Source organism: Kribbella sp. NPDC048915 (genome assembly GCF_040649595.1).
Lineage (GTDB): Bacteria > Actinomycetota > Actinomycetes > Propionibacteriales > Kribbellaceae > Kribbella.
On sequence record NZ_JBEZFT010000034.1, the window covers coordinates 1 to 57,671 of the forward strand.

51 protein-coding genes and 1 pseudogene (1 of these 52 running past the window's edge) are annotated in these 57,671 nt (G+C 68.3%); 21 read left to right on the forward strand and 31 right to left on the reverse strand.

The features are described 5' to 3' along the window. Positions 1-169 precede the first annotated feature (169 nt). Genes AB0B82_RS18875 through AB0B82_RS18885 form a run of 3 tightly spaced genes read right to left on the reverse strand, consistent with a single transcriptional unit; the run spans position 170 to position 3,209 of the window. Entirely contained in the window at positions 170-997 is an 828-nt protein-coding gene (locus tag AB0B82_RS18875; protein WP_360169586.1) for a carbohydrate ABC transporter permease, read from the reverse strand. Continuing rightward, positions 994-1,926 (reverse strand): sugar ABC transporter permease, encoded by a 933-nt coding sequence (locus tag AB0B82_RS18880; RefSeq protein ID WP_360169589.1) that lies wholly within the window; start codon positions 1,924-1,926, stop codon positions 994-996. Before AB0B82_RS18880 ends, AB0B82_RS18875 begins: the two co-directional genes overlap by 4 nt. Next, on the reverse strand, positions 1,923-3,209 hold the full coding sequence (locus AB0B82_RS18885) for an extracellular solute-binding protein (RefSeq protein WP_360169592.1): 1,287 nt from the start codon (positions 3,207-3,209) through the stop codon (positions 1,923-1,925). Before AB0B82_RS18885 ends, AB0B82_RS18880 begins: the two co-directional genes overlap by 4 nt. A gap of 278 nt (positions 3,210-3,487) precedes the next feature. On the opposite strand from AB0B82_RS18885, the gene AB0B82_RS18890 reads away from it, so the two are divergent. Further along, positions 3,488-4,204: a hypothetical protein gene (locus tag AB0B82_RS18890; protein WP_360169595.1), complete on the forward strand. Its 717-nt coding sequence runs from the start codon at positions 3,488-3,490 to the stop codon at positions 4,202-4,204. A 131-nt stretch (positions 4,205-4,335) separates the two neighbouring features. Next, a complete protein-coding gene (locus AB0B82_RS18895) occupies positions 4,336-5,049 on the forward strand; it encodes a hypothetical protein (RefSeq protein WP_360169598.1) in 714 nt (237 codons plus the stop codon). Positions 5,050-5,255: 206 nt separating this feature from the next. On the opposite strand, the gene AB0B82_RS18900 is transcribed toward AB0B82_RS18895, so the two are convergent. Further along, the gene (locus tag AB0B82_RS18900; protein ID WP_360169601.1) at positions 5,256-6,944 is read right to left on the reverse strand and encodes a serine/threonine-protein kinase; all 1,689 of its coding nucleotides are present in this window, start codon (positions 6,942-6,944) and stop codon (positions 5,256-5,258) included. Positions 6,945-7,006: 62 nt separating this feature from the next. Here AB0B82_RS18900 and AB0B82_RS18905 point away from each other — a divergent pair, with 62 nt between their 5' ends. The 5 genes and pseudogenes from AB0B82_RS18905 to ptsP all read left to right on the forward strand — a co-directional run bounded on the left by AB0B82_RS18905 (position 7,007) and on the right by ptsP (position 11,601). Beyond that, positions 7,007-7,567: a sigma-70 family RNA polymerase sigma factor gene (locus AB0B82_RS18905; protein ID WP_360169604.1), complete on the forward strand. Its 561-nt coding sequence runs from the start codon at positions 7,007-7,009 to the stop codon at positions 7,565-7,567. Positions 7,568-7,640: 73 nt separating this feature from the next. Continuing rightward, a complete protein-coding gene (gene dhaK, locus AB0B82_RS18910; RefSeq protein WP_360169607.1) occupies positions 7,641-8,645 on the forward strand; it encodes a dihydroxyacetone kinase subunit DhaK in 1,005 nt (334 codons plus the stop codon). Between the two features lie 2 nt (positions 8,646-8,647). Continuing rightward, a complete protein-coding gene (gene dhaL, locus AB0B82_RS18915; RefSeq protein WP_360169756.1) occupies positions 8,648-9,268 on the forward strand; it encodes a dihydroxyacetone kinase subunit DhaL in 621 nt (206 codons plus the stop codon). Beyond that, a pseudogene (dhaM, locus tag AB0B82_RS18920) lies at positions 9,265-9,645 on the forward strand (dihydroxyacetone kinase phosphoryl donor subunit DhaM); the annotation flags it as partial. The gene dhaL and the pseudogene dhaM, both read left to right, overlap by 4 nt. After that, entirely contained in the window at positions 9,643-11,601 is a 1,959-nt protein-coding gene (gene ptsP, locus AB0B82_RS18925) for a phosphoenolpyruvate--protein phosphotransferase (protein WP_360169759.1), read from the forward strand. The pseudogene dhaM and the gene ptsP, both read left to right, overlap by 3 nt. Here ptsP and AB0B82_RS18930 read toward each other — a convergent pair. Continuing rightward, a complete protein-coding gene (locus AB0B82_RS18930) occupies positions 11,580-12,236 on the reverse strand; it encodes a hypothetical protein (RefSeq protein WP_360169610.1) in 657 nt (218 codons plus the stop codon). The two genes, ptsP and AB0B82_RS18930, sit on opposite strands and share 22 nt — an antisense overlap. After that, positions 12,233-12,775, reverse strand: a complete 543-nt coding sequence (locus AB0B82_RS18935) for a GNAT family N-acetyltransferase (RefSeq protein WP_360169613.1) — start codon at positions 12,773-12,775, stop codon at positions 12,233-12,235. Before AB0B82_RS18935 ends, AB0B82_RS18930 begins: the two co-directional genes overlap by 4 nt. Before the next feature lie 135 nt (positions 12,776-12,910). Between AB0B82_RS18935 and AB0B82_RS18940 the strand changes: the two genes are divergently transcribed. Both AB0B82_RS18940 and AB0B82_RS18945 read left to right on the forward strand, forming a co-directional pair. Beyond that, the gene (locus AB0B82_RS18940; protein WP_360169615.1) at positions 12,911-13,486 is read left to right on the forward strand and encodes a sigma-70 family RNA polymerase sigma factor; all 576 of its coding nucleotides are present in this window, start codon (positions 12,911-12,913) and stop codon (positions 13,484-13,486) included. Continuing rightward, entirely contained in the window at positions 13,473-14,342 is an 870-nt protein-coding gene (locus AB0B82_RS18945; protein ID WP_360169617.1) for a hypothetical protein, read from the forward strand. The genes AB0B82_RS18940 and AB0B82_RS18945 overlap by 14 nt, the downstream gene beginning before the upstream one ends. Here AB0B82_RS18945 and AB0B82_RS18950 read toward each other — a convergent pair. Further along, on the reverse strand, positions 14,335-16,800 hold the full coding sequence (locus AB0B82_RS18950) for a beta-L-arabinofuranosidase domain-containing protein (protein ID WP_360169619.1): 2,466 nt from the start codon (positions 16,798-16,800) through the stop codon (positions 14,335-14,337). The genes AB0B82_RS18945 and AB0B82_RS18950 overlap by 8 nt on opposite strands. A gap of 175 nt (positions 16,801-16,975) precedes the next feature. Between AB0B82_RS18950 and AB0B82_RS18955 the strand changes: the two genes are divergently transcribed. Further along, entirely contained in the window at positions 16,976-17,947 is a 972-nt protein-coding gene (locus tag AB0B82_RS18955; protein ID WP_360169621.1) for a LacI family DNA-binding transcriptional regulator, read from the forward strand. On the opposite strand, the gene AB0B82_RS18960 is transcribed toward AB0B82_RS18955, so the two are convergent. Continuing rightward, the gene (locus AB0B82_RS18960) at positions 17,936-18,430 is read right to left on the reverse strand and encodes a DUF1707 domain-containing protein (protein WP_360169624.1); all 495 of its coding nucleotides are present in this window, start codon (positions 18,428-18,430) and stop codon (positions 17,936-17,938) included. The two genes, AB0B82_RS18955 and AB0B82_RS18960, sit on opposite strands and share 12 nt — an antisense overlap. Before the next feature lie 188 nt (positions 18,431-18,618). Here AB0B82_RS18960 and AB0B82_RS18965 point away from each other — a divergent pair, with 188 nt between their 5' ends. After that, positions 18,619-19,272, forward strand: a complete 654-nt coding sequence (locus AB0B82_RS18965) for a hypothetical protein (RefSeq protein WP_360169627.1) — start codon at positions 18,619-18,621, stop codon at positions 19,270-19,272. 69 nt (positions 19,273-19,341) lie between these two features. On the opposite strand, the gene purL is transcribed toward AB0B82_RS18965, so the two are convergent. The 5 genes from purL to purS all read right to left on the reverse strand — a co-directional run bounded on the left by purL (position 19,342) and on the right by purS (position 24,925). After that, positions 19,342-21,618 carry a phosphoribosylformylglycinamidine synthase subunit PurL gene (purL, locus tag AB0B82_RS18970; protein WP_360169630.1) on the reverse strand — a complete coding sequence of 759 codons (2,277 nt, stop codon included), beginning with the start codon at positions 21,616-21,618 and terminating at the stop codon, positions 19,342-19,344. Positions 21,619-21,733: 115 nt separating this feature from the next. Then, positions 21,734-21,940, reverse strand: coding sequence for a hypothetical protein (locus tag AB0B82_RS18975; protein ID WP_360169633.1), 207 nt, complete (start codon positions 21,938-21,940; stop codon positions 21,734-21,736). Then, a complete protein-coding gene (locus AB0B82_RS18980) occupies positions 21,940-24,009 on the reverse strand; it encodes a hypothetical protein (protein ID WP_360169636.1) in 2,070 nt (689 codons plus the stop codon). Before AB0B82_RS18980 ends, AB0B82_RS18975 begins: the two co-directional genes overlap by 1 nt. Beyond that, the gene (gene purQ / locus AB0B82_RS18985) at positions 24,009-24,677 is read right to left on the reverse strand and encodes a phosphoribosylformylglycinamidine synthase subunit PurQ (RefSeq protein WP_360169639.1); all 669 of its coding nucleotides are present in this window, start codon (positions 24,675-24,677) and stop codon (positions 24,009-24,011) included. The genes AB0B82_RS18980 and purQ overlap by 1 nt, the downstream gene beginning before the upstream one ends. Next, positions 24,674-24,925, reverse strand: coding sequence for a phosphoribosylformylglycinamidine synthase subunit PurS (gene purS, locus AB0B82_RS18990; RefSeq protein ID WP_360169642.1), 252 nt, complete (start codon positions 24,923-24,925; stop codon positions 24,674-24,676). The genes purQ and purS overlap by 4 nt, the downstream gene beginning before the upstream one ends. A gap of 123 nt (positions 24,926-25,048) precedes the next feature. On the opposite strand from purS, the gene AB0B82_RS18995 reads away from it, so the two are divergent. The 5 genes from AB0B82_RS18995 (at position 25,049) to AB0B82_RS19015 (ending at position 28,811) form a co-directional block, all read left to right on the forward strand. After that, the gene (locus AB0B82_RS18995; RefSeq protein ID WP_360169645.1) at positions 25,049-25,570 is read left to right on the forward strand and encodes a PadR family transcriptional regulator; all 522 of its coding nucleotides are present in this window, start codon (positions 25,049-25,051) and stop codon (positions 25,568-25,570) included. Further along, on the forward strand, positions 25,567-26,241 hold the full coding sequence (locus AB0B82_RS19000) for an ABC transporter ATP-binding protein (RefSeq protein ID WP_360169648.1): 675 nt from the start codon (positions 25,567-25,569) through the stop codon (positions 26,239-26,241). The genes AB0B82_RS18995 and AB0B82_RS19000 overlap by 4 nt, the downstream gene beginning before the upstream one ends. Next, positions 26,241-27,563, forward strand: coding sequence for an FtsX-like permease family protein (locus tag AB0B82_RS19005; protein WP_360169651.1), 1,323 nt, complete (start codon positions 26,241-26,243; stop codon positions 27,561-27,563). Before AB0B82_RS19000 ends, AB0B82_RS19005 begins: the two co-directional genes overlap by 1 nt. Positions 27,564-27,619: 56 nt before the next feature. Further along, positions 27,620-28,240: a CDP-alcohol phosphatidyltransferase family protein gene (locus tag AB0B82_RS19010; protein WP_360169654.1), complete on the forward strand. Its 621-nt coding sequence runs from the start codon at positions 27,620-27,622 to the stop codon at positions 28,238-28,240. Positions 28,241-28,322: 82 nt separating this feature from the next. Beyond that, positions 28,323-28,811, forward strand: coding sequence for a hypothetical protein (locus AB0B82_RS19015; RefSeq protein WP_360169657.1), 489 nt, complete (start codon positions 28,323-28,325; stop codon positions 28,809-28,811). Here AB0B82_RS19015 and AB0B82_RS19020 read toward each other — a convergent pair. Continuing rightward, positions 28,808-29,683 (reverse strand): phosphoribosylaminoimidazolesuccinocarboxamide synthase, encoded by an 876-nt coding sequence (locus AB0B82_RS19020; RefSeq protein WP_360169660.1) that lies wholly within the window; start codon positions 29,681-29,683, stop codon positions 28,808-28,810. The two genes, AB0B82_RS19015 and AB0B82_RS19020, sit on opposite strands and share 4 nt — an antisense overlap. Positions 29,684-29,816: 133 nt before the next feature. Next, positions 29,817-30,878, reverse strand: a complete 1,062-nt coding sequence (locus tag AB0B82_RS19025) for an FAD-dependent monooxygenase (RefSeq protein WP_360169663.1) — start codon at positions 30,876-30,878, stop codon at positions 29,817-29,819. Between the two features lie 53 nt (positions 30,879-30,931). On the opposite strand from AB0B82_RS19025, the gene AB0B82_RS19030 reads away from it, so the two are divergent. Next, complete coding sequence (locus tag AB0B82_RS19030) at positions 30,932-31,540, forward strand: TetR family transcriptional regulator C-terminal domain-containing protein (protein WP_360169666.1); 609 nt, start codon at positions 30,932-30,934, stop codon at positions 31,538-31,540. On the opposite strand, the gene AB0B82_RS19035 is transcribed toward AB0B82_RS19030, so the two are convergent. The 10 genes from AB0B82_RS19035 to purD form a co-directional block, all read right to left on the reverse strand. Next, on the reverse strand, positions 31,524-31,946 hold the full coding sequence (locus tag AB0B82_RS19035) for a hypothetical protein (RefSeq protein ID WP_360169669.1): 423 nt from the start codon (positions 31,944-31,946) through the stop codon (positions 31,524-31,526). The two genes, AB0B82_RS19030 and AB0B82_RS19035, sit on opposite strands and share 17 nt — an antisense overlap. A 1,296-nt stretch (positions 31,947-33,242) precedes the next feature. Continuing rightward, on the reverse strand, positions 33,243-35,204 hold the full coding sequence (locus AB0B82_RS19040) for a glycosyltransferase family 39 protein (RefSeq protein WP_360169672.1): 1,962 nt from the start codon (positions 35,202-35,204) through the stop codon (positions 33,243-33,245). Between the two features lies 1 nt (position 35,205). Next, the gene (locus tag AB0B82_RS19045) at positions 35,206-36,426 is read right to left on the reverse strand and encodes a bifunctional glycosyltransferase family 2/GtrA family protein (protein WP_360169675.1); all 1,221 of its coding nucleotides are present in this window, start codon (positions 36,424-36,426) and stop codon (positions 35,206-35,208) included. A 75-nt stretch (positions 36,427-36,501) separates the two neighbouring features. After that, on the reverse strand, positions 36,502-36,894 hold the full coding sequence (locus AB0B82_RS19050) for a hypothetical protein (RefSeq protein WP_360169678.1): 393 nt from the start codon (positions 36,892-36,894) through the stop codon (positions 36,502-36,504). 1 nt (position 36,895) lies between these two features. Continuing rightward, positions 36,896-37,252 (reverse strand): hypothetical protein, encoded by a 357-nt coding sequence (locus AB0B82_RS19055; protein WP_360169681.1) that lies wholly within the window; start codon positions 37,250-37,252, stop codon positions 36,896-36,898. Positions 37,253-37,255: 3 nt separating this feature from the next. Next, the gene (gene purB / locus AB0B82_RS19060; protein ID WP_360169684.1) at positions 37,256-38,692 is read right to left on the reverse strand and encodes an adenylosuccinate lyase; all 1,437 of its coding nucleotides are present in this window, start codon (positions 38,690-38,692) and stop codon (positions 37,256-37,258) included. 15 nt (positions 38,693-38,707) lie between these two features. Beyond that, the gene (locus AB0B82_RS19065) at positions 38,708-39,331 is read right to left on the reverse strand and encodes a hypothetical protein (RefSeq protein ID WP_360169687.1); all 624 of its coding nucleotides are present in this window, start codon (positions 39,329-39,331) and stop codon (positions 38,708-38,710) included. Continuing rightward, entirely contained in the window at positions 39,324-39,812 is a 489-nt protein-coding gene (locus AB0B82_RS19070; protein ID WP_360169690.1) for a SigE family RNA polymerase sigma factor, read from the reverse strand. Before AB0B82_RS19070 ends, AB0B82_RS19065 begins: the two co-directional genes overlap by 8 nt. A 48-nt stretch (positions 39,813-39,860) precedes the next feature. Continuing rightward, the gene (locus AB0B82_RS19075) at positions 39,861-40,265 is read right to left on the reverse strand and encodes a glutaredoxin domain-containing protein (RefSeq protein ID WP_360169693.1); all 405 of its coding nucleotides are present in this window, start codon (positions 40,263-40,265) and stop codon (positions 39,861-39,863) included. A 56-nt stretch (positions 40,266-40,321) separates the two neighbouring features. Continuing rightward, a complete protein-coding gene (purD, locus tag AB0B82_RS19080) occupies positions 40,322-41,599 on the reverse strand; it encodes a phosphoribosylamine--glycine ligase (protein ID WP_360169696.1) in 1,278 nt (425 codons plus the stop codon). Between the two features lie 96 nt (positions 41,600-41,695). On the opposite strand from purD, the gene AB0B82_RS19085 reads away from it, so the two are divergent. The 3 genes from AB0B82_RS19085 to AB0B82_RS19095 are packed head-to-tail and all read left to right on the forward strand — an operon-like array spanning position 41,696 to position 44,919. Continuing rightward, on the forward strand, positions 41,696-42,661 hold the full coding sequence (locus AB0B82_RS19085) for a sugar ABC transporter permease (RefSeq protein ID WP_360169699.1): 966 nt from the start codon (positions 41,696-41,698) through the stop codon (positions 42,659-42,661). Further along, positions 42,658-43,500, forward strand: coding sequence for a carbohydrate ABC transporter permease (locus AB0B82_RS19090; protein WP_360169702.1), 843 nt, complete (start codon positions 42,658-42,660; stop codon positions 43,498-43,500). The genes AB0B82_RS19085 and AB0B82_RS19090 overlap by 4 nt, the downstream gene beginning before the upstream one ends. Positions 43,501-43,515: 15 nt before the next feature. Continuing rightward, positions 43,516-44,919, forward strand: coding sequence for an ABC transporter substrate-binding protein (locus tag AB0B82_RS19095; protein ID WP_360169705.1), 1,404 nt, complete (start codon positions 43,516-43,518; stop codon positions 44,917-44,919). 746 nt (positions 44,920-45,665) lie between these two features. Here the strand turns inward: AB0B82_RS19095 and AB0B82_RS19100 are convergent. The 6 genes from AB0B82_RS19100 to AB0B82_RS19125 all read right to left on the reverse strand — a co-directional run bounded on the left by AB0B82_RS19100 (position 45,666) and on the right by AB0B82_RS19125 (position 57,249). Further along, a complete protein-coding gene (locus AB0B82_RS19100; RefSeq protein WP_360169708.1) occupies positions 45,666-46,892 on the reverse strand; it encodes a hypothetical protein in 1,227 nt (408 codons plus the stop codon). Positions 46,893-46,988: 96 nt separating this feature from the next. Further along, the gene (locus AB0B82_RS19105) at positions 46,989-48,554 is read right to left on the reverse strand and encodes a serine/threonine-protein kinase (RefSeq protein ID WP_360169711.1); all 1,566 of its coding nucleotides are present in this window, start codon (positions 48,552-48,554) and stop codon (positions 46,989-46,991) included. A gap of 55 nt (positions 48,555-48,609) precedes the next feature. Beyond that, positions 48,610-51,606: a type I restriction endonuclease gene (locus tag AB0B82_RS19110; RefSeq protein ID WP_360169714.1), complete on the reverse strand. Its 2,997-nt coding sequence runs from the start codon at positions 51,604-51,606 to the stop codon at positions 48,610-48,612. A 167-nt stretch (positions 51,607-51,773) separates the two neighbouring features. Then, positions 51,774-53,084, reverse strand: a complete 1,311-nt coding sequence (locus tag AB0B82_RS19115) for a restriction endonuclease subunit S (RefSeq protein ID WP_360169717.1) — start codon at positions 53,082-53,084, stop codon at positions 51,774-51,776. Further along, positions 53,081-55,069, reverse strand: a complete 1,989-nt coding sequence (locus AB0B82_RS19120) for a class I SAM-dependent DNA methyltransferase (RefSeq protein ID WP_360169720.1) — start codon at positions 55,067-55,069, stop codon at positions 53,081-53,083. The genes AB0B82_RS19115 and AB0B82_RS19120 overlap by 4 nt, the downstream gene beginning before the upstream one ends. Before the next feature lie 95 nt (positions 55,070-55,164). Next, a complete protein-coding gene (locus AB0B82_RS19125; protein ID WP_360169723.1) occupies positions 55,165-57,249 on the reverse strand; it encodes an N-6 DNA methylase in 2,085 nt (694 codons plus the stop codon). Between the two features lie 136 nt (positions 57,250-57,385). On the opposite strand from AB0B82_RS19125, the gene AB0B82_RS19130 reads away from it, so the two are divergent. Beyond that, a protein-coding gene (locus tag AB0B82_RS19130) for an ATP-binding protein (RefSeq protein WP_360169726.1) crosses the window boundary here: on the forward strand, positions 57,386-57,671 show its 5' portion. The gene runs 830 nt beyond the window's last position; only the first 286 of its 1,116 coding nucleotides appear in the window; its start codon is at positions 57,386-57,388; its stop codon lies beyond the right edge, outside the window.

Below are 57,671 nucleotides of genomic sequence, written 5' to 3' on the forward strand. Positions count from 1 at the left end.
GTTGTGGGTTCCCAACCCTTCACACGGGTCAGGAACCCACAACACCGTGGGTGAACCCACCGTGCGGGACACGACCGGCGCGCCGGTCGCTGCGTGCATGAGATGTTCGATGCGCCGGCGCTGCACGCCTGGGGTGGTCGGCGCGTTTGGGGTGGGTCTGCCGGGCGGGTCAGCCTTTGAGGCCGGAGGCGAAGCCTCGGATGACGTAGCGCTGGAGGACGAGGAAGAGGAGGAGGATCGGGAGCGCGGCGAGGACCAGGCCGGCGGCGACCAGGCCGTAGTTCGAGGTGTATTCGTTGACGAACGCGAAGACCCGGACCGGGACGGTTTCCCGGCCGGAGCCGCCGAGGTACAGCAGCGGGGTGAAGAAGTCGTTCCAGATGTGGACGGCGTTGAGGATCAGGACGGTACCGGTGATCGGCCGCAGCAGCGGGAAGATCACGTGCGCGAACGCCTGCAGATGCGAGGCTCCGTCGATCAGCGCCGCGTTGGTGTAGTCGGCCGGCAGCGAGCGGATGAACCCGGTGTAGAGGAAGACCGTGAACGGCAACTGGATGCCGGTGTAGAACAGGATCATCCCCTGGTACGTGCCGAGCAGCCCGAGGTCGTTGACCAACTGGTAGAGCGGGATCATCCCGAGCTGGAACGGCAGGATGATGCCGACCAGGAACAGGATGTAGAGCGTGTAGCTCAAGCGCGTTGCCGTCCGGGCCAGGAAGTACGCCGCGAGTGAGCCGAGCACGATCAGCACCAGCACACTGCTCACGGTGATCAGCGTGCTGTTCAGCAAGGCCGAACCGAGTGACGCCGACTGCCAGGCCGCGCCGAAGCTGCCGATCGACGGCGGATCCGGCAGCGACAGCGGTTTGTTCGCGATCTGGCCGGGATCCTTGAAAGCCAGCGTCACCAGTGCGTAGACGGGGAACAGGAACGCGATCGCGACGGCCACCATCACGATCTCGAGCGCGAAGGTGCGGGGCGAGTACTTGTTCTTCATGCCGTCGTCTCCCGCGATCGCAGGTACCCGATCTGGATGAAGGACACCGCCGCGACGAAGATCGCCAGGACCAGGGCGACCGCGGTGCTGTACCCGAACTTGCCGAAGACGAAGGCCTGTTTGTACAGGACGGTCGACAGCGTGTCGGTCGCGTACCCCGGGCCGCCGTTCGTCATCGAGATGATCTGGGTGAACAGCGTCAGGCCGCCGACCGTGGACAGCATCAGGTTGATCGTCACGGCCGGCGCGAGCAGCGGCCAGGTGATGTGCCGGAACCGGGCGACGGTCCCCGCGCCGTCCACCATCGCCGACTCGTGCAGCTCGGCCGGTACTCCTTCCAGCCCGGCCAGGAAGATGACCATCGAATACCCGGCGCATTGCCAGATCACGGTGAAGGCCACCGACCACAAGGCCAGCGACGGGTTGCCCAACCAGTCCTGGCGCAGCCCGCCGAGCCCGATCGCGCCGAGCGCCGCGTTCAGCCCGGCGTCGGGCGCCGGGTTGTACACGTACTTCCACAGGAACGAGACCATCACCGGGCTGACCACGACGGGCGCGAAGAAGATCACCCGGAGCGCCATCCGGCTCTTGATCCCGGTGTGTACGCCGAGCGCGAGCAGCAAGCCGATCGCGTTCTGCACCACGACGATCGCCACCGTGAGGAAAAGCGTGTTCCGCAGCGCGCCGAGGGCCTGGTCGTCACGGAACAACTGCTGGAAGTTTTCCAGCCCGACGAACGACCGCTGCGCCCCGACGCCGGACCAGTCGGTGAAGGCCGATCCGGCGCCGGAAAACGCTGGATACAAGACAACCAGCAGATAAACGAGTAGCGCGGGCACCGCGAACAACCACGGCGGACCGATCCCGCTCCGCCGGCGGCGCGACGTCCGGACCGCGTCGCGCCGTACCGCCTGGGCCGTGACCGTCATGCGCTCTTCCGGTAGGCCTCGTCCATCTTCTTCAGGGCGTTCGGAACCGTCGTTTTCCCGCCGAGCAGTTCCTGGACGACCGCGAAGTGGGTCGGCTGTACTTCGGCGTTCGGCCAGCGCTGGTCCATGAACGGGACCGCCTTGTCGTCACTGAGGTACGGCAGGAACGGCTTCAGCACCGGGTCGACCTTCGCGTCGCCGTCGGAGTACAGCGGTACGCACGCGACCGCTTCGGCCCACGCGTTGACGACGTCGGGCTGACCGCAGTACTCGAGGAACTTCTTCGCCTGCTCGGCCTGCTTGCTCTTCACGTTCAGACCGATGCCGACCACCACACCACCCGGAATCCAGTTGTCGGCGGCAACATCCGTGGCCGGGAACGGGAACATCCCGAGGTCGTTCGGCGCCGGGGCCGCCTTCCGGAAGGCCTGCAGGACGGCCGACACCTGGACCGCCATCGCGGCCTTGCCGGTGCCGACCATCGAGGTGGCCTGTTCGTAGGTGGTGCCGTTCGGGTTGTCGTTGAAGAACCCCTTCTTCTGCAGCTCGAGGTACTTCTCCATCGCCTCGGCCCAGCCGGAGTCGGCGAACGACGCGTTGCCGGCGGTCATCTTGTCGTCGAAGTCCGGCGTCTTCGCGTAGACGGTGCCCGGGACGAGCGCGTAGTCGATCAGCTGCGTGACCCACGGCGTCTGGGCGCCGAGCGCGATCGGCACAATGCCCTTGCTCTTCAGCTTCTCGCACGCCGACAGCAACTCCGACCACGTCGTCGGTACGTCGACGCCCGCGGTGCCGAACGCCTTCTTGTTGTAGATCACGCCGAGCACACTGGTCCCGGGCGAGAAGATGAACGTCTTGCCGTCGTTCTGGAACGCGCCCTTGAAACCCGCCGGGATCTTCTGCGTCCAGGACTGGTCGCTGAGGTCGGTGAGCAGGTTCGCCTTGCTCAGCTGGACCATCGACATCGCGCTGCCGTTGCCCGGGTAGACCGCATGCAGGTCCGGCGCGTTGCCGGCCGCGAGCTGCGCGCGGAGCGCGGTCTGCAACTGGTCGGCGGGCGAGAACGAGAGGTTGAAGTCGAACCCGGCGTTCGCCTTCTTGTAGTCGTCCAGCGCTTTCCGCAGACCGGCCTCCTGGCTGCCGGCGCCGATGATCTTCAGGGTGCCGCCGGACGACGAGCCGCTGCCGTTGCCCCCGCCGCACGCGGCGAGCGCGCCACCCAGGGTCGCGGCGCCGGTCAGTTGCAGGAGCCGCCTTCGGCTGATGGACCGATCGAGTGCCATGGGTTCCTCCTGAGCGCCGTCGTACCGGCCAAGAATGTGAAGTAACCGAAAGATCGTGTTACTTTTGTCACGCGGGACGCTACGTACGGCCCGGGAGGGTGTCAAGACCTCGTTGAAAGGATTCAGTCGGCACCGGTGTGAAAAGGCCTCCACCGGCGTTTTGGGCGGGTGGCCACGCCGCCTGAGAAGATGGGCGACGTGCCCGTGACCGCGTTCTCGTATCCGGCCGGCGCGACGTCGTTCGGACCGACCGCGCCCGTGTCGGGGCGGGTGCGCGCGTGAGAAAAGTCGTAGCGGCCGGCCTGTTGCTGCTGGCCCTGGCGCTCGGCGTGGGCGGTGGCTACGCAGCCGGTGACTACCTGGATCGCCCGACTGCCGCCGGCACGGCCGCGCCGCTCGGCGAGGTCTCGCCGTCGCCGACCCCGTCGCCCTCGGAGCCCTCACTGCCGGTGAAGACGCCGGTCCCGAGCAACGTCGAACCGCTCAATACCGGCTTGGAGTACACCACTCACAGCGTCACCGTGACTCCGAAGGGCGCCGCGCCGGTGCGGCTGGCGGTCGAGACGCCGCAGGGCTGGCGGCTGGCACCGCGCGATCCGGAACGCCCCGCCGAGTTCAAGTATCTCGACAAACTGCGGGAACGCGGCGTGCGGGTCGAAGCGGTTGAACCCGCGGTCCGGACGCCCGCCGACGAACTGGCCAAACTCGTCGTCGACCTCAAGAAGAGCGTGCCGGCCGAGGACGGCCTGCGCATCATCAGCCAGACCAGCGACGAGCAGATCCTCGGCGACGACGGCCGGCCGCGCTCGGTCGCCACGCTGATCTACACCTATATTCCGGGCGAGACCCTGCGGTACGTCGTCGTGCGGTGGATCGCGGTCAACGACAACCCGTTCGCCACGATCGAGATGAGCATCACCGGCTTGCCGCAGGACGCCACCGGCCTCGACGAGGTCCTCCTGCACGCCACGCAGTCGGCCCGCGTGGTCGGCTGAGGCACCGGTCCGGAGTACCCGTGCGCTCACTTTCACGGAATCGTTACAAGTCCGCAGCAACTTGTCCGGGGGGTCAGGGTGTCTTCTCTTAGGGAGATCTGGGGTCTCAGGGACATCCGGGGAGGTGAGGCATGGCGGGGACGGTGACCAGGCGCACGATGCTCGGCGCCGGCCTGCTCGCTCTGGCGGGGGTCGGCGGCGCGGGCGGGTACGGCGTTGGCCTGTTCCTCACCAAGGAGCCGAGCGTCGCCGGGACAGCCGCGCCGCTGGCGGTCAACCTCCCGGCCTCGTCGGCCACGCCCACTCCCACACCGCCGCTGCGCAAGGTCACGCACGACGACTCGCCCGCGCTGCGAGCCGACGACCTGCGATACGCGACGCGGAGCTTCACCGTGAGCGACCAGCTCAAGTCACGGATCACGGTCCGGGTCCCGGCGGACTGGGCGTACACGAAGCAGACCCCGCCGAAGAGCGGCCGGTTCACCGACCGCACCAAGAAGCGCTGGATCCGGATCGAGGCCGGCTTTCCGATCACCCGGCCGCCCGCGGAATCGATGGCGCTGCGCGAGCAGCAGCTCGCCGCGGTGTCACCGAGCCAGATGGTGAAGATCCTGTCGAGCGACGTGGACGACAGGTCCGCGACGCTGACCTACTCCTACGTCCCGGACGAGGAGCTCTCGCCGCGCGGCATCCTGCGGTACGTCATCGTCCGCTGGGTCGCCGACGACAGCGGCAACTGCGCCGTCGAGATGAGCTCCACCGGCCTCCCGCAGGACAAGGACGCCCTGCTCGACGTCCTCGACCGCGCCACCAGCACCATCGAACGCCACGACAGCGAGCTCTAGCCCGCCGGTCGTGCCCCGGTAGCCGGCCGGCGGCTGGTCGGACCGTGCTGGTCGGACCGTGGTGGCCGGACTGTGGTGGGTCAGTCGACGGGCCAGATGGTGCGGAAGATGGTGGAACGGAGCCGGTAGAACCGGCGCCGGGTGGACTCGATCAGCGCCGGCGACGGCCGGAACCGTTCGGTCGGAAAACGCATGGGGACACCTGCTCAGTCGTTGTACTTCACCGTGTCCGCGATCGCGGCGGCACGGGCCGGATCCGATCCAGGGACAACCACCTGAACCAGCAACGAGCCCTCGGCCCCGTAATCGACGACCCGTTGGAGCAGCACGATATCCGCACCGAAGCAATCCGTGGAAATCCGCTCCGTAAAGATGCGATCACCGGACGTGTTGATGCTCGGCGCCCCCGGGACAGCACAGTTCTGGCCGGCCGGCACTGCCAGCTTCGTCTTGGACACCCCGACGAACACACCCGGCGTCCGCCCCGACCAGCCGACGTCCCTGCTGACCCGGAACGCCGGGGCGGCCGCGTCGCTGCCCGGCGCTGTCCAGACAGAGCTGGCCATCGACCGCGCCCAGTACCGCGGCAACTCCACCTGGAACCCGTCTCGACCGACGGCAACCACCGTGCGGCCCGACAGGTACCAGTGAGCGGCATAGCCGGCGCCACCGCCAAGTAGGAGGGCCAGCGCGGCCGCGACGAGCCACCGCCCGCGCCGCCGCTTCCGTGGCGCCACAACCGAAGCAGTCTCCGCTGCAGTACTACCCGCCGCCGCAGTACCACCGGCCGCACCACCTGCAGCGACACCACCCGCAGCGGTACTACCCGACGCCACACCGCTCACCGCCGAGTTGCCCCCGGCCGCATCGCCCGCCGTACCACCAGCAGCTGCACCAGCCGCGGTACTACCCGCTGCTCCACTGCCCAACGCCCTACTGCCCGCCTGCGTCGCGATGGCCGATGCAGCGTCCGTGACGAGAGTCGGCTGGTTCTCGTCGCTGAGGGCCGTCTTCGCGTCCAGGTCGGCGCCGGCAGTACGGGCCGTCGCCGTCTCGCGGGCAGCGACCGAGAAGCTGTGGGTGGTCTCGTCGAGCGCTCCGACCAGCTGCTTGGTGAAGGTCTGGACGTCCGGCCAGCGCTTCTCGCGGTCGGGGTCCAGGGCGCGGACGATCGCGGCGTCGACCTGTTCGGGCAGCTCGAACCCGAGCGAACTCGGCGGCGGTGCCACTTCCACCCGGCTCGCGGCGCCCAGGCCGTCCACCTGGTGCGGCGAGCGACCGGTGAGAGCGGCGTACGCGACGGCGCCGAGCGAGTACTGGTCGGCGCGCTGGTCGAGCCGCTCCCCCAGCGCTTGCTCAGGAGCGACGTACGACGGGGTGCCGCCGGGCATCGTGATGCGGGAGACCTCGTCGAGGGACTTTCCCAGCCCGAGGTCGGACAGCACCGCCCGCTCGCCGTCGTCGGTGCTGCGGAACAGGACGTTGGCCGGTTTCACGTCGCGGTGCAGCAGGCCGCGCCGGTGCAGCGCCTGGAGTCCGCGACCGACCTGGACGACCACGTCGACGGCCGCAGGCAGGGGCAACGGCTCCTTCTTCAGGCGGTCGGCCAGCGTGCCGCGGTCGGCGTACGTGAGCACCAGGAACGGGCGGCCGTCCTCGAGTTCGCCGACGTCGTGCACCTGGACGACGTGCTCGGACTCCACCCGGCGCAGGAACCGCCCCTCCTCGAGGAAGCGTTTCCGGACCGAGTCGTCGTGCCCCCAGTTGTCCGCGAGCACCTTGATCGCCACTTCGGCGTCGAGTTGCTCGTCGTACGCCAGCCACACGGTCGCGAAACCACCCGCGCCCAGGCGTCGGCGCACGGCGTAGCGACCGAGTCTGGTTGGGACCCCCATACAGGGCATTATGGGTCATTGGAGTGTCCTCATCCGGGGGGCGCAGGACAGCAAAGGCGCAGATGAGCGAAAGCACGAGTCCGGCCGACGACCTCGCCACCCTCGCGGAGCAGGCCCAGGCGGGCGACAAGAACGCGATGGACGACCTGCTCAGGCAGGTGTATCCGCGCGTCCTGCGGATCTGCCGCAGCGTCCTGCCGTACTCCGCCGACGCCGAGGACGCGGCCCAGGAAGCGCTGCTGAACATCGCCACCAAGATCAACACCTACTCCGGCCGGAGCAGTTTCTCGACCTGGGTGCACTCCGTCGCGGCGAACTCCGCCCGCTCGACGTACCGCAAGCTGAAGCGCGCCGCCCAGGCCGCGCACAACCCGGAGAGCATGGAGAAGCCGGATCCGCGCACCACCAGCGTGATCGCCGGCACCCGCCTGGACCTCCTGGAAGCCCTCGAAACCCTCGAGCGCGATCGCCCGCAGATGGTCACCCCGCTGGTCCTGCGGGACGTCTACGGCTTGTCGTACGAGGAGATCGCGGCCGAGGTCGGCGCCCCGCTCGGGACGGTGAAGTCCCGGATCCACGACGCCCGCGAGGTCGTCCGCCCGCTGCTGCGTCCGAAGGACTGACCGCCCGCATCCTCCCGGTTACCGGCCGCGCAGGGGGGCTGCGCGGCGGGCCGAGGTGTGTTGCTATGGGTTCATGAAAAAGCTCATCAACGACCCTGGTGATGTTGTAGGTGAGGCGCTGCGGGGGATGGCGGCAGCACATCCGGACCGGTTGCGGGTGGACGTGGAGAATCGCATCGTCTACCGCAAGGATGCGCCGAAGGCCGGCAAAGTCGGAGTGATCTCCGGCGGCGGGTCTGGGCACGAACCGATGCACGGCGGTTTCGTCGGTCTCGGGATGCTGGACGCGGCCTGTGCGGGGGAGGTGTTCACCTCACCGGTGCCGGATCAGATGATGGCCGCGACCAAGGCCGTCGACGGCGGCGCCGGCGTGCTGCACATCGTGAAGAACTACACCGGCGACGTGATGAACTTCGAGATGGCCGCCGAACTGGCCGCCGCCGAGGCCGGGACCGAGGTGCTGTCGGTGGTGACGAACGACGACGTCGCCGTCCAGGACAGCCTGTACACGGCCGGCCGGCGCGGTGTCGGGGTGACGGTGCTGCTGGAGAAGATCGTCGGCGCGGCCGCCGAGGAGGGGCGTTCGCTGCAGGAGGTCGCGGACCTCGCCAAGCGGGTGAACGAGAACGGCCGCAGCATGGGGATGGCGTTGACGTCGTGCACGGTCCCGGCCGCGGGCAAGCCGACGTTCGAGCTGGCCGAGAACGAGATGGAGGTCGGGATCGGCATCCACGGCGAGCCCGGCCGGCAGCGGTTGCCGCTGGCCCCGGCCAAGGAGATCGCGCAGATGCTGGTCGACCCGGTGGTGTCCGATCTGCCGTACCAGCAGGGCGATGCGGTGATCGCGTTCGTCAACGGGATGGGCGGTACGCCGCTGATCGAGATGTACCTGATGTACAACGAGGTCGCCCAGCTGCTCGACCGGGCCGGGATCACCGTCGCCCGGTCGCTGGTCGGCAACTACATCACGTCGCTGGAGATGGCCGGCTGCTCGGTCACACTGCTGAAGGTGGACGACGAACTGGTGCGGCTGTGGGACGCTCCGGTGAACACTCCCGGTCTACGCTGGGGAGCGTGAGCATGGGAGTGGACTCCTTCGTCAACTGGCTGCGCGACTGCGCGACCGTTCTGCACGAGAACGCGGCGTACCTGACCGAGCTCGACTCGGCGATCGGCGACGCGGACCACGGCGCCAACATGGATCGCGGATTCCAGGCGATCGTGGCGCTGCTGGACGAGACGTCGTTCGAGACCGCCGACGACCTGTTCAAGAAGGCCGGCATGACGCTGGTGAGCAAGGTCGGCGGTGCGAGCGGTCCGTTGTACGGGACGTTCTTCCTGCGGTTCGGGACCGCGCTGGCGGGTGCCGAGGCGACGCCGGAGGCGATCGGGAAGGCCTTGCACGCGGGGGTCGAGGGCATCCTCGCCCGCGGCAAGGCCGAGCCCGGCGACAAGACGATGTACGACGCCTGGGCGCCGGCGCTGGAGGCGTACGACGGTGCGGTCGCGGGCGGAGCGGACCTCGGGGCGGCGCTGACCGCGGCGGCCGAGGCGGCGGCGAAGGGACGGGACGCGACGATCCCGCTGGTCGCGCGGAAGGGCCGTGCGAGCTACCTGGGTGAACGCAGCGCCGGGCACCAGGATCCCGGCGCGACCAGTACGACGCTGATTGTGGAGTCTGCTGCGCGCACACTCTCATGATCGGCATCGTGGTGGTGTCGCACAGCCGTGCGCTGGCCGATGCCGCGGTCGGGCTCGCGTCGGAGATGGTGGCCGAGGGCAAGCGACCGGTGATCGCGGTGGCGGCCGGTCTGGATGCGACGACGTTCGGGACCGACGCGATGGCGGTGTCGGAGGCGGTCACCGCCGCCGACAGTCCGGACGGCGTACTGGTGCTGCTCGACCTGGGCAGTGCGGTGCTGAGCGCCGAGATGGCGCTGGAGTTCGTCGATCCGGAGGTCGCGGCTCGGGTGCGGCTGTCCAGTGCTCCGCTGGTCGAGGGCCTGGTCGCGGCGGTAGTGACCGCGTCGACCGGCGCCCCGCTGGCGGCGGTTGCGGCCGAAGCGGAACGCGGCCTGGCCGGCAAGCAGGATCACCTCGGCGACTCGGCTCCTGAAGCGGTTCAGGTTGCGGCGGCCGATCGCACCGTCGAGGTTCTCGTCGGCAACGAACACGGCCTGCACGCGCGCCCTGCGGCTCGCTTGGTCGGGCTGGTGAACCGCTTCAATGCCGCCGTCACGCTCACCGATCTGGACACCGGCCGCGGGCCGGTGGACGCGGGCAGCCTGAGCATGGTCGCGACGCTGAACGCCCAGCAGGGCCACCGGCTGCGCGTCGGTGCCAGTGGCCCGCAGGCTGCCGAGGCCTTGGCAGCCGTCGAGCAACTGGCGGCCGAGAACTTCGGCGACGAACCGGCAGCCACGGCGGGTGTGGCGGCTTCGGCAGAGCCGGCAGAAGCGGCGGGTGGCTCCGGGCTGGACGTGGCGATCGGCCCGGCCGTGCCCGCCGGCGATGCGGTCGACCTGAGCGACTATGTTGCCGATGACAACGAGCTGGCTCGGCTCGACGACGCTCTCGCGGCGGCGCGCGACGAGCTTCGGGTACTGCGGGACACTACCGCCGACCACGGTGCGATCTTCGACGCCCACCTGGCGATGCTCGAGGACCGATTGCTGCTCGACGAGATCCGGGCGGCGATCTCGGCCGGGGCCTCGGCACCCGAGGCGTGGCAGCACTCGTACGACGCGTTGGCTGCGACCTTCGAGGGGCTCGACGACGCGTACCAGCGGGAGCGTGCGCAGGACGTCCGCGCCGTACGCGATCGGGTACTGCGTCGACTGGCCGGTGTCGCGTCCGAGGAAACGCCCACCGACGGCATCCTCGTCGTACCGGAGCTGGATGCGGCGACCACCGCCACGATCGATGCGACCCGGATCGCCGGGATCGCCGTTCGCGCGGCCGGGACGACCGGACATGGGGTGATCGTGGCGCGCTCGCGAGGCATCCCGTTGATCACCGGGATCGGAGACGTCGAGGTCACGCCGGGCATGCTGGTTGCCTTCGACGCGCGGACCGGGACCTTCGACGTCGCACCGGACGCCGAGCGGGTGGCGGCAACGATCACCGAGCGCCGCGCGGAGCGGGCACAGGCGCTCGCCGACGCGGAGCAGCCCGCCACCACGCGCGACGGCACGACGATCGACGTACTGGTGAATGTGGGCGTCGTCCAGGATGCCGTGGATGCGCGCGGGGCCGAAGGGTCCGGCCTGGTACGCACCGAAGTGCTGTTCGGCGATCGGCGGACAGCGCCGACGGTCGACGAGCAAGTGGCGACGTACCGCGAGATCGCGCGGGCGCTGGGCGGGAAGCCGATCACGATCCGGACCTGGGACATCGGCGGCGACAAGCCGTTGCCGTTCCTCCCACAGGCGCAGGAGGCGAACCCGTTCCTCGGTGAGCGCGGGCTCCGGGTGTTCCGGCGCCGTCCCGAACTGCTGCGCGATCAGCTGGAAGCAGTCCGTCGTACGGCGGCCGAGACGCCGGTGCACGTGATGTTCCCGATGGTGACGACCGCGGACGAGGTGGCCTGGGCGCTGGAGGAGCTCGGGCCGCGGGACGGGCTCGAGGTCGGCATCATGGTCGAGGTGCCGGCCGCGGCGCTGCGGGTGGCGACGCTCGCCCGCGACCTCGACTTCGTCAGCATCGGCACCAACGACCTCACGCAGTACACGACGGCGGCCGACCGCACCAACGCTGCCGTTGCGCCGCTCGCCGACGGTCTCGATCCCGCCGTACTGCAGTTGATCGACCACGTCGTCCGGTACTCCGGTGTCCGTGTCGCGGTCTGCGGTGATCTGGCCAGTGACCCGCAGTCCGCCGTACTGCTCGCGGCACTCGGTGTGCGCGAGCTGAGTGCGGTCGGACCGCAGGTGCCGCTCGTCAAGGCGCGGCTACGGCAGGCGGATCTCGGTCAGGTCGACACCGCCGCCGTACTGGCTGCGCGGGATGCCGATCAGGTGCGGGGCTTGCTGTAGTAGCGCAGCTCGACCAGGTTGAAGCCTGGTGTGCGCTCCTGCTTGGCCGGAAGCGTGTAGCTCGCGCCGGGCTCCAGGTACGTCACGTCGGGGCTGCTCTGGTCCAGGTCGACGACCAGCGCCGGGTAGGCACCGGTGTGCCAGGTGTACGACTCGCCCGCCTCCGGCGTGACGTGCTGGACGCGGACGTCGTCCTCGTCGACCACCACCTTGGCCGGGATCTCGCCGGCCTGTTCGAAGCCGGACTCGGCGGGGATGCCGGTGACCGCGAAGTACGGGTCGCCCGAGGCCTCCTCCCCCAGGTCGAGCAGCTCGATCAGGCGGTTCAGATACAGCGCGTCGCCGTCGTTGGTGAGCATGTGCACCGGGGAGACCGGACGGTAGACCGACCCGCCGACCGTCTCGCTCAGTTGGCGCGCCGGGCTGCCGTCCAGCCAGTCCATGTGGCACGGCGACGTCGACAGGCACAGCACGACGTACGGGTTGTGGTGCAGGTGCCAGCCCTGCGCCTCGCCGGGCTGCAGGGACACCTCCCAGACGCGGACGCGCGAGTTCTTCAGCAGGACGCGCGTCCCGATCTCGCCCAGGACGACCTCGGTGCCGTCAGGTGCGGTGACAGTGGTGCCGGCGGTCATGCGTTCTCCTCGATCGGTCGTTCCATCGCGACGCCGGCGAGCAGTGCGCCGTCCGGCATCGGTAGCTGCGCAGACTCCACCTCGGTGAAGCCGAAAGCCTTGTAGAGCGGCACTCCGGGCAGTGTGGACATCAGGGCGAGTTTTGTGAACCCTTCCGCGCGGGCTGCTTCGGTGCAGGCGGTCAGGATCGCACGGCCGAGTCCGCGCCGCGTCCAGTCCGCTCGGACGAACATCGCCCGGACACGGGCCGGTTCAGTTGCCGGGTCGAGCAGTCGCTCGTCCGCGCCCGCCGTACTCGCGTTGAACAGCTTGTTCCGCCGGCTCCACCCGCCGCAGGCAACGATCTCACCGTCGGCCTCCAGCACGTAGTAGGTGCCGTCGTCGATCAGCGCGGTGTCCAGCGTGGTGATGTGCTTGGCCGCACTCGCCGTCTGCGCGCTGTCGTAGTACGCCGGAAACTGAGCCTCCACAGCAACCCGAGCCAACTCGGCGATCGCCTCGCCGTCCCCGGGCTCCGCCAACCGCAGCACCGCCTCCATGCCGACAGGCTAGTTGATTCGATCCACACGAAATGGTGCGGCCTGCTGCAATCTGGGTGCGGTGAAATGAGGGCCGGGGCCGGTGGACATCTACCGGGTATGACGCTGATACCGATCGAGGCTCGGAGTGGGCCGGTGAGTGAGGGAGTCGTGGACGACTCACCGCCGGACGTACGCCGGGAGCGGTTCGAGCAGATCTTCGCGGCGCACCGGGAGGCTGTGCTCGGGTACTTGCGCCGCAGGACCGACAGCGGCCACGACGCCGCCGACCTGCTCGCGGACACGTTCCTGGTCGCGTGGCGCCGGCTGGACGCCGTACCGCCCGACCCGCAGACCAAACCGTGGCTGTACGGCGTGGCGCGCCGAGTGCTGGCCAACCACCGACGAGGCGAAGGCCGGCGCCACGCACTGGCGACGAAGCTGCGCGACGAGCTCACCGACACCCCACCGGACGTCCAACCCCTGCTCGAGGACACACCGGCGGCCCGCGCGTTCCGGGCACTGCCGGAGCAGGACCGCGAGCTGCTGTCGCTGGTCGCGTGGGAGGAGCTGGACACCGCGCAGATCGCCACCGTCCTCGGCATCTCCCGCAACGCCGTCCGCATCAGGTTGCACCGCGCCCGCAAGCGCTTCGCCAAATTGCTCACCGCCCCGCTCGCGAACCGCTCTGTGGTCGCCCTCAGCGAAGAGGTATCTCATGAAGACGCATGACATCGACGAAACCGTCCGCGGCCTTGACCCGCACCGCAGCACCGACAGTGTGTCCGGCGACGCGTGGGCCGAGCTGTCTGCCGCCGTCACCACCCAGGCCGGCACCACGCAGGCCGGCACCGCCGCGGAGGTGACACCGGCACCGGTGGTGCCGCTGCGCCGCCCGCCGCGGCCCCGCCGCCTGGTCCTGGCCGCCGCCTGCACGCTGGTGATCGCCGGCGCGGTGGCCGCGACGACGCTCAGCCGCCCGGCACAGAACCAGCCGCAGGCGCTGTCGTTCACCGAGCGCGGCGACAAGCTGATCGTCCGCGTGGTCGACCCGAACGCGGACCCCAAGCGCTACAACGCCGAGTTCAAGCGGATGGGCCTGGACGTGACGGTGCACAGTGTTCCGGTCAGCCCGCCCTGGGTCGGCAAGATGATCAGCTACAGCGGCCGCAACGACGACGACATGAGTCAGCTCAAGATCGTGGAGCCCGGCGAGCACTGCAACGGCACGCTGAACGCCTCCGACCCGGGCTGCCAGGAGGGCGTCGAGCTGCCGAAGAACTACGACGGCAAGACGGAGATCCAGTTCGGTCGCGCGGCGAAGCCCGGTGAGATGTACATCCACACCTCGTCGCACGCGACCGACAAGGGCGAGGTGCTCGCGGGTCTCGCGGTACAGAACAAGACCGTCGACCAGGTGATCCCGCTGGTGCAGAGCCGCGGCATCACCACGATCGAGTACTCGACCGGAAACGGCCCCAAGCTGGAGCAGCTCGAGTCCGCCCCCGGCAACTGGTACGTCGTGGACACCACCACCTACGCGGAGGGCTCCGTCACCCTGCACGTCAGCGCGACGCCGGCTAACTGAACGCCAGCTGGAGCAATCCTCCCGAGAACGTCGGACGCAGTACGGCCTCCACCCGGACGTACTGCGTCCGCACCGGCGTGAATGTCGTCGTGTTGAGCCGGTCCAGCGCCACGTCGTACGGCGTGGTGTTCTGGACCGGCCGCCACGTCCCGCCGTCCAGCCACAGCACTCGCCAGGACTGCGGTACGCGGCACTCGCCGAAGCCGGTGTCGTCGAACCAGTACGCCGACACCTCGGAAAGCTCCCGGACCGAGCGCAGGTCGTATTCGATCCACTCGGTCGTGCCGCGCCGGTCCCACCAGGTGAAGCGCGGAATCGACGTGTCTGCAGAGGATTCCGGCGTACGACCGGAGTCCGGAGCCTCGAGCGAGTCACCGTCGAACACGTGGGACGCGGAGATCCTGGTGCGGTACGTCCATTCCTTGCCGTCGGCAGCGACCTGCGGGAACGACGTGATCCGCAAGCGAGCCGCGCCCATCGGAATGAGCGTCACGGTCTCTTCCGGTTCGTCCGACCGCGCAGGGCTCGGCTGCAGCAGTCCGACCACGTCCTCGGTGTCTGTCTCCCACTGCGGGATCCGCCGAGCCAGCGTGGTCAGCGCAATCGGCACGCCGTCCGTGGTGAACGGGTTGTCCCCGGCGTCTCGCCGTACGACGTCAACGGGCGCGTCAGCGACCAGCCCGTAGTTCCACGGCGACTCCGGATAGACGGCGAGCTCAGGCCACTCCGCTGTCCCGCCGATGCGCTCGTAGCGCTCGTCGATCTGCAGTGAGTACGTCAGCGGGCCACGGTCGACCGACACAGAACGCTGGTTGTCCTCCCAGACCCGCCTCGTGGTGCGCATCGGCAGCGTCACCTCGACCCGATCGCCTGCACGCCAGGTGCGCTCCACCTTCATCCAGTCGCCGGCTACCGGCACCTGCTGCCCGTTGACCTTCACCGCGGCGCCGTCTGTCCAGCCGGGACGCCTCAGATACAAGGGGAATCGCACCGGGCGTTCCGTCTGGACGGTGAACGTGATGGTCTCGGAGAACGGGTACTCGGTGTCCTGCACGACAGTGACCGTCTCGCCCGATCCAGGGCCGACCTTTGCAGTCACCTTGCTGGCGGCGTACATCGACGCGGCCAGACCGTTGTCCGTGGTGGCCAGCCAGAGCTCTTGCACGTAGTACGGCCAGCCCATGCCGTAGTTGTGCGGGCAGCAGCGGTACTGGCGGACGCCGTACTTGTAGGCCAGCATCGGGAACGGGTTCTGGAACTGCCCGTGCTTGAGACCATCGTCGAGCTGCACGCTGTTTGCGCAGGTGATGTAGTGCATCACCTGCTGCTGCGGGTCGTACGACGCCGGCAGCGAGTTGAACGCCAGCTCCTCGCACCGGTCCGTCCAGGCGATGTCGCCGGTGAATCGGGTCAGCAGCTCACAGCTGTGCATCAGCTCGACGATGCCGCATGTCTCGAAGCCCTGCCGCGGGTCGCCGAAGCCGGGGCGCGAGTTCTCGTCGCCGGCGAACCCACCGCCGGGGAACTGCCCGTAGAGCCCCATCACCGTCGCATAGTTGCGGTACGTCGCCTCGCGGTGCTTGGCGTCGCCGGACAGCAGCCAGTACTGCAACGGCTCGCGGAAACCCTGTGCCAGGTTCACGTTGTGCCAGGTGGGGATGCCGTCGATGTAGTCCGCCGACCCGCTGTGCATCTTCTGCACCAGGTCCAGCAGCCAGGACTCACCGGTGCGGTTGTAGAGCCAGTACGCGCTGTCGATGTTGTCGCCCCAGCGGAACGCACCCCACGAGCGGTTGAACACCTCCGGCGGCTGCGTGTTCTGGAACCGCAGGTACTTCGTCATGAACGGAATCACCCGCTCGTCGCCGGAGTACTCGTGCCAGGACCGGAACGCGGCCAGCAGCGGCATGCCCGGCCAGAAGTCCGGACCGTCCTCCAGCGAGGTCCGCAACCGCTCCGGACCGAACCAGCCGTCGGGCTGCTGGGTCTTGAGGATGCCTTCCATCCAGCGCTGGGTTCGGCTCAGTACGCCGACGTCGCCGGTGACGTACCCGAGGTCGCCGAAGCCACGCAGCCAGTACGGCAGCTCCTCCCAGGCGCCCTGCGCCGGGTCGACCCAGCCGTTGCCTTCGTAACCGAGGAAGTCCGAGATCTCGTCGTACCGGCCGCAGAGACCGTTGACCTGCAACTCGAGCTGCTGGGCGAGCCAGCCGCGGGCCTCGATCGCGCCGGGCGGCAGCTTCTGGAACGGGACCGGGCGCAGCGGTGCGCGCTGCGGGACGTAGTGGCCGCCGCGACCGGCGGGCGGTCCGGACGGGCGGGCAGCCGCCGCGGGCGCCGTACCGGCGGTCACGACAGCCGCCGCGGCGAGGGAGACACCAAGGAAGTCACGTCGGGGCATTCCTTCGGGCTGGATACGGGGTGGGAGTTCGTGCTCGGGACGAGGGCGCTCGGGCATGGCGGGACCTTTCGCGTGACGGGGGCGGGCATCACACAAGACGGAAAAACCGCACACGTTTTCCGCCGTTGACAACGTAGGACTGCGAATCCTGCAGGTCAAGCCCAAAGCCCAGGTCAGCAAGGTCCCGTCGGTGGCTTTGCTAGGCTTCGGCACACCATCAGGAGGAAACGGGATGAAACGTCGTTCGGTACGGCTGGTGGATGTCGCCGCACTCGCCGGCGTGTCCGCCGGGACCGCCTCGAAGGCTCTCAGCGACACCGGCCAGCTGAGCCAGGAGACCCGCGACCGAGTCCGCCAGGCCGCCGCGCAGCTCGGGTTCACCCCGGACGCCCGCGGTCGCGCGCTGTCCTCCGGCCGCACCTACACCGTGGCTCTGCTGACCACCGACAGCTCCGGCCGGTTCAGCATCCCGATCATGCGCGGCGTCGAGGACGTGCTCAGCGCGGGCGAGCTCGCGACCGTCCTCTGCGACACCCGCGACGATCCGCTGCGCGAGCAGACCTACCTGCGGTCGCTCTTCGCCCGCGGCGTCGACGGAATCGTCGTGACCGGCCGCCGGACCGAGCCTCGCGCGCCGATCAACGTCCCGCTGCCGGTCGTGTACGCGCTCGCGCCGTCGACAGACCCGGACGACGCCTCAGTGGTCGTCGACGACACGGCCGGCGCCGCGTCGGTGATCAAACACCTGCACGGCCTCGGCCGCACCCGCATCGCGCACATCACCGGCCCCGAGCGTCATCGCGCCGCGGAGCAACGCGCCGAGGCCATCGCCGACGCCCTCTGCACCGAGCCGCTGTTCGGCGAGTGGAGCGAGCGCTGGGGCCGGCAAGCCACCGACCTGGTACTGCGGCAGCGCCCGGACGCGATCACCTGTGGTAGCGACCAGATCGCCCGTGGCGTGTGCGACCGCCTCCGCGAGCTCGGTCACGCCGTACCGGACGACATCGCCGTCACCGGGTACGACAACTGGCCGGTGATGGCACTGGCCAGCCGGCCGCCGCTCACCACCGTCGACCTGCAACTGGAGGACCTCGGCCGCCGCGCCGCGTCCCTCCTGCTCGAAGCGATTGCGGGCAAGCCGCACCACGGCGTCCTGGAACTGCCCACCCAGCTGATCACCCGTGAATCGACGCTAGGAGCCTGAGCGGCGGCGCTCCTCGCGGGCCGGGCGGGAGGCCCAGCGGTAGGTGAAGAACACCCACGCGATCGCGGGCAGCCCGAAGATGGCCGCGGCGATTTCACGCCCGAACACCAGCAGCACCAGCCCGACCAGCGCGAACGGCAGCGCCATCCACACCGCGCCGATGAAGGCCGCCCAGCGCCACCGGCCGGGGTTGCGAGGCGCCGGCTTGTACAAAGACGGAGCCGGCAGCCCGGCGAACACCGGCTGCAGGTCGGCGTGGGTGACCGCCTCGTTGAGCAGGTTTACACGACGGTGCAGCTCGTCCTCGTTCAACCGGCCGAGGGCGAACTGCTCGGCGAGCTCGTCGGTGCAGACCCGGCGCTCTTCGTCGGTGAGCCGGATCGGCGCCATCCGCCGACGGGCCGCGACCTCCCGCGCCTCCTGACCGGCAGCCGTCGCCATCCCGATCAGATCGCCCGGTTTCATCGGCCGTCGCTCCGCCATCCGCCTCACCTCACCCTCGTCCCTTCGAGTGTGCCAGACGCGCTGCAAGGCGTCGTTCGACGTGGCAGCGGAGCGCTTGGTTGGCGAGACGCTGATCACAAGAACGGCACTCAACGTCGCTGTCGCACCGAGTCATCTCTGATCTCGACGGGCCGAACGGAGCCCCTGTTGACGATGGAGAAACCACGATGAAGAAGTCCCGCACCGCTCGCGTTCTGGCCGGCACCGCGATCGTCGCCGCCGCTGGGCTGCTCGTCGGGATCGCGCCGAGCGACGCCGCGCCGACCCGGACCGCCGCCACCACCACAGCCGTCGCGACGGTGCAGGCCAAGGCCGCCAAGCCCGCGCTGAAGGCTTCCGGCCTGCAGTTCGGCTACAAGTGCTGGGGCCGCGGCAGCCACTGCACCGTCGCGGTGTACGCACCGAAGGGCTGGAAGTTCACCCAACTGAGTCGTGAACACGCGAAGTTCACCGACAGCTCGAACACCTGGATGCTGCGCGTCAACGGCGGCCTCGGCGGCAAGGTCAGCACGACCCGCGCCGCCGACCAGCGCATCCACGCGCTGCGCAGCGTGGCCAGCTTCAAGCTGGTGAGCCGCACCAGCGGCACCGCACCGTCCAAGGTTGGCTGGTCCGCCCCGCGAGTCGCGTACACGCAGCTCACCTACACCTACCGCGACGGTGCCCGCAGTCAGCGGTGGGTGACCACCCGCTTCGTCGACACCTTCACGAGCGGCCGCCACGCGTACATCGAGCTCACCGTCGGCGGCCGTCCGCAGGACAAGGCCGGACTCACCAAGGTCCTCAGCGAGGCGACTGAGCGCGTCGCACTGGTCGGCTGAGGCCTCGGGAATGCCGGCCGGGACGACCCGGGCACGTCGAACGCGCCCGGGTCACGCGGCCGTCAGCACTCAGCTGAGCGCCGCCGGCAGCGTGGCCGTCCACGCCTCACGCAGTTCGGTCAGCGGGACCTCGAACTGGTCCTGGACGTCGAGGGTGTCCCCGGTGACCACGCCGATCTTCACGTGCGGGAAGCGGCGCGCGGTGCACATGTCGGTGAACCGCACTTCCTCGGTCCGCGGTACGGCGACGACCGCGCGACCGGCCGACTCCGCGAACAGGAACAGGAACGGGTCGAGCCCGTCCGGCGCCCACACCCGCGCGCCGACGCCGCCGCGCAGCGCGGACTCGACCAGCGTCTGCGCGACACCGCCGTCGCTGACGTCGTGGGCCGCGTCGATCAGTCCGTCGCGGGACGCGTTGATCAGGATGTCGGCCAACTGCTGCTCCATCGCCAGGTCGACCGCCGGCGGCCGGCCGCCGAGGTGGCCGTGGACGACGTGCGCCCACTCCGAGCCGGACAGCTCCTCGGCGGTCTCACCGAGCAGGTACAGCTGGTGGCCCTCCATCGCCGGCGTGAAGCCGATCGGCGTCCGGCGGGTGACGTCGTCGATGACACCGAGCACGCCGACCACCGGCGTCGGCAGGATCGGCGTCTCACCGGTCTGGTTGTAGAACGACACGTTGCCGCCGGTGACCGGGATGCCGAGCTCCTTGCAGCCGTCGACCAGGCCACGGATCGCCTCGGCGAACTGCCACATCACCGCGGGATCCTCGGGCGAGCCGAAGTTCAGGCAGTCGGTGACCGCGATCGGCCGGGCGCCGGTCGTCGCAACGTTGCGGAACGACTCCGCGAGCGCGAGCTTCGCACCGGTGTACGGGTCGAGCTTCGCGAACCGGCCGTTGCAGTCGGTCGACACCGCGACACCGAGGCCGCTGGTCTCGTCGACGCGGATCATGCCGCTGTCCTCGGGCTGCGCGAGCACCGAGTTGCCGAGCACGTACCGGTCGTACTGGTCGGTGACCCAGGACTTGTCGCACAGGTTCGGCGAGGCGACCAGCCGCAGCAGCGTGTCCCGCAGCTCCGCGCCATTGCTTGCCCGCGGCAACTTCTCGGCCGCGTCGGCCTGCAGCTCGTCCTGCCAGTCCGGCCGGGCGTACGGGCGCTCGTAGACCGGACCCTCGTGCGCGACGGTCCGCGGCGGGACGTCGACCACGCGCTCACCGTGCCAGTCGATCTCCAGCCGCCCGGTGTCGGTGACCTCGCCGATGACGTCGGCCTGGACGTCCCACTTCGCACAGATCTTCAGGAACGCCTCGACGTTGTCCGGCGTGACGACTGCCATCATGCGTTCCTGCGACTCGCTCATCAGGATCTCTTCCGGGGCGAGCGACGCGTCCCGCAGCGGCACCTTGTCGAGCCAGACGTGCATACCGCCGTCACCCGCGCTGGCCAGCTCCGACGTGGCGCAGGACAGCCCTGCACCGCCGAGGTCCTGGATACCCTCGACCACGTTCGCCTGGAAGAGCTCGAGGGTGCACTCGATCAGCAGCTTCTCCATGAACGGGTCGCCCACCTGGACGGCCGGCCGCTTCGTCGGGCCGCCGTCGGCGAAGGTCTCCGACGCCAGCACGGACACGCCGCCGATCCCGTCGCCGCCGGTCTTCGCGCCGTACAGGATGATCTGGTTGCCGACACCACGGGCGTTCGCCAGGTGCAGGTCCTCGTGCCGCATCACGCCGACGCAGAGCGCATTCACCAGCGGGTTGCCGACGTACGTCGGGTCGAAGACGACCTCACCGCCGACGTTCGGCAGGCCGAGGCTGTTGCCGTAGCCGCCGATGCCGGAGACCACGCCGGGCAGCACGCGCTTGGTGTCCTCGGCGTCCAGCGGGCCGAACCGCAGCGGATCCATCACCGCGACCGGGCGGGCGCCCATCGCGAGGATGTCGCGGACGATGCCGCCGACGCCGGTCGCCGCACCCTGGTACGGCTCGACGTACGAAGGGTGGTTGTGCGACTCGACCTTGAAGGTGACCGCGTAGCCCTCGCCGATGTCAATGACGCCGGCGTTCTCACCGATGCCGGCGAGCATCTTGCCGGCCGGGGTCTCCTGCGGGATCTCGGCGAACTTGCGCAGGTGCACCTTGGACGACTTGTACGAGCAGTGCTCGCTCCACATCACCGAGTACATCGCCAGCTCGCAGCTGGTCGGGCGGCGTCCGAGGATGTCCCGGATCCGCTCGTACTCGTCCGGCTTCAGCCCGAGCTCAGCCCACGGCTGCTCGACCTCCGGCGTGGTGGCTGCACGGCTGACGGTGTCTGCCGACGTGGTTTCGGGGCTCACCTGGGCTCCTGTACTGGTGTCACCTGGATCGAACGTGCAAGCTCATTCTCTCAGCGACCACAACCTGGGGCAGGACCGCCCTACCCCAGGAGCGCCGAGCGACTCCGATGAGACCTCAACGGTCAATGCCGTGCTTGGGACCGACGTGCTGTTGCGGGCGCTGACGGTGCTCTGGCCGCTGCCCCTGCCCCTGGCCGCGGGGAGCGCTGCCCTGACCAGCCGCCGGCTGGGCGCGGGTCAGCTCACCGCGCTGGTACGCCCCCGCGATGGTGGACGGCGTGACCGCACGGTCTTCGGTCCGGTCGGACTCGGGCTCCGTCATCAGTGCACCTGCACAGACGGCAAGCTACCCGGTTCCCGGTCCGTCGTACCCGGTTCGGCAGTCAGATGCGCGACCAGCAGCGGCAGCGCGAAACCGACCATGATTGCGGGGAGGGTGACGCCGGCGTCGTTGAGGAGCATGCCGATCAGGCCACAGGTGGACATCGCCAGCAGCGCCGGACGGACCATCGGCAGGCTGTCGTAGAAGGCGCGGTACGACGCCGACGGCACGCGCTGCGGAAGGACCGTGGCCAGCATGGCGAGGACAACGGCGATCAGCATCAACCAGCCGCCCGGTCCGCTGAAGAACTGCAGTGCCATCTCCAGCTTCCGGATCAGGACGTCGCCGACGTCACCGTCGAGCAGGCGGGCGACGAAGGCACCGAAATGGCTGCGCTGGTCCGGCGGACGCAGATAGTCGAGGAAAGCGGTCAGAGAGACAGCCAGTACGCCGGCCCCTCCCACACCAAGCAGTGCGCGCAGCGAAATGCTCCCGCGCCACGTCAGCCACGCCATGAGCAGTACCGCCGGCGTCAGCGCGAGAATGCCGCCGAAGTCGGTCCCCCAACCCGGCGTGCCATCCACAACGATCGCAGCGCCGCCAATGACCAGTACTGCGGCCGCTGCCTGCACTCTGCTCTTGTCGATGAGCTTGTGCGCCGCCCAGCCCGCAGTAATGAGCGCCCCGACCGCCAGCGTCGCGAAAGTGGAGTTACCGAAGCCGTAGAACCGCCCGCCGATGACCGGGCCGTCCGCGAACATACTGCCGACCTGCATCGGCGTACCGAGCACTCCGTCGACCAGCAGGATCAGGTACGCCGCCAGCGCTAGTCCGAGGAACGCCCAGCGCTTCAGAACGAGCTGCGCGACCACGGCGGACAGTGCACTGATCCCGAGCGTCACGCAGTACAAGGAGAAGCCAGGCGACGGCCAGCGCCACCAGAGGGTCAGCGCGGACAGGAAGACCGCCAGGAAGAACCCGCCCTGCACCAGCAACGTGAAGACGAACGTACGGCGAGACGCGGGCGAGCGCCGGAACCAGAACCACGCCAGCGCGAGCAACTCGGCCGCGACGATCGTCAGCGCGACCGCGAACAGCACCGGCCGTGGCTGCTCGAACCGTTCGTTGGTGTCCAGTCGGTCCTCGATGACCGCGGCCGCGTCGGTGTGGATGTCTCCGGTGAAGTGGATCTCATTACCGTCCAGCGGACCTGCCTCCGCGGCGCCGGCTGGATCGACCTCCGCCGGGTCGCGGCCCTTGAGGACCGTCGCGGTCACGTCGGTGAGCTGAATGAGGCCGGGCCGGCGCGTGCTGTCACTGGTCAGCCAGCGTGGCCCGTTGTCCGGCGGCAGCTGCATCGCGACCAGCGTTTGCGGATGCGCGTTGGCAATCTCCTGACTGACGCCGACCAGCAGCACCCAGCCGCCGGCCGCACGCGCCTGCTGCACCAGCTGGGCGACCCGCTGCCTGGCCTCGGCCCGCCCTTCACGCGGCGGCAGCGCGCCGGCGTCGACGACCGCGTCGCCGCACTCCGGACTCGCCAGCCGGGCCGCGTCGAACTCCGGCTGCCAGTTGCGGACCGTGCCGTCGGTCCGGGCCAGCGCGACCGCGGCGCCCGGGCCGAACCCGCAGATCGGGTAGCCGGTCTGACCGAGACGGCCGATCGGCGCCCCGGTGTGGTGTTCGGCCTGCCGGTCGACGTACGTCTGCCAGCCTGCCACCGTGTTGCCGGTGACCGTGGGCAGGTCACCACAGCGCTGGTCGGCGACGCTCCCCCAGGCGCGCGTCCCGGCGCTGATCGTCAGCCAGCCGTCGATCGGACAGGTGTGCGGCCCGGCCGTCTTCACCGAGATCGAGCCGACATGCGACTGATTGACCAGCGCTGTCAGCTCAGGCGACTGCTGCACGTCGAACCAGGTCAGGCCGGGCACACCGATGACCACCACCTTCGCCGCCAGGCCGGCCGGCTGTGCAGGTTGAGTAGGTTGAGCAGCCGCCGTACCGGTGCCGAGGAGCAGGACCGCCGCCGCCGTGAGCAGGACGGCGCGGACCTGCCCGGTGAACCTCATCAGGAAGCGACGACGGCCTTCAGCACCGAGGTGAAGAAGCCCAGGCCGTCCGTGGTCGGGCCGGTGAGTGTCTCGACGGCGTGCTCCGGGTGCGGCATCAGGCCGACCACGTTGCCGCGCTCGTTGGTGATCCCGGCGATGTCGCGGTACGAACCGTTGGGGTTGCCGAGGTAGCGGGCCACCACCCGCCCCTCACCCTCCAGCCGGTCCAGCGTCTCCTCGTCGGCGACGTACGAACCGTCCTGGTTCTTCAGCACGATCGTGATCTCGTGATCGGCGTCGTAGTCGCTGGTCCAGGCGGTGCGGTTGTTCTCGATCCGGAGCGCCTGGTCCTTGCAGATGAACTTGCGGTGGCGGTTCTTGATCAGGGCACCGGGCAGCAGGTGCGACTCGCACAGCACCTGGAAGCCGTTGCAGATGCCCAGCACCGGCAGGCCTTCACCGGCCCGCTTGATGATGGTCTCCATCACCGGCGCGAACCGCGAGATGGCGCCGGCGCGCAGGTAGTCGCCGTACGAGAACCCGCCGGGCAGGACGACCGCGTCGACCCCGTGCAGGTCCGCGTCGCCGTGCCAGAGCGCGACCGCCTCGGCACCGGCCACCGCGGCCGCGCGCCGGGCGTCGGCGTCGTCGAGCGACCCCGGGAAGGTGACGACGCCGATCTTCACTGCTCGTTCTCCACGTGCAGCGTGTAGTCCTCGATCACCGGGTTGGCCAGCAGTGTGTCGGCCGCCTTGCGGATCTCGGCGACCCGCTCCTCGGTCGCCTCACCGTCCAGGGTGATCTCGAAGCGCTTTCCCTGCCGGACATCCGCGACGCCGTCGAAGCCGAGCCGGCCGAATGCGCCGTGCACCGCCTTGCCCTGCGGGTCGAGGATCTCGGGCTTGAGCATGACGTCGACGACAACGCGAGCCACTGACTACTCCAGGTTCGTTCCGGGGTGACGCCTGAATCCTACCGACCGCGGCCAGGATCGCCGCATCCCGGACCACTCGCCAACTATTCACTCAGTACATACACACAGTGTATAGTTCCGGTCATGGCCACTGCCGAACTCGTCCTCGGGCTGCTCTCCGCCGGCCCGGCGCACGGGTACGACGTGAAGCGTGGTCACGACGCGTGGTTCCCGGACAGCAAGCCGCTCGCGTTCGGCCAGGTCTACACAACACTGGCCCGACTGGAGCGGGACGGACTGGTCGAGGTGGTCGACAAGACCTCCGGCGGCGGCCCGGACCGGACCGTGTACGCGCTGACCAGCAAAGGCCGCGACCACCTGACCGACTGGCTCAACGACCCGGTGCCGCCGGCCTGGGGCAGCGCCGACGAGGTACTGCGCAAGCTTGTGGCCGCCGTTCGCACCGGACGTGACGCGGCAGGGTTCCTCGCCCGTCAGCGTGCCAGCCACCTGCGCCGTATCCGCGAACTGCGGGAAACACCCGCCGACGACGACCCGACGTCCGCGCTGGTCCGCGAGTACATCGTGGCCCACCTCGACGCCGACCTGCGCTGGCTGGACAGCGCCCTTGACCGCATCGCCGAGCAAAGGGGAGCTCACCGATGAGCGCTGCTCTGGAACTCAACAAAGTCGAGTACGCGTACCGCCGCAACACCGCACTGCGCGGCGTGAGCCTGCAGCTCGAGCCTGGGGAGGTCGTGGCGGTCACCGGCGCGAGCGGCTGCGGCAAGTCCACCCTGCTGCACTGCGCGGCCGGCATCCTCACTCCGGACGCCGGCGTGGTGCATGTGGACGGTCAGGACCTGGCGTCGCTGCCGGAAGACCACCGTGCCGCGCTACGCCGTACGAAGGTCGGCATCGTGCTGCAGTTCGGTCAACTGGTGCCCGACCTGGCATTGATCGACAACGTCGCGCTGCCACTCCTACTGGGTGGTCATGGGCGCGACGAAGCCCGTGAAGCTGCGTTCCAGTGGTTGGACCAAGTGGGGATCGCTGACGACGCGGACGCGGTGCCCGCTGAGTTGTCCGGTGGCCAGACACAACGTGCGGCGGTAGCGCGCGCACTGATCACCGGCCCGTCAGTAGTACTCGCGGACGAGCCGACAGGCAGCTTGGACAGTCGAGCAGGTCAGGAGCTGCTCGACGTACTGCTGGAGGCGGCGCGTTACCGCGGCGCGGCGCTGCTGATGGTCACGCACGACAACCTCGTGGCAGCGGCGGCGGACCGCGAGATCCGGCTGCGCGACGGCCTGGTCCAGCACGAGGTGGCCCTCTGATGAGGCTCGGGACGCTGGTGCAACTGGCGCGCTCCAGGACGCCGGCCGACCGCAGCCGAGTACAGCTGGCCACGGCCGCACTCGCCCTGAGTGGAGCGCTCCTCCTCGGTGCACTGCGCAATACCCGCTTCGGCACGGGCGAACTGGACAACCAGCTCTACAGCAACTACATCGCCGAGGCTGATCTCCGCGCCGGGCTGATCACGATTCTGCTCATCCTGGCCGCTCTCACTGGCGGCCTAGCGGTCCAGGCGTTGCGGCTGGGTACGGCGGCCCGCGAACGGCGACTGACCGCGCTCCAGCTCGCCGGTGCGTCCCGAAAGCAGCTCCGCCGCCTGACAGTGACCGACGCTGCCATCGCCGGTCTCGCGGGCGGCCTGCTCGCGGGACCGGTCTACCTGGTGCTCAGCCTGCTGTTCGGTCAGTTGCCGCTGATGATGCAGGTCCTGCCAGGTGCGGAGCCGACGGACGCGCTGCTGTGGGTTCCGGTGGTGGCTGCGATGACGGGCGCCGGTGCGGTGCTCGGACTCGTTCTGCATTGGGACGGATCGACATCCCGGCAGCCACGGTCCGCGACGCAGCGTCGTACCGGCATCATCGCTGGACCGGTTCTCATCGCGCTCGGGCTCCTCACGTCGCCGTACCTGGGGTACGTGGCGGCCACAGTCGTGCTCGCCGGGCTGGCGCTGCTCTTCCTGAGCTCCTCGGGGTTCTGGATCCGGTGGCTCGGGCGGCGGCTGCAGCGCTCCGGTGATCCGGCGAACCTGCTCACCGGTGTCCGGCTGGCGACCGACTCACGTCCCACGGCGCGGATCTGCATGCTGCTGGGCTGTTGCGGGTTCCTCGTCGGCTCGTTGGCCGGCGCGATCGCTCAGGTGATCGCCGACGAGACGACGGCACCTGACCTCTTCTACAACACCGGATTCGGTCTGACGATCGTCGGCCTCGTGCTGGTCGTGCTCACCGCCATGGCCGCGCTCATCGTCGGCGTGGCCGACCAACTGGTCGATCAGCGGCGTCAGCTCGCCAGCCTGACCGCGCTGGGTGTGGACCTGCCGTTCCTGCGCCGCGTCATCCGGCGCCAACTGACCGTGGTCGCCGCGCCCGCACTGTCCGGCGGACTGCTGGTCGGCACCATCATCGGCGTCGCCCGGCTCGCGGGTGGCGAGGTCGGGTCGTTCGCCCCGAGCACGCTGCTGCTGGCAGCGATTCTGACGGCCGCAGGCTGGGTCCTCGGTCACCTCGGCGGTACTGCCGCCGGTTACCTGCTTCGCAACCAACTGCGGGATGCACTCGATCCCGAGAATCTGAGGGCAGCCTGATGAACCCTTCCGTCGATCAGCCCCCGACCGCGGCTGCGAGCAGGCCGGAGGGGCGGATGGCAGCGTTGCCCCTGGCCGTGCAGCCGGCGCTGCTCCTCGGCGTACCGAACCGGGTCACGCTGATCCGGACCGTGGTCGCGATGTCGGTCGCGACGTACGCGTTCCGGACCGGCGAGCTGACCTGGCTCGTGATCGGGTACTTCGCGTACTGGTTCGGCGACAGCCTCGACGGCTGGGTGGCCCGGCGCCGCGGCGAGGAGTCGCTGTCCGGCGCGGTGTTCGACATCGTCTGCGACCGGGCGTGCTCGTTCCTGCTGGCGGCCGCGTTCATGGCGACCTACCCGGACACGATCGGCCCGTTGGCGATCTATCTGGTCCAGTTCGGGGTCCTGGACACGATGCTGACGTTCGCGTTCCTGCTTTGGCCGTCAGTGCTCAGCCCGAACTACTTCTACAAGGTCGACCGGCCGATCTACCTGTGGAACTGGTCGAAGCCGGCCAAGGCGATGAACACCGGCGCCGTGGTGGTCTCACTGGTCGTCGCCGGGCAGACCGGCGCCCACTGGCTGCCCTACACGGTCGCGATCGCGGCCTGCGTGATCAAGATCGTGTCCTCCTGGCGACTGCTCGCGATCATCAACGGCCGCCGGCCCGCCGCACCGGGACGGGCCGCGTGAGCCCCTGGTGTGACCCTGGTCCGGCCCGGAAGTGGTGCTAGGTTCCGTGGCAACGGCCCTGATCGCGCATAGCCTCGATGTCATGTGGCTGTGGCAACTGGTACTCGCGGTGGGCTTCGGGATCGGGTCCGCCGTCGTACCGATCCTGAACGCTGAGGCGTACGTGCTCGGCGTCGGGGTCACCAACACCCTGGACCCGATGGTCGCCGCGATCGGTGTCGCGGTCGGACAGACCATCGGCAAGGTCGCGATGTTCCTCGCCGTCCGGTACCGCCCCGGCTACGCGGCCCGCAAGACCAAGGAACCCAAGCCGGTCGACCTGGACACCCGCTGGGGACGCTTCGTCCAGTGGAACCGGGACCTCAGCAAGCGCCTCCTCGACGCCATGAGCCACAGCCGCTGGGGCATGCCGGTCACCTTGCTGAGCTCGTTCGTCGGCATCCCACCGCTGTACGGCGTGGCGCTGATCGGCGGCGCCTCGCGGATGAAGACCGTGGTCTTCACGCTCGCGGTCCTGGCCGGCCGCCTCGGACGGTTCGTGCTGCTCGCGGCCGGTGTCGGTCTCTTCTAGCTGTCGAACTTCCGGCCGGTCAGCTGCTCGTAGGCCGCGATGTACGCCGACCGGGTCTTCTCGATGACCTCGCCGGACAGCGGCGGCGGCGCCTCGCCCGACGTCCGGTCCCAGCCGGACTCGAACTGCAGCCAGTCCCGCACGATCTGCTTGTCGTACGACGGCTGCGGCTTGCCCGGAGCCCACTGGTCGGCCGGCCAGAAGCGGCTCGAGTCCGGCGTCAGCACCTCGTCGGCGAGCACCAGCGTCCCGTCCGCGCGGGCGCCGAACTCGAACTTGGTGTCCGCCAGGATGATCCCGCGCTCCTCGGCCATCGCCCGCGCGGTCGTGTAGATCTCCAACGTGGTGTCGCGCAGGACGGCCGCCGTTTCGGCGCCGACGGTTGCCACCACCGCGTCGTACGAGACGTTCTCGTCGTGCTCGCCGAGCTCGGCCTTCGTGGCCGGCGTGAAGATCGGCGTGTCCAGGCGCGAACCCTCGACCAGGCCCTCGGGCAGCGGGATGCCGCAGACCGCGCCGGTCGCGTTGTAGTCGAGCAGGCCGGTGCCGCTCAGGTAACCGCGCGCCACACACTCCACCGGGTAGATCGCGAGCCTCTCGCACACCACGGCCCGCCCGGCGACCTCGGCCGGCACGTCGGTGGAGATGACGTGGTTCGGTACGTCGAGCTGCTCGAACCACCACAGGCTCATCGCGGTGAGCACCTTGCCCTTGTCGGGGATCGGTGTCTCGAGGATCCAGTCGAACGCGCTCATCCGGTCGCTCGCGACCATCAGAAGGTCGCCGGACTCCAGCTCGTACAGGTCCCGGACCTTGCCGGAGTGGAGGTGCTTCGCACCAGGAATCTCAGGCGCCTGCGGAGGTGTGATCACAGGGGGATTCTTCCATCCGCGCTCTCCGGGCGGACGTGCACCACTCAGCAACCTCGCTCCCGGGGCCGGTACGGCGGTCGGCTGAGCGTGAACGTCCGTGTTCGGCGGACGTTGATGAGTGGTGGGCGTCCGCCTACGAGCGGCGCCTGAGCGCCGCGAGCTTGCCGCCGGCTGCGAACAGGGTGTCGCGAACCGTGCACAGCACCGGGTTCTCGGTCTGGGCGAGGCGGCCGAGGCTCCTGGAGCGCTTCACCAGCTTGGTCGTCGCGGGCCGCCGCTCCGCGTCGTACGCCGTAAGCCCAGTGGTCAGATCCGCGCCGCTGCTGAGGTGCCGTCGCAGCGCACCCGCGTCCTCGATCGCCGCGCAGGCGCCGCGCCCGAGGTTCGGCGTCATCGCGTGGGCCGCGTCGCCGAGCAGCGCGATCCGGCCCTGTCTGAACGGCATCAGCGGCAACGTCAGGTCACAGATGTCGTTCTGCAGCACCTTCTCGGTGGACTTGATCAGCTGCGGGATCGGGTCGTGCCAGCTCTCGAACACGGTCGGCTCGCTGGTCGTCCCGGCCGGCTGGTTCGCGGTGCCGTACCAGTAGAACCGCCCGTCGATCAGCCGCGCGAACCCGAACAGTTGCCCACGGCCCCAAGTTTCGCCGCCGCCGTCGTCGAGCTCCAGGTCGGCGATCCCACGGTAGGCAGTGAATCCGGAGTACCGCGGGCCCTCGTACTGCGGGTACAACGCGGTGCGGACCGCGCTCCGGATCCCGTCCGCGGCGACCAGGAGGTCGGCCCGCAGTTCGCCGTTGACCGTGACGTCGGTGGCGGTCTGCCTGACCGCGTGTACGTCGTACCCGGTGCGGACCGTCACCGCCGGGCCGAACTCGGCCGTGATCAGGTCGTGCAACTGCGCACGGTGGATCATCACCGGCAGCTCGAACCCGAGATCGGCCGCGCCGACCACCCAGCGGCCGTCGGGTCTGCGCATCCCAGCCGGCTTCGACCGCACCGAGACCTTCTCGACGCCCTTGACGCCGAGCTCCTCGAGCACGGCAACCGCCGACGGCCAGACCGAGATGCCGGCTCCCACCTCGCCCAGCTCCGCCGCGCGCTCCAGCACGGTGACCTGCCAGCCGCACCGTTGCAGCGCCACGCCAGCGGTCACCCCGCCGATCCCCGCTCCGACCACGATCGCCGTACCCATGCCTGCGACTCTACATCTGTAGAGTTTGCTTGGGAAGTGCGAGACTGTGCGCCGTGACGAAGCAAGCGCCGCGCGGGGTGGATCGGCAGGATGCGATCGCGGACGCCGCGATCCACCTGGTCGCGACCCGCGGGCTGCGCGGGCTCACCCATCGCGCGGTCGACGCCGAGGCCGGGCTGCCGCCGGGCTCCACGTCGTACTACCTTCGGACGCGGAGCGCGCTGCTCACCGCGTGCGTGAACCGGATGCTCGCCCGGGACGTCGCCGGGATGCCGCCGGGCGGACCTGGCTCCGACGCGTCCGGTTCGGCGGCGGTGGATCCGGTCGAGTTGATGGTGGCGATGACCGCCGGACTTGCGCGGGAACGGCCGGACGACCTGGTCGCGCGGTACGAACTCTCCCTCGAAGCGAGCCGTCAGCCGGAACTGCGCGCCGCGATCGACGAAGGCGGCCGGCAGCTCCGGCTGATGCTGGGACAGTTGCTGGCCAGTCTCGGCGTACCCGATCCGCAGACCGCGGCGTGGCCGGTCGCCGCGATGCTCGACGGGTTGCTGTACGACCGGGTCGCCGGCGTGGGGGCAACGCTTTCACCAGAAGCGTTCGAGGCCGGCGTACGACGCTCCGTGACCGCGCTGATCGCCGGACTCAGAGACGGTCCGTGACGGTCACGAAGGTGAAGTAGCAGACGCCGACCAGCATTCCCACGTGGCCGAGGACCGACAGGCCCGCGCCGGAACCCCAGGCGTCACTCTGCGCATCCTCCGAATGCCGGCCGCCGCTCGGCAACCAGCGGGCCAGAAGCAACAATCCGACGACGGTCAGCAACCACCAACCGGCCAGCATGATCAGCGCGATCTCCCGCCGACCGGTGGCCAGGGCAACGATCCAGCCGATGAGCGTGAGCACACCGACGACCGTGTGCAGGCGCAGCAAAATGGCGGAGTACCCGTGCCGCCCGGCCCCATGACCGGTGCCGTCGACAACAGTCCCACCGAGCCGCACCCGCGTGATCAACACGACGACCGCCCCGAGCGCGGTCAGAAACCAGGTGACATTCGACCATTCCACGCCCGCACCCTTACCCCGCCAACCCCCACCCCGAACCGCCCAATCCCTTGACACCCGTCCAGCCCACACCCCCACACCCCTACCCCCGCCTCACGGCGCCCAGCCACGTCCCGCTCGCGTCCCACCCACGCCGATCGCGCCCCGCCCCTGCCCGCGTCTTCCCCACTTTGTGCACCAGATCCGTACGCCAGCGGCCCAAAAGTACGGATCCGGTGCACAAAGTCGCCCCCACCCACACCTCGCGCGCGTCCCGCCCCGGCAGCACCCGCCTCCCGACCCACACCACGCGCGTCTCCCCGCGGCCGGCATCTTCACCACTTTGTGCACCAGATCCGTACGCCAGCGGCCCAAAAGTACGGATCCGGTGCACAAAGTCGCCCCGACCCACGCCTCGCGCGCGTCCCGCACCGGCAGCACCCGCGACCCGACCCACGCCACGCGCGTCTCCCCGCGGCCGGCATCTTCACCACTTTGTGCACCAGATCCGTATGCCGGCGGCCGAAAAGTACGGATCTGGTGCACAAAGTCGTCTCGGCCGACTCAGGACCCTAGGTTCAACTCGTTCGCGTCTGGCCTTGGTTGCCTTGGTTCGGAGCGGTGCCCTGGCCAGGGTCCGTTCCCTGGTTCGGGTCGGCTCCCTGGTTCGGGTCGGCTCCCTGGTTCGGGTCGGCTCCCTGGTTGGGTTGGGTTCCCTGGCCGGGCTGGCTGTTTTGGTTGGGGTCGTTGCCCTGCCACCCCTGGTTCGCGCCGGGTCCGGTGCCCTGGGGGAAGCCGCCACGGAGTCCGCCGCCCGGGCCGCCGAACTGACTTTGCTGGTCGCCTGTCCCGTCCCAGGAATGCCCGACCGCCATACCACCGAGAAACGCGAGCACCGCGAGCACCGACCCGGCTCCCGCAAGCATCAGGTTGCTTGGCCGCCTCCCGCTCCCGGCAGGCGAACCACTCACCGGCGCCTCCTCGTGAACCCCACCAGCTTGCTGGGCCGATGCCGCGGGGGTACCTGCCCCGGTCGGCTGCCCAACCGGCGGCGTGCCTGGAGCCGTGAGGATCACGGGCGCCTCGTGGGGTGGTTGGGTGGGTGCGGGCTGGGCGGCTGCGGGCGAGGTTGGTGTGGCAGAGCCCGGCGCCGGGATCGGCGGCTGGTTCGCGGTCGGCGCAGGGCTCGCGGTCGGCACTCGGTCCGCGGTCGGCGCAGGGCTCACGGTCGGCACCGGGTTCGCGGTCGGCGACTGGTTCGCGTTCGGCACTGGGTCCGGGTTCGGCACCGGGTTCGGGTTCGGGTTCTGGGTGGTCATGTCAGGCTCCTGGCTGGGTGAGGTCGTAGATGGTGGTGTTGCCGATGGTTCGGGACTGGAAGGTTTCGGTGACCCAGGTGGTGATTTCGTTGGTGGTTCCGCCGCGGCCGCCCATCATTCGGCCGCCGGTGTCGGCGACGAAGTAGTGGATCTTGTTCTGGGCAACCAACTGCTGGAACTCGGCCAGTGACGGTGCGGGATCCGTACCGTTGAAGCCGCCGATCGCCATCACCGGTTCGCCAGAGGCGATCTGCAGCGGTGCGGCGCCGTTCGCGGTGACCGCCGCGGCGGCCCAGGTGTACCCCTGTGCCCCGTCCTGCAGCAGCGCCACCAGTTCGCTCGACACGCCACTGATCCCGCCACCACCAAGGAATCCACCACCAACGGCACCACCACCGGCGAAGCCGCGCTGCCCGGCAGGCCCACTCCGATCGTCGCCGAACACAACCCGCCCGCCCATCCCGGGCCGACCGGAAGCGACCGGCCCGGCGGACGGCAGCGCCCCCGCATGCGCCGCGCTGATGGTCGAGAGCGAGTACGCCGTTGGCCCGGCCAACGCACTGACCGCAAGCAGGGTCGCCACAACCACCCCTGCCTGCCGAACCGCCGTACGCCGCAATCCCAAGTCGGGAAGCACCATCAACCCACCTGCGGCGGCGATGCCGGTGAACAGAACCACCCACCGCAACCACGGCTGCCATTCCGGCGTCTGACGAAGTAACGCGAAGCTCCATCCCGCCGTGAGCAACGCCCCGCCGGCAAGCGTTGCCCGCGGCAACCACTCCGAGCGTCGCGGCCACAGTACCGACACCGCCGCACCGACAACCGCAGCGATCGCCGGCGCCAGCGCCACCATGTAGTAGCTGTGGATGATCCCCTGCATGTAGCTGAACACCAGCCCGGTCACCACCAGCCAGCCACCCCACAACAGCGCGAACGCACGCCGCCGATCGGTCCGCGGCGCCCTACCTGAAGAAGCGACCAGTACGGCGACACTCAGCAGCGCAGCCGGCAACAACCAGGTGATCTGCGCGGCGAACTCGCCACCGAACAGCCGCTGCAATCCGGCCTCCCCGCCCCACCCGGGATTGCCGACACCGCCGCCGACCGATCCGGTCTCGTTGCCGTTCAGCCGTCCGAGGCCGTTGTAGCCCAACGTCAGTTCGAGAATGCTGTTCGTCGACGACCCGCCGATGTACGGCCGCGCCGACGCCGGCATCAGCTCGACGATCGCGATCCACCACCCGGCACTGACCACCAGCGAAACCGTCGCCAGCACCAGATGCACCAATCGCTTCCCGAGCCGCGCCTGTCCGGCCACCAGATAGGCCAGACCGAACGCGGGCAGCACCAAGAACGCCTGCAACATCTTCGCCAGGAATCCGAACCCGACCAGCGCACCGGCCAGCAGCATCCACCGCGCCGCACGGGCAGGAGAGTCGATCGCCCGCGTCACCGCCCACGCCCCTGCGCAGAGCAGCAGGATCAGCAACGCATCCGGGTTGTTGAAGCGGAACATCAGCACGGCGACCGGCGTCAGCGCCAGAATCGTTCCGGCCAGCAACGCCGCATGCGCGGAGAACCATCGCCGTACGGCGGCGTACACGAATCCGACGCTCGCGACGCCCATCAGCGCCTCCGGGACGAGCATGCTCCAGCTGTTGAAGCCGAAGATGCGCCCGGACAGACCCATCACCCACAGCGCTGCGGGCGTCTTGTCGACGGTGATGAAGCTCGACGAGTCGAGTGCCCCGAAGAACCAGGCCTTCCAGCTCGTCGATCCGGCCTGCACGGCGGCCGCGTAGTACTCATTCGCATAGCCGTTCTTGGACAGCCCCCACAGGTACGCGATCGCGGTCAGCGCGAGCAGGCCGACGTACAGGATCTTGTCCCGCCCGAACGTGTACGTCGTCGCGAGCGCGTGCGACCGTGGTGCGTCGAGGGGATCGGAAAGGGTCGTCATCTCAAGTGCTCCGCGGCTGGTCGAGAGCCGCCGGGGGCTCGAAGGCAGGCAGTGTGGGTGCCTCGTCGTCGAAGACCCAGGTGGAGAAGAGGCTGAAGCGGACCACCGTGGCGGCCAGGTTCGCGATGGTGAGGACGGTGATCTCGACGGCCTGGCGCGGAGCCAGGAGCGCGGTGTGCAGCAACCACAGCGACGCCGCGGTGAGGCTCCAGCCGATCCCGAACGTCGCCAGGCCGCGCAACTGATGCCGCCAGCGACCCTCGGCCCCGCGGACTCCGAACGTGACGCGCCGGTTGAGCGCCGTGTTGCCGACAGCGGTCGCCAGCAACGCGAGCACGTTCGCCACCTGAGCCGGCATCCCCTGCCGGAGGACGAGATAGAGCAGCGCGTACGCCGCTGTACTCAGCACACCCACCGCACAAAACCGCAGTACTCGCGCAGCCAAAGCGGTCCGCGGATCGAGTACGCGCGGCCGGCCGTACCTCGCCCGGACCGGCTCGAGATCGGTACGGCTGCGCATCAACCGCGCGATCCCGCGCAGGTCCTCGCCGACCGTCTTCGCGATCGCGACCCGCGAGTCCAGGTCGTCGACCCAGTCCACCGGGACTTCGTGGATCCGCAGCCCGGCCCGTTCGGCAAGCACCAGCAGCTCGGTGTCGAAGAACCAGCTCGTGTCCTCCACCAGCGGCAACAGCTCCCGCGCCACATCGCCCCGGATCGCCTTGAAACCGCATTGCGCGTCGGAGAAATGGGTGCTCAAGGTTGCGCGCAGCAACAGGTTGTACGAGCGCGAGATCAGCTCCCGTTTCGGTCGCCGAACCACCCGCGAGCTGTTCGCCAATCGGGTGCCGATGGCAACGTCACTGTGGCCGGCCAACAATGGTGCGACCAACGGCAGCAGGGCGTTCAGGTTTGTCGACAGGTCGACGTCCATGTAGGCGAGCACGTCGGCGGTACTCGCGCACCAGACCTGCTTCAGCGCCCGCCCGCGCCCAGCCTTGGCGATCCGGACCACCCGGACGCCGGGCAGCTCCGTCGCGAGCAGTACGCCGATCTCATAGGTCGCGTCCGTACTGCCGTTGTCGGCGATGCAAACCTCGGCCGGGAACGGGAACCTGGTGTCGAGGAACTCCCGCAGTCGCTTGATGTTCGGCCCGAGGTCGCGCTCCTCGTTCTTGACGGGTACGACGATCTCGACCCGTGGCTGACCTGGAATCTGCATGCCACCGATGCTGTCCGGGCAACCTGAAGTCGCCCCGGCCCGCGGCTGGCAATTCCCTGGGAGTCGCCGCGGGAATCAGCGCGTGCGACGCAACCAGAGCAGACCGAGCACCGGAAGCGCCAGCGGCACGAAGCCGTACCCCTGCCCGAAATGCGACCACACAGTCGCATCCGGAAAGTCCTCCGGTACGGCGTAACTGAACGCACCGATCGCCAGCACCCCGACCAGCTCGACCACGATCGCGCCGGTGGCGACCTTCCGCGACAGCACCGTCGCCCTCGCCAGCGCGTACGTCGCCGCGCAGTAGATGATCGCGGCAACGGCCGACAACAGGTATGCGATCGGCGCCTCGTCGAACTTCGTCGCGATCTGTACGCCGGCGCGCGCGGTCGCCGCCAGCGCGAACACGCCGTACACCGCGATCAGGATCCGGCCGGGCCCGTGTTTCGTGGCCGCGGGATCGGTCATCTCAGACCGTCCACAGGTCGTGCATCCGCAGTTCGAGGATCGGAATCACCACGCAGGCGATCGCCAGCGCGCCGGCACCCCACCGGCTGGCTTCGGCCAGCGCCCAGAACGCACCGATCGGCAACACGATCAGCGCCCCGATCAGGTAGCCGATGAAGAACGGCCCCGAGACGTCCCGATCGGTGCCGGACAGCTGCACGATTCCGACGATGAGCTGCGCGATCAGCCCGAGCTCGACGACACCGAGGACGCCCAGCACGGTCCAGTCGATCCGCTTGTTCCGCGCGGCCAGGACGACGGAGTACACCGCCGCGGCCAGCGACAGCGCGACAATGGCCCAGGTCAGTGGTGCGAACACGGATCAGAGGATGTCAGCCGGGCTGTAGGCGGCCGCGTCCGGGTACCGCTTGGCGAGCTCGTCGATCTTGGCGACGACTGCACCGACCTGGGCGACGGCCGCACCGGTGAAGGACAGCGGCTCGCCGACGATGCCGACGATCTGGTCCTCGGACAGGCCGAGGCGCGCGTCGTCACCGAGGCGGCGGAACAGGTCGTTGGCCGCGAGCCCCTTGCGCAGGTCGAGCGCGGTGGCGACCGCGTGCTCCTTGATCACCTCGTGCGCGGTCTCCCGGCCGACGCCGTTCTTGACCGCGGCCATCAGCACCTTGGTGGTGGTCAGGAACGGCAGGTACCGCTCGAGCTCGCGCGCCACGACGGCCGGGTACACCCCGAACTCGTCCAGCACGGTCAGGAACGTCTCGAACAGTCCGTCCAGCGCGAAGAACGCGTCCGGCAGCGCGACCCGCCGTACGACGGAACAGAAGACGTCGCCCTCGTTCCACTGGTTGCCGGCCAACTCGCCGGCCATCGACGCGTACCCGCGCAGGATCACCGCGAGACCGTTCACCCGCTCGCAGGACCGGGTGTTCATCTTGTGCGGCATCGCGGACGAGCCGACCTGGCCCTCCTTGAAGCCTTCGGTGACCAGCTCGTGCCCGGCCATCAGCCGGATCGTGGTCGCCAGGCTGGACGGGCCCGCGGCGAGCTGCACCAGCGCGGACACGACCTCGTAGTCGAGCGACCGCGGGTATACCTGGCCGACGCTGGTCAGCGTGTGGGTGAACCCGAGGAGCTGCGCGACCTCCCGCTCCAGCTCCTCCAGCTTGGCCGGATCGCCGCCGAACAGGTCCAGCATGTCCTGCGACGTCCCGACCGGTCCCTTGATGCCGCGCAGCGGGTACCGCTCGATCAGCTCCTCGATCCGCGCGACCGCGACCAGCAACTCGTCGGCCGCCGAGGCGAACCGCTTGCCGAGCGTCGTCGCCTGCGCCGCCACGTTGTGCGAGCGGCCGGTCAGCACCAGCGTCGCGTGGTCGGCCGCGAGCTGACCGAGCCGGACAGCGGTGGCCACCGCACGGTCGCGGACCAGCTCCAGGCCGGCGCGGATCTGGAGCTGCTCCACGTTCTCGGTCAGGTCACGACTCGTCATCCCCTTGTGGATGTGTTCGTGCCCGGCGAGCGCGCTGAACTCCTCGATCCGCGCCTTCACGTCGTGCCGCGTGACCCGCTCACGCTCGGCGATCGAGGCCAGGTCGACCTGGTCGATCACTCGCTCGTAGTCCTCGACGACGCCGTCCGGAACCGCCACCCCGAGCCGGCGCTGGGCCGCGAGCACGGCGACCCAGAGCTTCCGCTCGAGCACGATCTTGTGCTCCGGCGACCACAGCTCCGCCATCGACCGACTGGCGTAGCGGGCGGCAAGAACGTTGGGGATCCGGGGCTTCGTCACGGGCCCCATTCTCCCAGACGGCTGTTACTTGACCGTCACCAGACCGCACAGCGGCGCACCGGACAGCGTGCACACCCGGTACGACCCGCTCGGCAGCCCCTTCGGCATGGCCAGCGTGTACGGACCCGGGCCGCTGTACGACGGTGCCTCCATGCCGAACTCACCGGTCATCCGCACCGCGTACGGCGTGGTGGGGTCACCGGGGATCTTCGCGACCAGCGTGTACAGCGCGACGTCCGGCTTGGACGCCGACGCCAGCGAGAACGTCGCCGCCCGGACCTGCTTGTCCGGGAAGGTGGCAACGAACTGGCTGCCGGCCTTGGTCACCGTCGCTGTCAGCCCCAGCGCGCCTGCCTTCGGGAGCGCCTGCGCGGTCGGGATCGCCTCGACCTTCGGCGGCGCGACCGCGTTCGTCGGCACCGGGCTCCCGGCCGCCGGCGCGTCGCCGGAGGCGGGCAGCAGCGTGGGGACGACCGCGACGGCGCCGACCACCGCGGCCGCACCGATCACGGTCAGGCCAGCGGTCCGGCGGCGCTTGCGGGTCCGGGCAGTGGTCAGGACGGAGTCGAAGTCTCCACCTGCCTCGGCGGCCCGGCGGTCGGCCAGCGCCCGCAGGTCCTCCTGCAGATCGTGCTCGAGATCAGGCATGCTCGTCACTCCTCAACAGCTTTGACTCGGACAGGGCGTCCCGGGCGCGGGACAGGCGCGACTTGACCGTGCCTTCCGCGATCCCGAGGGTGTCGGCCACCTGAGCCACGCTCAGGTCACAGACGTAATGGAGGACGACGACCTGCCGGGTCGGCATCGGCAGACCGGCGAGGGCCCGCTCGAGGTCACCCGAAAACCCTTCGGCCGGATCCGGGACGTGCCCGGCCGGCATCTGGTGGAACAGCTTCGCGAACCGATTGCCGTCGCGGTGCCGGTTGGCGGCCAGCCGCACCGCGACCAGCCGGACCCAGGCCTCGGGAGCCTCGTACCGCGAGACCTTCGCCCAGCGGGGCACCAGCCGGACGAACGCCTCCTGGACGATGTCCTCGGCCTCGGCCCGTGACCCGGTCAGCAGCGCGATGACGCCCACCAGCCGCGGCTGGTGGGCGCTGTAGAACTCGCGCAGCCCGTCCGTCTCCATACCCAACTACACCCCTGAGCCGCCGGTCCGGTTCCCTCGAGTTTCAACTCATTTCGACTGCCCGGTCAAACGAGCGCGGACCCAGTGCGGATCCGGGTTGACCCGACTCTCACCGTCCATGACCACGGTCGGCACCGTCTCGTTCCCGTCCGCAACGGCCCGGACGGCGGCCGCCGCCTCGGGATCGGCCCAGATGTTCACCCAGGACGCCCGGCCCGCCGTACCGAACAGCACGAACCGCAGCCGGAGGCAGAACTGACACCCCGGTCGCCAGTAAACGATCGGTTTCCCCGCCCGCGCTGCCACTGCGGCCGTGACCGAACGCGGAAACACCAGCGGCGAGAACACCGCCGCCAGCACGGCGAACAGCGCCAACTGCAGTACGGCGCCTACCGGAGACCCGCCCGACCAGCTGACCACGGCCAGCACCACGCCGACGACCAGCACAACCACCCCGGTCCCCCATATCCGCACCACCCCCTCATCAAACCAGAGGCGTGCGGTCGGGCTCAGAGGGTGATCTCGCCGCGTTCGGCTTTGAGGGCGATGTCGGTGCGGTGCTGGGAGCCCTTGATACGGATCTGGCTGACGGCGGCATACGCCCGCTGCCGGGCCTCGGCGAGGTCCTTGCCGACCGCGCTGACCGCGAGGACACGCCCGCCGGCCGTCACCAGCTGGTCGCCGTCCAGCGCCGTACCGGCGTGGAAGACGCGAACCTTGTCGTTCTCGGCCTGCTCGATGCCGGTGATGACATCGCCCTTGCGCGGGTTCGCCGGGTACTTCTTCGCCGCCACCACGACCGTGACAGCCGAGGCGTTGCGCCAGCTGAGTGCGCCGTGATCGGCGAGCTTGCCGTTCGCGGCGGCGTACAGCAGGCCGCCGAGCGGGGTCTTCAGCATCGGCAGCAGCGACTGCGTCTCCGGGTCGCCGAAACGGCAGTTGAACTCGATCACCCGGACCCCGCGGGACGTCAGCGCGAGCCCGGCGTACACCAGCCCGACGAACGGCGTACCACGGTGGCGCAGTTCGTCGACGGTCGGCTGGATCACCTTCTCCATGATTTCGTCGACGAGATCGTCCGGCGCCCACGGCAGCGGCGTGTAGGCGCCCATCCCGCCGGTGTTCGGGCCCTCGTCGTTGTCGCCGAGGCGCTTGAAGTCCTGTGCCGGCTGCATCGGGAGCACCGTCGTGCCGTCGGAGATCGCGAACAGCGAGACCTCGGGCCCGTCGAGGAACTCCTCGATCAGTACCTGGTCGCACTCGGCCGCGTGCGCGAGCGCCGCCTCCCGGTCCGACGTCACCACGACACCCTTGCCCGCGGCGAGCCCGTCGTCCTTCACGACGTACGGCGGACCGAATGCATCGATCGCGGTCGCCGCCTCCTCGGCCGTCGTACACACGTACGCGCGCCCGGTAGGCACGCCCGCGGCGGCCATCACGTCCTTCGCGAACGCCTTGGAGCCTTCGAGCTGCGCCGCCTCGCGGGACGGGCCGAACACCGGGATCCCGGCGTCGCGCAGCGGGTCGGCCAGGCCGGCCACCAGCGGCGCCTCCGGTCCGACGACCACCAGGTCGACGTCCAGCTCCCGCGCCAGCGCGACCACGGCGTCGTGATCGGAAACGTCCACCGAACGGCAAACGACCGTTTGCCCGTCGTACGCCGGACGCAACGCGGCAATGCCAGGGTTACCCGGTGCCGCCACCACCTGCTCGACCTCCGGATCCTGGGTCAGCGCCCAGGTCAGAGCGTGTTCGCGGCCACCCGAGCCGATCACCAAGACCTTCACGGGCGATCAGCCTAGGCCATCCGCCGTGATCCTGCGCGAGCCCTCGCCATCGCGGCCCTTGGCGGTGTAAGACTGCGCACCACTGGAGGTAAACGATTGACTACAACAAGCGCACCCCCGGGTGCTCGTCGCCCGGCCCCGGCGGGTGATCCCCGCCGCACGATCCCGGCTGCTCGCCGCCGCCCCACCCCGGCGTCGCTGCTGTCCTGGCTGATGCTCGTGCCGTGCCTCGTGGTGTTCGCCCTGTTCATCATCTGGCCGCTCGGCAAGTCCGTCTCGCTGTCGCTGCACGGCTCCGACCTGTTCGGCCGGCCGGACGCGTACGTCGGGTTACAGCATTACCGCGACATGCTCGGGTCGCCCGAGTTCCGGCACATCCTCTGGGTGACGTTCGCGTTCGTCCTGCTCACGGTCATCCCCGGCGTGCTCGGCGCGTTGTTCGTCGTCCTGCTGCTCGAGCAGCACATCCGCGGCATCCGGATCTTCCGGACCGCGTTCGCGCTGCCGTTCGCGTTCTCGGTCGCCAGCGCGTCGGTCATCTTCGCCACCATCTACAACCCGGCCATCGGGCTCGCGAACGGTCTGCTCGGCCGGTTCGGCGTCGACCGGATCGGGTGGCTGACCGACCCCTCGTGGGCGCTGATCAGCGTCGCGATCACCACGGTGTGGATGAGCATCGGGTACAACGTGCTGGTCCTGTCCGCGGGCATCGGCGCGATCCCGACCGAGATCAACGAGGCGGCCACGCTCGACGGCGCCGGCGGTTTCCGGCTGTCGCGGTACATCACGATCCCGCTGCTCGGCCCGCAACTGTTCTTCCTGATCGTGATCTCGACGATCCAGTCGCTGCAGGGCTTCGGTCAGATCAAGATCCTCACCCCCGAGGGCGGCCCGGAGCAGTCGACGAAGACGCTCGTCTACTCCATCTACCACACCGCGTTCGCGAACAACGCCAGTGACTTCGGCGCCGCGTCCGCGCAGGCCATCGTGCTGCTGGTGATCCTGCTCGCCTGTACGGCGATCCAGTTCGGCGTCCTGGAAAGGCGGGTGCACTACAAGTGAGGCCGGGTCGCATCATCACCTACGTCGTCCTCGTCGGAGCCGCCCTGCTGGTGGTCTTCCCGGTGTACTACGTGATCGCCGGGTCGTTCATGTCGCCCGGGCAGATCTCGTCGTACCCGCCGGACCTGTTCCCGCGCGGTCTGTTCACCGGCAACTACCAGGGCGCCACGTCGTCCGGTACGCCGATCGGGCAGCAGTACCTGAACTCGATCCTGCAGACGTCGATCATCACGCTCTCGCAGCTGATCACCAGCGTGCTCGCGGCGTACGCGTTCGTGTTCATGAAGATGTGGGGACGCACTGTGCTGTTCGGGCTCTTCCTGGCCACGCTGATGGTCCCGTGGGAGTCGATCGTGCTGCCGAACTACCTGACCATCACCGGCTGGTCGTTCGGCGGTGAGCGACTGACCGCGACGTACGCCGGCACCATGATCGCTCTGGTGCTGCCGTTCCTCGCGAACGCGTTCGGGGTGTTCCTGCTCCGGCAGTCGTTCCTGCAGTTCCCGCTGGAGCTGCGCGACGCGGCCACCATCGACGGCTGCGGGCACTGGCGGTTCCTGCGCCGCATCCTGCTGCCGCTGAACAAGCCCGCGCTGGCCGCGGTCGGGCTGTACGTCTTCCTGTCCGCGTGGAACCAGTTCTTCTGGCCGTTGCTGATCGGCGACACGGCGTCTCGCCGTACCTTGCAGATCGGCATCAGCCAACTCAACGACGCGGAGGCCGCCGACCCGGGACTGATCCTGGCCGGCGTCACCCTGTCCATCCTGCCCACGCTGGCCATCGTGATCTTCGGCCAGCGCTTCATCGTCCGCGGGCTGACCGCGGGTGCGATTCGCTGAGAAAGGTTGGTTCTGATGAGATCCCTCCGACGTACGGCGGGCGCGGCCTCGCTGCTGGCTGCGCTGGCTCTGGTCGCGGCCGGCTGCGGTGGCAGCTCCGACTCCGGCGAGTCCGGCAGCGGAGCCCTCGACGCACCGGACGCGAGCGCGCTCGACAACGCCAGCGGGGTCACCAAGGTGACCTTCTGGCACGGCATGAAAGGCGCGAACGGCGCCGCCGTCGACAAGCTGGTGAAGGCCTTCAACGCCGAGAACTCCGGCAAGATCGAGGTCACCGCGGTCTACCAGGGCGACTACGACGACACCATCACCAAGTACAAGACGTCGGTGCAGCAGGGCAACACACCCTCGGTCGTCCAGATCTACGACATCGGCTCGCGGTTCATGATCGACTCCAAGCAGATCGTGCCGGTGCAGAAGTTCGCCGACAAGGACGGCTACTCGCTGGACTCGATCGAGCCGAACATCGCGAACTACTACTCCATTGATGGCCAGCTGAACTCGATGCCGTTCAACACCTCGATGCCGTTGCTGTACATCAACAAGGAAGCCTTCGAGAAGGCCGGCCTCGACCCGAACAAGCCGCCGTCGAACCTCGACGAGATCATGGCCGCGGCGAAGAAGCTCACCGTGAAGCAGGGCGGGAAGACCGTCCAGTACGGTTTCAACGCGGCGATCTACGGGTGGTTCGTCGAGCAGCTCATCGCCCAGTCCGGGACGACGTACTGCGACAACGAGAACGGCCGCAAGGACCTCGCGACCAAGGTCAACTTCGCCGACGAGCAGGGCGTCAAGATCGCGACCTGGTACCAGGACATGGTCAAGCAGGGCCTGATGCCGAACACCGGCAAGAAGACCGACGACGCACAGGCCGTGTTCAAGTCCGGTACGTCGGCGATGCACCTGGAGTCGACCGGTTCGCTGCGCGGCTACCTCGACGCCGCCAAGGGCAAGTTCACCGTGGTGACCGCGCCCTTCCCGAAGCTGACCGCCGCCGACACCGGCGGCCCGATCATCGGCGGCGCCTCGCTGTGGATCAACGGCTCAGGTCACTCCGACGCCGAGAAGCGCGCCTCCTGGGAGTTCGTGAAGTTCGCGTCGTCGCCGAAGCAGCAGGCGCTGTGGCACACCGGCACCGGCTACTTCCCGATCAACTCCAAGGCGCTCGACGAGCCCGAGGACAAGGCGTGGGTGGCGCAGTACCCGCAGTTCACCACCGCGATCACCCAGCTCCACAACACCAAGCCGACCAACGCCTCCTCCGGCTGCATCCTCGGCGTCATGCCGCAGGCCCGCAAGGCCGCTGAGGACGGCCTCGAGAAAGCCGTCCTCGGCACCGACCCGGCCCAAGCCATGAAGGCCGCCGCCGACTCCATCAAGCCCCAGATCGACCAGTACAACAAGACCGTCAAGAAGTAATTGGCGTACCGCGGCCGCCCGAAGACACCTTCTCCGGGCGGCCGCTTTGTCTGCCCACGCGTGCTCCGCAGGCGCCTACGTCGTCGCTCCGCGCACCCGCTCGGCGCGCTCCCACCCACCCCGGCCTGGCGCGGTCCATCTGTTCCCGGCTGACGCCGGGGCCTGTCGGCTGTCGCCGACGAACTGCGAGCTGGCGCTCGCGTGCGACTGACGGCCAGGCAGGCGATCCGCGACAGCCCCGACGTCATGGGCGCCACGCAGCTCGGACACAGAGATGGAGCTGACTACGGCAGGATGGCCCTATGCCGAACCGACCGTACGTAGTTCTCTCCGTCGCTGCCTCGATCGACGGCTATATCGGGCACGTCGAGAGTCCTTCCGGATGTCCAAGACCGACCTGCGCGCCAGGCCGATGTCCCACCACACCCGCGACACCATCGAGGCCCACCTCGCCGCCGTGATCGCAGCCCTCGCCGTCGCGCGCCACCTGCAAAACTGAACCGGCCTCAGCATCCGCAGGATCGTCCAGACACTACGACCCCTGCAGCAAATCACCGTTCGCATCACCGGCCACGAGCACTCCGCACGACCCGCTCACCCCCGCAGTCAAAGCGATCCTTCACGCCCTCGACATCGCCTCGGACTAACACACCCCAGTGGCACGAGTCAGGTCCTCCACCACGTCGGTCGGGGGTTCAGTACGTCGACGCGGTCCTGTGACCGGTTCACCCGGCGTGAACACGAGCTCAGACTTCCTCGTCCGGGTTCTCGTACTGGCCCGCAGTCACATCCTGACGCGCAGCCTCGTCCTGGTTGCGGCTCTCGTCCTTGCGGCGGCGGAAGGCCTGTCGGGTGATTCGGGTGGAGACCACTCCGGTGGCCGACTTTGCTCGATCGAGGGTTTCGTTGCTGAAGCGGCGCGCTGTGGCTACTCCGTCGGAGCCCGCTTCGAGCGCTTTGTCACGAACCTCCGTGGCAGCCTCCGACCAGCGACGAGCCGAGAGTGTCTGCGAGCCGGACTCGATTCCTAGCCGTTCGTGGAACTCGCCCACAGCGCCCACAACGTGGTTGCTCGACTGCACGATCTCCCGGGCCGACGCGGGGTGCAGCAGCACCTTGGCGTTGGCTGTACCGGCGGCCACATCCATCCGAGCCATGAGGTTTTCGGTGCTTTCGGCAATGAGCCCCAGCCGCTTGTTCCGCGCGACCCGGAGCGCCAGCCGATGGCGGTCCAGTTCCTCCGGAGCGGCTCCCAGAACGCGGTCGAGTTCGAGAATGGCGATCGCGTCCTGCAGCTGCAAACACCGAGCCAGCACAGCAAGCCACTCGCGCACCTGCGGCTCGACCTTCGTGACCGTCTTGGCAAGGTCCCCGATCTTGACCGCCCGCTCCGTCTTCTGAGCGAGCCCGTCGAGCTGACGCAGCGCGTACGCCTGGGTTTTCGCAATCGTCAACGTGGTGGCTTGCACCTTCGACCAGGTCACCTCCGAGACATTGCCGACCTGCTCCCGGATCGTCATGGCTTCCTCGATCACGAAGTCCACGCCGACCATGTCCGCCACCACCGAGTCCTTCTGCGCACGCAGTACGTCGTCGACCTTCTCGTCGATCGTGGCGAGATAGTCGGTGATCTCGTCCATCGCCTGCTGCATCGCCAACTGCGCCATGATGCCCGCAGCGCCGGCCAGCACCGCCGGGTTCGTCAGCAGAGCACCAGGCCCCCGCACGAACTGGACGAACCCCTTGATCTGCCCGCCACTCCCCTTGAGCACTCCAGTACTGAGCCCGGTGTCCGCGCTCTTCCTCAGGCCGAACTTATCGATGAGGTGCGCAGACTCCTTCGTCACCTTCAGCCAGCGCCCCGAGTTCGCGGCAACCTCCGACCCGGCCTGCGCAACCACAGCCCCGGTCCCCAGAACCGACTTCAGCCGAGGCAGCCTGAGGTCCTCGGTCTCCGTCAACCCCTCAGACACCAAGAACCTCCTGACAGCCTCCGGATCACCGATGACCGCCAGACCCTCCCCATCACCGACCAGCTGAACCTCGTCCTCCACCATCGCCCCCCTTGTCTATTGCGCGGATTCGCTCTGCAAGCGGCCCAGCAGGGCCGCGATCTCCACCGTCAGATCATCGTTCTCACCGAGACGAGCGTTCGCCTCCTGGGAGAGTTCGCGCAGCTCCTGCCGGGCCTGTCCATCCTGCCCCACGCCCAGCCGGAGCCGAACGAGACTCAATCTCAATTCCAGATACTCACGCCCCTGCGGATCGAGCCGCTCGTACGCACTGACGATCTCTTCGAGTTCGGTCAGCGCTCGAGCCGATTCGCCGAGGGCGATGCGGCACACTACCGCCTGGCGCCGGTAGTCCAGCGCCTCCTCGCTGTCGGGCCCGTCGAGTTTGGCCACCGTCGTGGCCAAGGCGTCGAACTCGGGCGCTGCCTTGCGGTAGTCGCCACCGAGGAACAGTGCCGCGGCACGCCTGATCCGCAGGTCGACCACCGCGCCGCTGTCACGACCGTACGCCGACACCGCGCCGGGCAGCACTTCGCTCAGCAAGTCGGTTGCCTGGGTGAACCGCTCCTCGCCGATCAAGGACTCCGCCTGGTCCAACACCTCTTCGAGCTCGGTGGCGCTGACGGCAGGGGCCGCCGGAACCATCGGCTCAGTCGGCACCGCCGATTCCGGCCGATAGACGGGTCGCGGACGCGGCGCTGCAGGGCGCCGATACGGGCGCGTCGGATCCGGTACGACGCCGGCGGGTTGCTCGCCGTCCGGCGTACTCCGGTCGATCGCCGGCAGCAGCGGAGCGAGCCGGTCGTACACCGCCCAGGCGTTCTCCGGGCGATCGCCGGGATGCTTGGCCAGGAGCTCGACCACGAGACGCTCGACTTCGGCGGGGATGTCGGGATCCAGCTCGCGGAGCGGTTGCGGGTCGTCCTCGAGATGCTGGTACATCAATGCGATCTCGTCGTCGGCGTCGAAGGCTCGGTGGCCGGTCAGCATCTCGTGCAGCAGACAGCCGAGGGCGTACAGATCGGTCTGCGGGGTGATCGGGAGGTTCCTGATCTGCTCCGGTGACATGTACGGCTTGGTGCCGACCACGCGGCCGGTCGAGGTCAGCTTCGTGACGTCGTTCCGCAGCAGTGCCGCGATCCCGAAGTCCAGCACCTTGACCACGCCGCCCTGGTCGATCATGACGTTTCCGGGCTTCAGGTCCCGATGGACGATCGGTACTGCATGGGCATAACTCAGCACTGAGCAGATCTGCGCGCCGACCGAGGCTGCCCACGGCACGGACAGCGGGCCCTGCTCGGCCAATACGTCCGACACGGACACGCCGTGGACCAGCTGCATGACGATGAAAAGCTGATCGGTCGACCCGTCGAACGCCGCGTCGAACACAGCCGGTACGCCGGGATGCTCGACCTTCGCCGTCACCCTGGCCTCGCGCCGGAACCGCCCGACCAGCTCTTCGCGATCCTCGTCCGACACGATGGCCTGAGGACGAATCAGCTTGACCGCGATGTCGCGGTCGAGCACGGTGTCGTACCCCCGCCACACCTCGCCCATCCCGCCGTGCTTGAGCGGCGCGGTCAACTCGTACCGGCCGGCGATGACCCTCGACTGCTCAGCCACGCCTCTCCTCCCCCAGATCCCACCGAACTGTCCGCGCGTCGCCCATGCGCCCGGCTCAGGTTTCGGGCAGGTTGTGGCGACGGCGGATCATGCGGTACGCCGCCTTGCGGGCCTCGCGGGTCAGGCGGCCTTGGAACTCCTCGTCGGAGAAGTACTTCTCGGTGAACTTGGTGTCGGCCTCGGCACGCTCGACCATGATGTCCTGGAAACGCTTGTTGAACGGCAGCTCGAAGTCGCCCTCGTTGCGGCTCGCGAGCGCCGCCTGCTGCAGGTCCGGATCCTCGATCGCCGCGGTGACACGCTCCTCGTACATGAGCTTGTCGGCGTCGCTGAGCCCCAAGCCGTACCGGTTGTTGAAGTCCTCGATGAGTTCCGACAACAGCGCGGTCTTCGGATCTCGCAGGATGCCGGTGCCACCGTCGTCGAACCCGGGCAGCTCCTGCTCGCCTTCGGGCTCGAGACCGACGTCGTGCTCGCCGGTCTTGCTGACCCGGAGATGCGTGAGATCGATGTCGCCGATGTCCAGGCTCGGGCTACGCCGCTGCGGCAGCCGGTTGAGCAGATGCTTGCCGTACAGGTAGAGCCGTTCGAGCTCCCGGTCGGTGAACTGCATGACCTGCGCGAGGAAACCGTACTTGCGAACGTAGTCGGACAGATCGCTGCGGAAGAGCTCCGCAGCCTCACGGTCCTCCGACGAGAGGCGGTCGAACCGACCGACCGCCGGATCGATGTGTTTGTAGAGATCCGCATGCTTGCGCTCCCAGCTGCGGCCGCCGTCCTCGATCACCGAGCTCGGCTGCGACGAGAGGTAGGCCTCGGCGAACGAGTCCAGCTCCGACTCGAGGATCAGTTGGTGATCCATCACGGCTCGCTGCTTCGGGTACAGCAGGTTCGGATCGACCGGTGTCGTCACCGCTTCCTCGTAGTACGGCTTGAACGCCTTCTGGATGTCCTCGGCCTCGTTCGCGAAGTCCAGGACGAACAGATCCTCCTGGCTCTTCAACGGGTGAGTGCGGTTCAGCCGCGACAACGTCTGTACGGCGGCGACGCTCGCCAACGGCTTCTCGACGTACATCGTGGTCAGCAGCGGCTGGTCGAAGCCGGTCTGGTACTTGTCGGCCACAACCAGGATCCGGTACTCCTGACGTCCCTGCCCATCGTCGCGAGCGTCGGACCGGGACTTCGCGTGCGGGTCGTCCGCGCGGGTGTAGGCGAACGCGTCCGGGAGCTCACTCTCGGACAGTCCATTGATCCTGGACTCGGTGAACTCGTCTCCGTCGATCGTCAGACTCCCGGAGAACGCGACCAGGATTCCAGGGTCCGCGATGCTCAGGTCGTCGATCTTGCTGCGGAGTGCCTGGTACATCCGGAAGGCGGCTTCCCGCGAACGGGTCACGACCATGGCCTTCGCACGGCCGCCCAGCTGGCGGCGAGTGTTGGCTTGGAAGTGCCGAAGGATGATCTCGGCGTGGGCTTGCAGCGTGGCCGGGTCCGCGTAGACCAGGCGGGCCAGTTCGCTGCCGGCCTTGTCCGGGTTGACCTCGATGTTTTCGGCGCCTGCCTTCGCGACCCGCCAGTACGTCTGGTAGGTCGTGTAGTTCCGCAGGACATCGAGGATAAAACCCTCTTCGATCGCCTGCCGCATCGAATAGATGTGGAACGCGCGCTTGTTGCCGAGAGCATCGTCGACACCGAACAGCTGCAGCGTCTTTGCCTTCGGAGTCGCCGTGAAGGCGAAGTACGACAAGTTCGGGTGCCGTCCGCGCGCCATCGCCGATGAAGTGAGTGGATCGTCGTCGTCACCGGACTCCTCGGCGCCGAGGCCGCGCAGTACCTTCTTCAGCTTCGTCATCGAATCACCGGACTGGCCCGAGTGCGCCTCATCGACGATCACCGCGATGCGCTTGTCCGCCAGGCTCGAAACGCCTTCGAGGACGTACGGGAAGGTCTGCACGGTGACGATGACGATCTTCGTCGCAGTGTTGGCCAGCGCCCTGGCGACCTCGGCCGACTTCGATCCACCGATACCGGTGATGCGCTCCACCACGCCCGGTGTGTGGTCGAACTGGTAGATCGTGTCCTGCAGCTGCTTGTCCAGCACCGAGCGATCGGTGATCACGACAACCTTGTGGAAGACCGGCTCGTTCGCCGCGATCCGACCATCGCGTACCGCCTCGTCGTCCAAGGTGCCCGGCTCGGCCGAACCGTGCAGAGTCGACAATCGGTGGGCCAGCCAGGCGATCGTGTTCGACTTACCCGAGCCCGCCGAATGCATGACGAGGTAGTTGTTGCCGGATCCATGGCGAGCGGCGTGCTCCGTGAGTCGGCGTACGGCGTGCCACTGGTGATAACGCGGGAAGATCAGCGGGCGGTCGTGGACGCTGATCCGCCCGTTCGAGCGTCCGCGTGAGCGTGAGGTCGTCGGATCCTCCACATGGAGGAAGCGCTTCAGCAGATCGAGCCAATTGTCGAACTGCCACGTCTCCTCCCACAGGTACGCCGTTCGGTACCCGGACCCCTCGCCGTCCACGACCGGATTGCCGGCGCCACCGATGTTGCCCGGACCGCCTGTGCCTTGGTTGAACGGAAGGAAGACAGTGTCCTTGCCACGCAGACGAGTCGTGACGAAGACAAGCTCCGGGTCGACCGCGAAGTGCACCAGCGCCCGGCGCGCGAACAGCAACTCCTTCGGGTCTCGGTCGTTGCGGTACTGCTCCTTGGCGTGCTCGACGGTCTGCCCGGTGAGCGGGTTCTTCAGTTCGGCGGTCGCAACCGGGATGCCGTTGACGAACAACGCCAGATCGAGCGACTTGGTCGAATCCATGCTGTACCGCAGCTGGCGAGTGACCGACAGCCGGTTCTGCTGGTACTCCGCGAGCGCGTCGTCGGCGACGGTGTGCGCCGGCCGGAAGTACGCGAGCCGGATGCGAACGCCACGGTCCTTGATCCCGTTCCGCAGTACGTCGAGGACGCCCCGCTGATCGATCTCCTTCGCCACCACCCGCGCAAGATCCCGCTCCGCAACAGCCAGATTGTTGTTGGCAAACCTCACCAGCCGATCCCAAACCTCCGGCTGCACAGCCTGCACAAACGGCATCAACTGCCCCAGATCCAACCCCAACTCCGGATCGTAGGTATCAGGCCGCCCCCTGACCCACCCCCCAGCCAGCAGAGCCCCCTCCACACTCTCCTCAAACGCCAACTCTGAATCCCCTCGACTCACGCCACCCCAACTCCCCCCGCAGTAGTCACGTCAATCTGGCCCGTAACTGCAGCAGTAATGAGCGCCTGCCGCCGCTCAGCGAGCACCAGATTCGCTTTGCGTAGCAGTCGAATCATTTCGACATTAGAACGCCGATAATCTTCAATCCGCCCGACCCGCTTGGACGCATCGGGCGGAACCGCGATTCTCAGCTCCTTCAATTGCTCGCGGGTCAGATGAGGGATCGTGGCCACATTCCCAACTGAGGCAAAGAGACCGCAATATTTGGCAAGTCGCAACCAGTACATCAACCATTCGACAGGCAGTGCACCACGACTACGCACGCGATGCAGGGATTTCTGAAAGAAGATTTCGACACCGCCACGCCAAACCGCAGATTCAGCAACACCGGCGCCACCCTCGCAAACCAAGAGATCGCCAGGTAGTACCCGATACTGAAGATACTCATGTTGCGGGAAGTCCATGACCGCAAGGTCACTGGTGTCCACGGAGTACCAAGTAACATTCGCGTTCCGTAGATACGGCCTGAGATTTCCAGTTGCCGCGCGATCTGCAGTCAGCATCTTTCCCAATTGCACGTCGTAATGCGAATACACCGGAGCGATTGGCCAATCGGATGAAATGCTGCCAATCCAAGGCAGCGAGGCACATTCGCGACGCCGCCCGGTGTCCGCCCCAGAGATCTCAGCACGAATCAGTGAAAGCTCACGCTCAGACAGGAGTCTTAGCTGGCGTTCGCGCGCGGCTCGCAACCGATCAGCACGAACCGTCTCGACATCGAGAAAGTCGGCGATGCGCCGCTGCTCCTCCAGTGGAGGCAGAGGGACCGGCGCTTCACTTAACCGTTCCCGACTCAACTCGATTTGGTTCGTCGCACCGACCGCGAGAACCGACGAGATCAGGTCCTGGAACGGCGCCGACGTGAGCCAGTAATATGCAAACCGCGGCCAAAGAACGTCCGGTCGAGTTCTGACTACCGTGACATGCCCATCCGCCATGCAAGGTAAATCATCTGGACTGCTGTCGAAGTACCCAACACGGCCGAGCGTCCCCGTGCCTGTCGAGTTTACGAGGGTGTCTCCAGCATGCAGATAGCCGCGCACCCGTGACGGATCACCGTTGCATGAGTGATATCGCGACTTGTTCCATTCGAGGCCGTCACGCTGGTTTACAGCTTGACTGATTGCCCGGACCTCGCCATCATCCGCATAGTTCGGCGGCGTGCCGCGATTCAGAAATGACGTGCAATCTTTCAGCCGTGCGGCAGACCATCCAGCAGGAAGCTCAGCTCCCAGAACGTGAGTCACGACGTCACCTCGCCGAGGAGCTCCTGAATCTCCGCCTCGAGTTTACGGAGCTCGGCGTCGATTTCTGCGAGGGGGCGGGGTGGGGTGTAGGTGTAGAAGTGGCGGGTGAAGGGGATTTCGTAGCCGATCTTTGTCTTGGTGTGGTCGATCCAGGCGTCGGGGACGTGGGGGAGGACTTCGCGTTCCAGGTAGGCGTCGACGTCCTCGTCGAGGGGGACGTTTTCGTAGTCTCGGAGGTCGGGGTCCGGTTCGGGGGTGCCCTTCTTGAGTTGGACTTCGCCTTCGGGGTCTCGGACCGAGAGGGCGGACCAGACGGCCTTGTCGACGGGTGCGGGTAGTTTGCCGACGCCGGCGAGGGTTGCGCGGAGCGTCGCGGCGAACTCGGTCTTCTTGAACGACGGCTCCTTGCCGACCAAGGTCCGCAAGGCAGACAGCAAGGAATCACGGCCCTCGTACTTCGACGTGGTCTTGCCGGACTTGAGTGCCAGTTCGAGGTCGGCAAGGGCCTCCTCGGTGACCTCGAAGCGCAGCTTCAGCGGACGTTCGACCGTGATCCGGTGATACCCGAAGTCCTCGTTGCGGAAGACCTTCACCTTGCCGTGGAGTTCATGATCCGGATCGCCGGCGACCGACAATGCGTCGGCGTACAGGCGCTGGATCTCCTCGATCTGCTCGTCGGTGATGTACTTGCGCTTGTCACCGAGCGACTTGCGCATCTTCGCCCAGTGCTCGCGTGCGTCCAGCAGCACGACCTTGCCGCGATGCGCGGCCGCCTTGCGGTTCGTCAGGATCCAGAAGTACGTCGAGATTCCCGTGTTGTAGAAGAGCTGATCCGGCAGCGCGACGACCGCCTCGAGCCAGTCGTTCTCGAGGATCCACTGACGGATCTTCGACTCGCCGGACTCCGCTGCGCCGGTGAACAGCGGCGAACCGTTGAAGACGATCGCCAACCGGCTGCCACCTTCACCGACCGGACGCATCTTCGAAATCATGTGCTGCAGAAACAGCAGCGAGCCGTCGTTGATCCGCGGCAGTCCGGCCCGGAACCGGTTCTGCCCCCGGTTTCCGTTGGCCTCGTCAACGATCTCGGCCTGGGCCTTCTTCCATTCCACGCCGAACGGCGGATTGGACAGCATGTAGTCGAACGTCTCGTGTTCCAACTGGTCGTTGGTGAACGAGTTGCCGAGCTTGATGTTGTCCGGGTTCTGATTCTTGATCATCAGGTCGGAGCGGCAGATCGCCCACGACTCCGGGTTCAGTTCCTGTCCGAACGAGAAGACCTGTCCCGCGGTGTTGTGCGAGAGGATGAAGTCTTCTGCCGCCGTCAGCATGCCGCCCGTACCGCAAGCCGGGTCGTACACCCTGCGACTCGCCCCGGGTACCTGCAGGTCCGCGAGGTCGGGCGCGATCAGCAGACCGGCCATCAGCTTGATGACCTCTCGCGGGGTGAAGTGTTCACCGGCGGTCTCGTTCGAGTCTTCGGCGAACTTCCTGATCAGCTCCTCGAAGACGTACCCCATCTCGTGGTTCGACACCTGATTTGGATGGAGGTCGACGTCGGCGAAGCGCGCCACGACCAGGTGCAGAAGGCCGGCGTCGGACAGATAGGCGACCTGCTCGGCGAACCGGAACTTCTCGAAGACCGCCTGCGCGTTCGGCGAGAAACCGTTGACGTAGGCATTCAGGTTCGAGACAGCGTCGTCGGGCGCGTTCGCCACCGAGGTCAGCGTCAGCTTGGTGAGGTTGTAGAAGCTCTGACCCGACTGCTTCGTCAGGAACCGAGTGGGATCCACCGAGCCGCCGGCCCACTTCTGGGCCTCCTTCAGTACCGCGTCGCGCGTCGGCTCCAGGACGCACTCAAGGCGCCGGAGGACGGTGAACGGGAGGATGACCTTGCCGTAGTCCGACCTCTTATAGTCCCCCCGCAGCAGGTCGGCCACCTGCCAGATGAAGTTCGCCAGATTCTTCGGCGTGGTGTCACTCACCGGTTTCCCTCTCCCCTGTCATACATGTCGTCAGCACATCGCCGGCATGCTCCGCACCGTTACAGCGGAACCAGCGATCGTTACACACTGTCATCTCACGCATCGTTCTGCGGCACAAGGGTCCCCCGCGTCAGCGCCGCGGAGAGGTCCCTCACCAGGCGGTGGGTCTCCTCCGCGGCCTTGTCCACCATCGCGTCGAACTCGGCCAACCACCGGAATGCTTCGCCGTACCGTCGTTGCTCCTCGATCGGCAGCAGCGGGACCTGCAGCCGCTTGAGGTTGACCCGGACGATGTCACGCGTCCCGGAGGACTGCCGCGTCGCCTCCCGACGGTTGCCGGGAGCGGTCAGCATGCCCGCGAGGAACCACGGGTCGACGGTTGCGGGATCGGCTCGGACGAGGCTCACATGCTGACCGAGCCGTACGCCGACCTGCTCGTCCGTCGCAACCCGCGCCACCACGGACGATCCGATCGCCGGCACGAGGACGTCGCCGGCTTCGATCCGTACGGCGGTCCCGGGCGCCCGGCCGCTGGGCGCGCTGCCCCGGACCACATCTCCGCCGGTCAGACCAGGCTCGGATGCGACGTCGGCATCGACGCTCATCCGGGAGTATCCCCGGATGATCTCGACAGCGCCGTTCCGGACGAGTTCCTCCAACGTCAGGCTGCGCGCCTTCGACAGGACGGGTTCGTCCGCCGCGGCCAGCGCCGGAACACGCTTGGCGACGTCGCGCAGTCGTCCAAGGACCTGCTTCTCCGACGCCAGCAACTCGGACGGATCGACGGGCACGTCATCAGGTACGGCGAGCCGGCGGCCGGGCGTCAGGTCGACCTCCTCGTCGAGCAGGTCGATCACCTGAACGAGCTTCACCTGTCCGGGCCGTTCCTCGACCGATGCCGGATCACGCTCGTACGAACGCCAGGCGGCGGTTGCCAACTGCCGCACGCCCTCCGCCGTTGCCGGTTGAACCCGTGAGGCATCCACCATCAGCACGCGGTCAGCGACGTACCCGTCGACCGGGCGTTGCAGCACCCACAAGTGCAACCCGACGGACGTTGCCGGCAGCAAACCCGACGGCAAGGCGATCACCGCCCGCACTGCGCCGCGACGCAGCAACTCCCCGCGAATTCGCCGTCCGGCCGACCGCCACGCCGCAGTGGGCGGCATCAAGAGGACGGCCTGACCGCCGGGGCGCAGGTGAGCCAACGCATCTTGCACCCACGCCAACTCGGGCTCGGTCCGCGGGGGAAGGCCGCCGTACTCCCAGCGCGGATCAAAGGCCAATTGATCGTCGGCCCAGTCGTGCAGACCGAACGGCGGATTGGAGGCGACGAGGTCGACCCGCAGCCCCGGGAAGGCGTCGGTCCGGAGCGAGTCACCGACCCGGATGACAGCGGAGTGATTCTTCGCCGTCAGCAGGAGCCGGATCTGCGCGATGCAGGCGGCCGCCGGATCGAGATCTTGGCCGAAGACCCGTATGCCGGGTGCGCTGCGAGCCGCCTCCACCAGCAGGGACCCGGTGCCACAGGCTGCATCCATCACGTCCGTGACCTGCCGCCGCGGACCCGAGATGAAGGACAGCATCAGTCGCGCCACGGGTTGCGGCGTCACATAGTCGGAGGTGGCACCCCGCATCCGGAGGTACTGGGTGTAGAAACGTTCGAAGATCTCCACCGGATCGCCGTCCACTGCGGCGACGGTGGACAAGACGGTCGACTGCCAGGGCAGCCACGCATCGGGCAGCTCGGCACGGAACAGCTTCTCGGCCTCGCCGCTCGCCGTACCAGCCGAAGCAGCGAGGGCACTCGGTGACGGTACGACGCTCGACGCGTCATCCGTGACCGATCGATGGAACAGCAGCAGCCCGGCGAGCCACAACGCCGTACTCAGGTCGGGTCCGCCGGTGGCCGCCGCGATCTCCCGCCAGGCTCGGTCGGGTTCGCTCACCTCCGGGAGCTTCCCCTGGGCGCGCAACCACTGCTCGACGGCGGCCAGGTCGAAGGACGGGCTGGTCGGCGTCCCCCCGATCGGCTCGGGGAAATCGGCGTACCGCTTGCGCCAGTTGCTCACTGCCGCCCGGCCGACGCCCGCGAGGCGTGCGATGCCGACCGAGGACACAGTTCCGGCCGCCCCGTCGGTGCCGCCGATACCGCCGGTCTCGGTGTCCGCTCGATCCATGGTCAACTCCCGCTGTTGGTGGCTCGACTCTAACCGAATCACTAATCCGTGTACACACCCCTTTGAAGATTGTCTGTTGACATTGTTCACAGATGTTGCTGTCATGGTCTCGTTCACAAACCGAGGGGGTTATGAGATGACGGACACCAGGTCCGACCACCAGCCGGGGACGACGGGGGATGCGTCGGTCGTCGACACGGTCGTCGTGCTGGCCGATCAGGACTCGGCGCTGACCGAGCGTCAGAAGATGCTGGTCCTGGCCGCGCTGGACAGCTCGGAGGCGCTCGCGGACGAGTTCGGCGCCGACGACGAGCTGAGTACGGGAAGTCCGGAGGCGAGCACGGAGAGCACAAGCGGGACGGCGAACCTGCCCGCGGTTTCGGAGCCGGTGACGGGGGCGGCGCCGAAGCCTGTCGGGGCTT

Bases quoted from the DNA above. Each gene is read 5' to 3' on its own strand.
- AB0B82_RS18875 (WP_360169586.1), bottom strand. From the start codon at position 997: ATGAAGAACAAGTACTCGCCCCGCACCTTCGCGCTCGAGATCGTGATG.
- AB0B82_RS18880 (WP_360169589.1), bottom strand. From the start codon at position 1,926: ATGACGGTCACGGCCCAGGCGGTACGGCGCGACGCGGTCCGGACGTCG.
- AB0B82_RS18885 (WP_360169592.1), bottom strand. From the start codon at position 3,209: ATGGCACTCGATCGGTCCATCAGCCGAAGGCGGCTCCTGCAACTGACC.
- AB0B82_RS18895 (WP_360169598.1), top strand. From the start codon at position 4,336: ATGGCGGGGACGGTGACCAGGCGCACGATGCTCGGCGCCGGCCTGCTC.
- AB0B82_RS18900 (WP_360169601.1), bottom strand. From the start codon at position 6,944: ATGGGGGTCCCAACCAGACTCGGTCGCTACGCCGTGCGCCGACGCCTG.
- AB0B82_RS18905 (WP_360169604.1), top strand. From the start codon at position 7,007: ATGAGCGAAAGCACGAGTCCGGCCGACGACCTCGCCACCCTCGCGGAG.
- dhaK (WP_360169607.1), top strand. From the start codon at position 7,641: ATGAAAAAGCTCATCAACGACCCTGGTGATGTTGTAGGTGAGGCGCTG.
- dhaL (WP_360169756.1), top strand. From the start codon at position 8,648: ATGGGAGTGGACTCCTTCGTCAACTGGCTGCGCGACTGCGCGACCGTT.
- AB0B82_RS18930 (WP_360169610.1), bottom strand. From the start codon at position 12,236: ATGACCGCCGGCACCACTGTCACCGCACCTGACGGCACCGAGGTCGTC.
- AB0B82_RS18935 (WP_360169613.1), bottom strand. From the start codon at position 12,775: ATGGAGGCGGTGCTGCGGTTGGCGGAGCCCGGGGACGGCGAGGCGATC.
- AB0B82_RS18945 (WP_360169617.1), top strand. From the start codon at position 13,473: ATGAAGACGCATGACATCGACGAAACCGTCCGCGGCCTTGACCCGCAC.
- AB0B82_RS18950 (WP_360169619.1), bottom strand. From the start codon at position 16,800: ATGCCCGAGCGCCCTCGTCCCGAGCACGAACTCCCACCCCGTATCCAG.
- AB0B82_RS18955 (WP_360169621.1), top strand. From the start codon at position 16,976: ATGAAACGTCGTTCGGTACGGCTGGTGGATGTCGCCGCACTCGCCGGC.
- AB0B82_RS18960 (WP_360169624.1), bottom strand. From the start codon at position 18,430: ATGGCGGAGCGACGGCCGATGAAACCGGGCGATCTGATCGGGATGGCG.
- AB0B82_RS18965 (WP_360169627.1), top strand. From the start codon at position 18,619: ATGAAGAAGTCCCGCACCGCTCGCGTTCTGGCCGGCACCGCGATCGTC.
- AB0B82_RS18975 (WP_360169633.1), bottom strand. From the start codon at position 21,940: ATGACGGAGCCCGAGTCCGACCGGACCGAAGACCGTGCGGTCACGCCG.
- AB0B82_RS18980 (WP_360169636.1), bottom strand. From the start codon at position 24,009: ATGAGGTTCACCGGGCAGGTCCGCGCCGTCCTGCTCACGGCGGCGGCG.
- AB0B82_RS18995 (WP_360169645.1), top strand. From the start codon at position 25,049: ATGGCCACTGCCGAACTCGTCCTCGGGCTGCTCTCCGCCGGCCCGGCG.
- AB0B82_RS19000 (WP_360169648.1), top strand. From the start codon at position 25,567: ATGAGCGCTGCTCTGGAACTCAACAAAGTCGAGTACGCGTACCGCCGC.
- AB0B82_RS19005 (WP_360169651.1), top strand. From the start codon at position 26,241: ATGAGGCTCGGGACGCTGGTGCAACTGGCGCGCTCCAGGACGCCGGCC.
- AB0B82_RS19010 (WP_360169654.1), top strand. From the start codon at position 27,620: ATGGCAGCGTTGCCCCTGGCCGTGCAGCCGGCGCTGCTCCTCGGCGTA.
- AB0B82_RS19015 (WP_360169657.1), top strand. From the start codon at position 28,323: ATGTGGCTGTGGCAACTGGTACTCGCGGTGGGCTTCGGGATCGGGTCC.
- AB0B82_RS19025 (WP_360169663.1), bottom strand. From the start codon at position 30,878: ATGGGTACGGCGATCGTGGTCGGAGCGGGGATCGGCGGGGTGACCGCT.
- AB0B82_RS19040 (WP_360169672.1), bottom strand. From the start codon at position 35,204: ATGACGACCCTTTCCGATCCCCTCGACGCACCACGGTCGCACGCGCTC.
- AB0B82_RS19045 (WP_360169675.1), bottom strand. From the start codon at position 36,426: ATGCAGATTCCAGGTCAGCCACGGGTCGAGATCGTCGTACCCGTCAAG.
- AB0B82_RS19050 (WP_360169678.1), bottom strand. From the start codon at position 36,894: ATGACCGATCCCGCGGCCACGAAACACGGGCCCGGCCGGATCCTGATC.
- purB (WP_360169684.1), bottom strand. From the start codon at position 38,692: ATGGGGCCCGTGACGAAGCCCCGGATCCCCAACGTTCTTGCCGCCCGC.
- AB0B82_RS19065 (WP_360169687.1), bottom strand. From the start codon at position 39,331: ATGCCTGATCTCGAGCACGATCTGCAGGAGGACCTGCGGGCGCTGGCC.
- AB0B82_RS19070 (WP_360169690.1), bottom strand. From the start codon at position 39,812: ATGGAGACGGACGGGCTGCGCGAGTTCTACAGCGCCCACCAGCCGCGG.
- AB0B82_RS19095 (WP_360169705.1), top strand. From the start codon at position 43,516: ATGAGATCCCTCCGACGTACGGCGGGCGCGGCCTCGCTGCTGGCTGCG.
- AB0B82_RS19125 (WP_360169723.1), bottom strand. From the start codon at position 57,249: ATGGATCGAGCGGACACCGAGACCGGCGGTATCGGCGGCACCGACGGG.